Source organism: Chitinophaga silvisoli, assembly GCF_003412465.1.
In the GTDB taxonomy this organism is placed as follows: Bacteria; Bacteroidota; Bacteroidia; order Chitinophagales; family Chitinophagaceae; genus Chitinophaga; species Chitinophaga silvisoli.
Genome location: NZ_QTJV01000015.1, coordinates 115343 through 156174, shown reverse-complemented (window position 1 = coordinate 156174; position 40832 = coordinate 115343). Strand labels below are relative to the sequence as shown.

Genomic DNA, 40832 nt, shown 5'->3' with positions numbered 1-40832 from the left:
TAAAGAAGTTTTGATACCGGCTAATTTCTCTCGAAATCAGACGAATTATCTAATGTTTTTCGCTTAAAACAATTACCTGTGTTTTATTATGCTGTTGTTTCCAATCTTTCAAAGAGCTTATCCTGTTTACCAGAACTTGTTGATGTTTCAGATTCGATCTGTATGAATCCTTGTGATTCGAACATCGTAGCTTTTTCCGTTTCGCGTCGTTTGCGTTGGGGTTGCAAAGGTAGCTATTTTTTCATTTCTACCAAATCTTTTTTAAGATTTTTTTATCTTTCGATAATCAGCTCAAATGCTTGCCTGGAGAGAGTTGTAGCTTGTTGCAAAACGGATAAATAAAGAGCTTTTCGTGCCGTGCTTTCTATCAAAGCGGGATGCAAAAGTAGGGCTTTTTTCTTTACTGCAAAATCTTTTTTGAAAGATAACTGGCACGAACCAACTAATCACCTGATAATCAACATTATATTTTTAAAAAATACCTTTGTCAAGCACCCCCTCCGGATACGCTACCTGCATTAAGAACAATCCCTGAGGCGGCACCGCGAAGTCTGCATACGTACAATCCCGCTTCTCTATCGCTTCCCTGAACCCCGCGATCGTCAGCTTTCCACGCCCTACCCTCAGCATTGTACCAACCATGCCCCTCACCATTCCCCTCAAAAAACGATTAGCCCGTACACGATATACTATATGCCCCTCCTCTATCGTCCACCCCGACTCCATGATATTACAGTTATACGTTCTCACCTGCGTATTCCGCTTACTAAAGGTCATGAAGTTCTCATAAGTCTTCAATATTCCCGCCGCTTCCTGCATCAGGTCAAAATCCAGGCTATAAGGATAGAAGTATCCCCTATCCTGCATAAAAGGGTCCTTCTGCGTATACAAGGTATATTTATAAGCCCTGTTCAGGGCATCGAACCGGGAATGCGCTTCATCACTTACCGCATATACCTGCTTTAATACAATATCCCGACTCAGAATCGCATTTACCTTATAGAGGAATTGCGGATGTAAAGGCTGCGCTATATCAAAATGCAGGAAGTTCTGCAACGCATGTACCCCCGCATCTGTACGGCTGGAACCCGTTGTTTCCACTTTCTCCCTCATCAGCAGACTAATCGCTTTGTCTATCTCCGCCTGCACCGTATGCGCCGTATCCTGCACCTGAAAGCCGCCGAACTGGGTTCCCTTATATGCTACCTCTAAAAAATATCTCATAATGCCGCGAAGGTAAGACGCAAAAAGCAGAAGGCCACAAGTTGAAATTCAACCTGTGGCCTTCTGCCTTTCTATGATGAAGCGCTTACCTGTGAACCATTGCCTTGAAGCGACCTTTGTAATAATTATCTGTCAATGTACTCTCCAGGGATGAGAAATGCTCTGAATCATACACCTTAGGATAAGCCTGATCCAGCAAACGGTAACGGGAATCATCTGTTCCCAATAGCTGTACCAGCGTCTTTACCTGGGATGTCTCCAGACAATAACCCTTCGTCTGCTTTTTGAATGCATCGATCATTCCGTCATCATCCTTTCCTCCTACAAACTTACGGAGCAACTTACGGAACGTCTCATCATCCATCACCTTCCCACAATCTGAATTGATCATTTTCACAGAAGATGTCTTTTTCTCTTCTGCAGGCACCTCAGCACCAGCTGTTACAGGAACTACTGCACCTTCCTCAGCGGCCTCCTGCTTTTTCTTCTTACGATCTTTCCTGTTCGGGTGATCTATATTCAGATCTGATACCGCATAGCCGGAAGAATCATCCGTCAGAATATTGTTAGGATGCTCTTCTGTATTTATACCCCTCTTTTTCTTTTTTGCAGGAGCTGGTTCTTCTGTAGTTGTAGCAGGAGTAGCTGCTGTCGCATCAGTTACTTCTGTTTCTGTATCTGCTTTACGCTTTTTCTTTTTAGGCGCTGTTTCTTCAGTAACTACAGGTACAGGCGTACCCTCTGTTACTGCTGCCTGCGCATTTCCATCCTGAAAATCTATAAAAGCAGGATCATCTGCTTTCTTTTTCTTTGACTTTTTAGACTTCTTTTCAGGAACAGGTGTTTCTTCAGGAGCAGGAGCCGTTGCCGGAACATTGACTGCCTCTGTGACAGCTACATCAGTTGTTACCGGATCCGGAGACTGGGTAGCTGGCGCTGTTGTAGCCGGAGCCGCTGCTACATCCGCCGCTTTGTGCTCTTCCGCCATAACATCAGCCAGGATCTGTTGTTCTTCTGCTGTCAGCGGTTCTCTATCTCTGCGTTTCTTACGTCCTTTCTTTCCCTCCGGTTGCGGTGCAACCTCAGTTGTATCCTTTGCTGGTGCCAGGATCATACCTGTACCCGCATTAGGATCTACCAAAGGTTCTTCTGGCCTGTCGTCTTTTACAACCCGGTCCAGGGATTCTGAAAATTTATTAGAAGGTTTTACCGGGCGGCTACCAGGACCTACCGTTACTCCTGCATCTTTATCAGGGAAAGCCGCTGCCAGATCTTTTTGCATTGAATCCATCATAGCCTTCTGAGGCTCTACAGCAGGTGCAGCCGGTGCTGCGGATGTTTCTACCGGGGCCGGAGCCGGTGCCGGTATCTCTGTTACGGATGCAGCTGCTGCTTCAACCGGAGCAGGAGCCGGTGCCTGTGCTGCCGCCGTTGCAGCCTCCTCTCCTCTCTTCACGGGTCTGGTAGCTGCAAACGTTACGATATTATATAAGCCATCCTGTTTCAGTAAATACCCCTGGTCGTTGGCTCCTCCCACTTTCACCATATATTGCTGTTCAGGTACATCACTTTTTGCAAACCCTATACGCATGTTGGCTGTACCAGCAGGCAGTTTGGGAATAATGATATAACCTTTATCGGAAGAGCTGAGGAGTTTACCATCAAAGCGCACATAGAAAGGCTGGGACCTTTCGCTTTGTATATAAATATAATACTGCTGATCCTGAGCTGTCATTCGCAATGCCATCAGGAGAAAGCACGGTATCAATAAAGATTTTTTCAAATACTTAATCATAGAAATATAATATAGACCCGCACGGGTATTCATCAAACCCCACGCGCCTGCTTAGAAAACAAATACTATTCCAATATAACGAGGATCTCTCCTTTTTCGACTGCTGTCCGCTCGGAGACCTTGATTTCCTTTACGATTGCGTCCCCGGTTGCTTTAAATACATTCTCCATTTTCATGGCTTCCAGTATCAATACAGGATCGCCTTTCTTAATAGCCTGCCCCGGAGCGACCAGTACCTTAAGTACCAGGCCGGGCATAGGTGCCTTAATATCGTTTATTTTACGGCCAGCCCCCTGGTTGATACCCATGGCTGCCAGCAGCTGATCTATTGGCTCCCCGATCGCGACTTCGTATTCCTGTTGCTCAATCAGGACTTTTACCTTTTTTGCGTCTTTATCTATGCTGATGACCTGAGCTGTATAACTCCGCCCATCCAAAATAACACTATAATTGCCAGCAGGCAACTCCAGCCCAGACCATTCTACGGCCTGCCCATTGCAGGAAATACCTTCAGGTGCCGTATTGATTGCAAATGACGTGGAGCCATTTACGATTGCTTTGATCATAAGTTGATTTATCTGAACTGAGACAAAAATAGGCATTTAGATCGGCCCGCGGCAGCAAGCGAGAATCATTTTTTCCTGCCGGGGGCTACAGGGAAGCAGATTTTGTTTTAATTAGCCCGGGTAGCAGGGAGGTAATGCTGATTTTTCTAATAAGCGGAAGAAACTTTTTGCCAGCAATACCCCGGTAGGGGGAAACTAAAATCAACATCCCGAATAATCGCCAATTATCCTGTTTATACCAATATTAACAAGCCAAGCCCTGTTTTTTTCTAAGAATAGCCGTTAATTCGTGGCAAAATATATTTCTTACAATGTCTAAATGTTTAAAGCAAGCACTAAAAGGCCTGCTGGTAGTATGTCTGACTGGAAGCATGTGTTATTCCCCCGCTTATGCACAGCAACCAGACAACGCCAATGATCCTCTCCTGAAGATCTACAGGGCCACCGCAACAAGAGTGAACGATCTCTCCCACACTAAACTGGATGTCCGCTTTGATTACGCCAAAAGATATCTGTATGGTAAGGCCTGGTTGACCCTCAAGCCGCACTTTTATGCTACCGACTCCCTGACCCTCGATGCCAAAGGCATGGATATCAAAACGGTTGCACTCGTAAAAGGCGGCAAAAACGTAGCACTGAAATATACCTATGACAGCACCCAGCTGCATATCCAACTGGACAAGGTATATAGCCGTACTGAGTCCTATACCGTGTACATTGACTACGTAGCCAGACCTGAAGAAATTGCAGCTACCGGCAGCGCAGCTATCACCGATGCCAAAGGACTCTATTTCATCAACCCGGATGGCACCGACAAAAATAAACCTATCCAGATCTGGACACAGGGTGAAACCGAATCCAACTCTGTATGGTTCCCTACTATTGACAAGACCGCACAGAAATGTACTGAGGAGATCAGCATGACTGTCGATAAGAAATACGTAACCCTCTCCAACGGTAAGCTGGTTAACCAAAAGAATAACCCGGATGGTACCCGTACCGATACCTGGAAAATGGACCTGCCCCACTCCCCTTACCTGTTCATGATGGCTGTAGGTGACTTTGCTATCGTAAAGGAACAATGGCGTGGCCGCGAGGTGAGCTACTATGTGGAAAAAGCATATGAACCATATGCCAAAGCCATTTTCGGTAATACCCCCGAAATGCTCACCTTCTACTCCGATATACTGGGCTATGAATATGCATGGCCTAAGTACTCCCAGATCGTAGTAAGAGACTATGTATCCGGTGCTATGGAAAATACCACTGCCACCCTGCATGGTGATTTCGTGCAAAAAACTGACAGGGAACTGCTGGATAACAACAACTATAACGAGTCTGTTATCGCCCATGAACTCTTTCACCACTGGTTTGGGGACCTGGTAACTGCTGAATCCTGGAGCAACCTGACCCTGAACGAGTCTTTTGCTGACTATAGCGAATACCTGTGGCTGGAACATAAATATGGTAAAGACGAAGCTGATGCCCACTCCCTGGAAGCCGGCGAAAGCTACAAACAGTTCGCCCAATATGCCGGCGACCGTGACCTGGTTCGTTTCCACTACCATGACAAGGAAGACATGTTCGATGCGATAAGCTATCAGAAAGGTGGCCGCATCCTCCACATGCTCCGCAACGTAGTAGGTGACAGCGCTTTCTTTAAGTCCCTGAACCTCTACCTGAAGACCAATGCCTTCAAACCTGCTGAAGCCCACCAGCTTCGCCTGGCTTTTGAAGAAGTAACCGGTGAGGACCTGAACTGGTTCTTCAACCAATGGTACTTTGGTGATGGCTTCCCTAAACTGGATGTGAGCTACAATTACAATGATGCCGCTAAAACAGTGACTGTCAATATCAACCAGACACAGGAATCCGGCAAGATCTTCCAGCTGCCAATAGCTATTGATGTTTACGCAGGAGGGAAGAAAGTAAGACACCTGGTAACCATAACCGATAAAACGTCTTCCTTCACCTTCCCATATACCAGCAAACCAGACCTGGTGAATGTAGATGCGGACAAGGTACTGCTGGCTGACATCAACGATCAGAGAGACCTGAACACCTACATCTTCCAGTTCAGCAACGCTCCTACCTACCTGGATCGCCGCGAAGCCCTGGAAGCATGTCTGAAAGAACAGGCAAATCCTGCTGCCCGCAAGGTGGTAATCGCTGCCCTGAAAGATAAGTTCTATGGTATCCGTTCCCTGGCTATAAAAGGCCTGAGCCTGAGCAATGATGACGTAAAGTCTGCCGCCCTCCCTATATTACAGCAGCTGGCCAAAGACGATAAAAATGCCCTCGTACGCGCAGCAGCCCTTAAACAACTGGGCAGCCTGAAAGATGCACAATATAGCTCCCTGTTCGAAGCAGCTACCAAAGACCAGTCTTATGCTGCTGCCGGTGCAGCACTGACCGGCCTCGCTTCCCTGGATGTTGATAAGGCCTATAATCTGGCTAAGCAAATGGAAGCGTCTTCCAGAGGTGCCCTGCGCAACGCAATTGCCAGCGTATATGCCAGGAAAGGGAATGAAGACGATGTTGCTTTCTTTGCCAAGACCTTCGATGAGGCCAGCGGCCAGGAGAAAGTAGAAGATGCGATCCAGTATATCACCATCCTGGCAAATGTGGATAACGCAGATATCGTGATCAAAGGCATCGGCCAGATCAAGGATATGACCAAAGCCTTCAATAACAAGATGGTAACCAATTACATGGTGAATATGCTGCAACCGGTAGCCAAGAGAAAACTGGATAAAGCAACTATCGCCCCTGCTGATAAAAAAGCAGACCTGATGAAGCAGTATGATTACATTAAAAAGGTGATCACTGAGCTAAAAGATTAAAAAACAAGTTCTTATAAAGAAAGAGCGCAGTTTTGCATATAGCGAAACTGCGCTCTTTCTTTTAGATAATAAGTTCATTATAAGCTCACTATAAGGTCACCAAAAGGGCACTTCATTATCGCCGGGATATTGAGGTGACCTTATCGTGTCGAAGAAGCGTCGAAGAAGCATCGAAGAAGCATCGAAGAAGCATCGAAGAAGCATCGAAGAAGCATCGAAGAAGCATCGAAGAAGCATCGAAGAAGCGTCGAAGAAACATCGAAGAAGCGTCGAACAAACGTCGAAGACAAGCCTTGAAAACCAGATGGGCTTAACCCCTAACCCAGCCCTACCTCCGTATGCCTGTCCGGGATCTCTATATCCCCAAATCCTTTTTTCAATAACCAATCCCTGAAAATCGTCTGCACCTCGTACTCCCCATGCACCAAAAACAACTTTTTCACCTCCCTCGGATCCTGGCAGGACAACCACTGGCTTAGGTCCTCATAATCTCCATGAGCACTCATAGACCGGATACTTCCTACCTCTGCCCTCACCTCGTAGCGGGTACCGTAGATAGAGACCTCCTTCGCTCCCCTCATCAGCCGGCCCCCCAATGACTGCGGTTCACAATACCCCACCATCAGGATGGTATTCTTACTATTATTAATATTATTCGCAATATGATGCTTTACCCTTCCGGCCTCCGCCATCCCGGAGGCAGAAATAATCACACAGGGCTCCTGGCGGAAGTTCAGATTCTTCGATTCGTCTACTGACTCTATAAAGTGTAAGCCAGGGAAGTCAAATACGTCATCATCTATCTGCAACAGCTTTGCTACCGCCTTATTAAACAATTCCGGGTGACTGGTCACTACCTCCGTAGCTTCCATTGACAGGGGACTATCCACGAAAATATCCACCTTAGGCAACTTGCCATCCAGCTGCGCCTTATTCAGGGCATACAGCAGCTCCTGGGTACGGCCTACGCTGAATGCAGGGATGATCAGTTTCCCTTTTTTTACCTTACAGGTATCATGAATATACCTCAGCAACACGTCGATACTGGGTGCGGCCTCTGCATGCAGGCTACTGCCATAGGTTGATTCCATGAGAATATAATCTGCCTGGGGGAACGTATCCGGCGATTTCAGGATCGCATCATTGTACCTGCCGATATCCCCACTGAAGGTGATCACCGTAGGCTTCCCTCCTTCTATGATCCGAAGGGTGACCGCTGCACTGCCTATGATATGGCCGGCATCGGTAAACATTACTTCTACATCATCATCTATCCTGTGCCATTGCTTATAGGTTTTTACTTTTTTGAAAGAGGCGATGCTTTTTTTCGCATCATCCACTGTATACAGGGGCTCTTCCTGTGGCAATCCTACCTTCCGGCGTTTCTTATTGGTGAACCTCACATCCTCTTCCTGGATACGGGCAGAGTCCATCAGCAGGATCTGGGTCAGGTCAAATGTAGCCGGGGTACAATAAATATGTCCTTTGAAGCCTCTTTTTACCAGTAGCGGTATCAGGCCGGTATGATCAATATGTGCGTGGGATAATACCATCATGGTGACGGTGGTGGGATCAAATCCAAGGTCAAAGTTCATTGCATCTGTGTCCTTGCCCATCCCCTGGAACATGCCGCAATCCAATAAGATTTTTTTCCCATTCTTTAGTGTAATCAGGTGTTTCGAACCAGTTACGGTTCTTGCCGCCCCATGAAAGGCTATCTTCATAATGATTGAGTTTTATCAGCGTTTCTTAAACGACCAGGTGATCGCGAACGTGGCAATTACTGTGCCATCGAGGCTTTTGCCAGTAGTATTGACGGTGATGGTAACAGGCTCCCCCGAAGCCACGGCATGCGCTATTGCTGCCTGCATGCTATTCAGTTCTTCACATGTAAAATAAGTCCTTCCCGTTGCTTTCTTCAAAAAGCTGGCCTGCATGCCGGTTACCAGCATGGATACACGCGCAGGGGCTGCATCCGCTGTAAACCACATGGCAGGTAAGCCAGTACTCATTTCAGCCGCCATTGCCAGGCAGGCAAAATAGGTAGACCTGAATGGATTTTGCGACAGCCACCTGAAAGGTACGGAAGTGATACAAACAGCAGGGCTTAATTGTTGTACCCTTACCCCTGCCAGCCAGGCCGCCGGTAATTTATACAACAAAAAAAGGGAAAACTTCCATCGCTGTTGTACTAAACGCTGGAATTGAGACATAAAGAGGTGTTATTGATTGGTGTAGTAAGCGGGATTAAGGGCATCCGGGCCCCATTGCTTCAATAACGCGGCTATCTTCTTCTGATCATATGAATCTGCTGATTCCAGTAATCCCGTATCCTGTGTATGGAGCCGGTTGCCTTTTGCGTCCAGGACCACGATTACCGGGAAGCCAAAGCGCTGTGGATAACCCAGCTTTTGCAGGATAGGCAGGTTCTTGTTCTCCTTGCTATAATTGAGATGGTAGACGATAAAGTTCTTGTCAAGCAGGCTTTTCAGTGTGCTGTCTTCTTCCGTGAATTTATAGAATCGCTTACACCAGATGCACCAGTTGCCACCTACCTGCACCAATATATGCTTCTTGGCGGCAGCGGCCTGCCGTTGTGCAGCTGCCAGGTCTGCAGCGGCATCGGCTGCCGGGTTATAAATGTGCTCCAGGTCCAGGGCATGCTTTTCCTGTGCATGCAGGGTAACAGTGGCAAAGAGGCATAATGATGCGATGAATAAGCGACTAAATACTTTCATGTTCCAGTGATTGAATGTATTGATAGATTCCCATTTGGGCATTGACAGCGGGCGCACCTTTTTCAGGATGTAAAGGTATGTTATGTAACTGTGCATCCAGCATCGCTGCATTGGTATTGTCTGCCAGCTGAAGGTGAATGATCTCTTTCAGCTGTGCTGCCAGTTCCTTTGCATATACCGGGAAGCACACTTCTATACGCCTGTGAATATTCCGGTTCATCCAGTCAGCAGATCCCATATATACCTCTTCCGCTCCGTTGTTATGGAAGATGAATACCCTGGCGTGTTCCAGGTAGCGGTCCACAATTCTTCTTACATTAATATTGCTGCTTTCCGGCTGATTGGGTTGCAGGCAGCAAATGCTACGGGCGATGAGGTCTACCTGTACGCCTGCTTCACTGGCCTCGTACAGTTTGGCAATCATATCCTTCTCCTGCAGGTTATTCAGCTTGATGATGATATGTGCCGGCTTGCCTGCTTTCTTATTGGCGATCTCCCTGTCTATGAGTTCGGAGAAACGGGTCTTCAGGTTAAACTGGGCTACCAGCAGGTGATTAAATTTCAGGTAGCGGTATTTATCAGGTTGCTGGCGGGCCTGCAGGTACAGGAACAGCAGTTCCAGTTCCTGGGTGATGCCGGGATGCGCAGTAAGCAATACATGATCTGTATAGAAACGGGCCGTGCTTTCATTGAAATTGCCGGTCGCCATCAATCCCGCATAATCCCATTGATAGCCACGTTTACGCTTTACCAGGGCGATCTTGGCATGTACTTTCAGACCAGGAATGCTATAGATGATTTTTACACCTGCTGCCTTCATTTTCTTGGCCCAGCGAATATTATTAGCTTCATCGAACCGTGCTTTCAGTTCTACGAATACCGTCACCTGCTTGCCATTGCGGGCAGCGCTGATGAGGGCATTGGCGATCTGTGAACTGGCGGCTATGCGATATAGCGTGATGTAGATTTCTTTGACTGTGGGATCTGTAGCTGCTTCGTTGAAGAAACGGAGAATGTACTCATATCGCTGATAGGGCGGATGGAGAATGATATCCCTTTGTAAGATCTCTTCCAGCAGATGCGGTACCTTATCCAGCTGCGGCAGGTGAGCCGATGGCTGCTTAGGATATGTAAACAGCGGAGACTTAACAGGCATGGGCAGGTCTGCCAGATCTTTCAGGTTGTGATACCGGCCCCCCGGCACCATTTCCTGTGCCAGGATATTGAAGTAAGTACCTAAGAGTTGTCTCAGGGCCAATGGCATGCTACTATCGTAAAGGAAGCGGGTAGGGATCCCCAGTTCTCTTTTGGCAATCATAGTTTCTACCTGGTCCAGGATATCGCTGGCCAGCTCGTTCATATCAGTTTCCGCATCGCGGGTAATCTTGATACTATAGCAGCCATTCACAGTATATCCCGGGAACAGCCAGCCTACGTTTTCCCTGATGATGTCGTCCAGCATCACGATATAACTTACATCCTGAATCTGCGGGAGCTCAAAGAAACGGGGCAGCTCACTGCTGGGAATATTGACCACTGCATATTGCAGGCGATCTGGTTCATTGTCAGGAGAAAGGGAGACAACCAGGTAAAGCTGGTTATTTTCGAGGAATGCATCCTTAGGTTTCTTCTGATCCAGCCAGAAAGGTTGCAGAAAACCCTGGATCTTCGTCTGGAAGTACTCCCGCATAGGACCCAGATGGGCAGGCAGGATTTCCTGGTTATAGTAAAGATCTATTCTGTTATCTCTTAATGCAGGCAGGAGTTGTTGGGTAAGGGTAGCACCAAATTCTCCCAGCTGCCTGTTGATCTCCTGTTGAATAATGGGGAGCGTATCGGTAGAGAGGGTTTCTTCGCCCGCTACACCGGGATTGTCGCGCACCAGTTTATTCACTGCCATGACAGCGGGCATACGCACACGAAAGAATTCATCTAAGTTGGAGGAGAAGATGGACAAAAAACGGATTCGCTCATATAGCGGCACCGCAGGATCTTTGGCCATGCTCAGCACTCTGTAATTAAATGACAACCAGCTCAGATCACGGTCATACAGCGGAGTATTCATAATTCATCTATCATTTTTACTTAGCGAAAACCAGCATTCACTTACAGCTAAGCGTGTTTTTCGCGATACCGGGATTGCCTGCGGCGGGCTATAAATTCCTGTGATTCCTTAGTTATTTACCGGGAAGAACAGCACTGCAATCACAAATGCCAACACTGATATAATCAGGCCAAACATAAATATGTTGTACGCGATACGTAGTTGCTTATACTTTTTGCCCAGTACGACCCCCAGGTGATAGATATCCTGAATCATGCTACCATACAGGTAATCACTGTCTTTCATCATCTCAGTCATACCCCAGGCATACTGCTCCAGTTGCATTTCATGGAAGTTGCCAAAGAAGAGCAGGTTTGTCTTTTTATTGGCGATGTCCTCTCTTGTAAACTGGCCTTTATTCACATTCGGACGGGTAGCCAGTACGGAAAAGATGATGGTAACTACACCTGTAGTGAGGAATAGAATCGAGGGAATGATCAGGTTTGGATAATCTTCCAGCTTGCGGAAGAGCACCCCGAGGATCACAGATACGATGATAGAATTCACCGAAATCATAATATGCGCCTTGCTATCGGCCATGGCACTCAGGCGGATGTGGTTAGCGGAGGTAGTACGGAACATGGTCTCCACCCCTCTGCCGGCTTTGGGCTCTTTATTTTCTTTTTTCGGTTTATCGATTTTCAGCTTTTTGCTTTCTTTAGCCACCACTTCTTCCAGCTTCTCTCCTTTCTTCTCTGCCTTCGCCTCCTGTTTCTCCAGGCGTTTTTTCAGCCATGCGATGTTTTCTTCTTTCTGCTCCTGCAACAAGGCCTGACAGTAAGCAGTATGGTAATGATGCGCTTCCAGCAGTTTCAGGGTTTCTGCTGTCCAGGCAGCACCGGGTATTTCCTTTTTATGCGTCAGCTCTATTTCTTCGTGCAATACCTTGGTCCGTTTCTTAAACTCTTTGGTCCCAAAGTTGAAGAGATCTGCATCGCAAACGATCTCTTCCAACAGGTTATGAGGCTCCTGTGGCATTTTGGTAGCCATGATGCAGCCACTTACCTGCTCTTGTATATTTAACGGCACTTTTTGTTCATTTAGGAAATTAAGGGCCAGCGTAGCACCTGTTTCCTCGTGCGTTTTTGACTCTCCCAGCAGGTAGCCCAGGTCATGAAACCAGGCAGCTATATACACTACCAAAAGGTCGGTATCCTGCAGGCGATAGTGAGCTGAAATCTGCGCTGCTGCTGCAACGACCTGTCTGGTATGCTCCAGGTTATGGTACACCAGATCAGGGTTAGGATGGTCCTGGTATTGTGCGGTCACATACTGTTGTGCGGCATCGATGATTACACTTGTCTGCATAAGGCTTAGTTAAAAAAGCAAAACTGAGTTCAGCAAGTTACTGCATTTTTTGAGTTAATTTTATTCCACCATACTGCTCATCTTATGACTCTACGACATTTATTATTAGTTGCCCTGTTGCTCACTTCATGTAATTATTACAACAACAGGGATAAAAAATACGAATCTCCCAAAGGCTATAACCTTGCGGAACCCACACGGTTTCACGTGAGACAATCCATGCAGGAGATCTCAGGCATCGTACTGGCACCCGATGAACACCATATTCTGGCTATCAATGATGAACAGGGCAGGGTATTTTCTATTGATGTAACGGGCGATACCCCGTATCCCAACTGGAAGTTTGACAAAAGCGGCGATTATGAAGACCTCGCTACCGATGGCAAAAACTGGATGGTACTGAAAAGCAATGGTCACCTTTACCAGGTGACAGGCCTCTTCTCTGATTCTACCGATGCTGTTCACTACAAACTACCAGTGGAGGGCAAGAAAGAGTTCGAAACCCTGTACTATGACCCCCGCAATGATGGAATGGTGATGCTGTGTAAAGCCTGCGCAGATGATAAAGGCAAAGGCTATAATACTGCCTACCGCTTCGATATGAAGACCTGGGAATTCGATGAAGACCCCTTCTACCGGATTAATATCGCGGATATAGAACGTCTTACAGGCGAAGATATTGGCCTCTTTAAACCATCTGCCGCCGCTGTACATCCCTTTGAAAAAAGATTGTATATCCTCTCCGCAGTCAACAGGATGCTGGTGATCGCTGACCTGGATGGCAAAGTACAGGAAGCCTATAATCTGAAGCATGCCATATTCAAGCAACCGGAAGGCATTTCATTTGCTATTAATGGTGATATGTATATATCCAACGAATCTGCCGATGAATCTTCGGCTAATATCCTCAAGTTCAAATACAACCAAAGACCTCTGTAACGATGAAGTACCTTTTACATCTCTCCATGCTGTTCCTGCCTTTTCTGGCACAGGCACAGGATACTCTGGCCAGAAGGATCATCCTGATCGGGGATGCCGGCGAACTGCACCAGGATGGGCATAACCCTGTCATAGATGCTGTAAAAAGCCGCTTCGACCTGCAGGATGCCAGGAACACCGTTCTCTATCTGGGAGATAACGTTTATCCCTATGGGATGCCAGACCCTACCAGTAGCCGGTACCCACTTTCCAAAGAGATACTAGATTACCAGGTGAACCTGGTACGCAATACAAATACACAGGCTTACTTCATTCCCGGCAATCATGACTGGGAAAAGTCAAAGCCCAATGGCTGGGAGACCATCATCAATCAGCAACTCTATATTGATTCCCTGAACCTCCCCAATGTGAACTTCCTGCCAAAAGATGGTTGCCCCGGCCCTATCGAAGTTGCGCTGGACAAGAACATCACCCTTGTGATCATGGATACCGAATGGTGGCTGTTCCCCTATGCCAAACCCGGCCCGGAGTCCTCCTGTGATTTCAAAACCAAACAGGATGTATTGACTGAACTGAGTGATATCGTGATCCGTAACCGGAATAAGCTGGTCATCTTTGCAAGCCACCACCCTTTCCGGAGCTATGGTATTCACGGTGGCTACTATACGTTGAAGCAACACATCTTCCCACTCACTGATCTGAAGAAGGGATTGTATATTCCGCTGCCGGTAGTTGGTTCTATCTATCCCCTGACCCGTGGGGTATTCGGTACGCCCGAAGACCTGCCAAATCCTGACTACCAGGAGCTGGTAAGTGGCGTGGAAGCCGCCTTCAAATCACACGGACCCGCCATCTTTGTAGCCGGGCATGATCACTCCTTACAGTTCATTAAAGACAAAGAGAATTACTATATAGGTAGTGGTAGCGGAGCCAAAGAGACCCGTGTAAAGAAAGGCCCCAAGTCGCTGTATGCCAGTAACGAGAACGGCTATGCGGCGCTGGAAATCTCAAAGAATGGAAATATTACGGTGCAATATTATACCGTGGACAAAACCGATGGCCCTTCATTTACCAGTTCCCTTTTCAATGTACAGGACATCCGTTCTGAGCAACAAGCCAATGCAAGTCCGACCGCAAAAGAGTTACCTCCATTTATAACCATGCCTGCTGATACCCAGTATATTCATAAAACAGGCATTCACTACTGGCTGCTGGGGCATAACTATCGTACGGTATGGGCAGCCCCGGTGAACTTCCCGGTGCTGGACATCAACAAAGAAAAGGGTGGCCTGAAAATATTGCAGCGTGGTGGTGGAATGCAAACCCTCTCCCTGCGCCTGGAAGATAAATCGGGTACCGAATGGGTACTGCGTTCAGTAAAGAAATATCCTGAAAAAGCCATTCCTGCAGAACTGAAAAACACCATTGCCAAAGACGTAGTGCAGGACCAGATCTCTGCCTCCAATCCATATGCGACTATGGCAGTAGCCAGCCTCGCTGAAGCGGCAGGCGTACCACATACCAACCCAACCTTTGTATACTTACCTAAGGATACTTCGCTCGGTATCTACGCCAGCACTCATGGTGATGATGTTTACCTTTTTGAAGAAAGAGAACCGGTGGTAAAGGGTAAAACCTACAATACCATCAAGGTTCTGGAACAAATTCAGGGGGATAATGACAATACCATAGACCAGGAAGCTGTAGCCCGTGCACGCATGCTGGACCTGCTGATGGCAGACTGGGACAGGCATGATGACCAGTGGAGATGGGGGGTGAAGAAACACAAGAAACGCGATACGAAAGAATACTATCCTATACCCCGGGACCGCGACCAGGCTTTCTTCGTGAACCAGGGCGTGATCACCGCTATTGCGGCCAGGAAATGGGTGATGCCAAAGTTCCAGGGCTTTAAGCCTTACTTTCCTAACATCGAATATCAAAACCCTTCCGCACAACCATTTGACCGTTCCTTCATGAATGAAATTGATGAAGAGAAATGGAAGAGGATTAGTCATGAGCTGGTACAGAGTCTGCGAGACTCTGTGATTGCGGCTGCCGTAGACCGGTTCCCGGATACGGTGCGGAAACAGGTAGGCGACTTTACCATCAAAACCCTCATTGCCCGCCGTGATAAACTGGAGAAATCATCCCTTGATTTCTACCACTTCCTGGCGAAAGATGTAGATGTAACCGGTACAAAAAAGGATGAGTTGTTCACCATCGAAAGACAAAAAGATGGATTCGTATCCCTGAATGTGAATAAGATCAGCAAAAAAGGCGAGGTGCAGCAAAACATCTACTCCCGCACTTTTGATCCGAATGTAACCAGGGAAGTAAGAATCTTCGGATTGGGCGGGGAGGATAAATTCGATATCAAAGGGGATTATCACACACCTATTCACATCCGCATCATCGGTGGTAAAGACAATGATACTTACAGAGACAGTACTACCCAGCATGCAGGTAATCATATCCGCATCTATGAGAAACGTGGTGGTGCCGATACTTTCCAGCTGGCAGGCAATGAACGCAGGATCCTTTCTTACGATCCGGCGAATATCAAGTATGAACGTACACCCTTGCTGTACATCTACGATAAGCTGATGCCACTGGCTACTGCTGGTTTTAACAGTGACGATGGGTTATCACTGGGTGTAGGATTCCAGTATACCAAACAGGGTTTCCGCAAGCGACCATTTGCGTCCAGACAAACTTTAACGGCAGGTCATAGCCTGGGTACAGAAGCCTGGCAGTTCAAATACCTGGGTGAATTCACTGACATAATCGGGAATACAGATCTGGCGCTGACAGCTACGGCCAAGGCTCCGAACAATACAATCAACTTCTTCGGTTATGGCAATGAAACCGTGTTTGAGAAAGACCTGAAGATTAAATATTATCGTACACGATTCAGCCTGTATAATGTAGAGCCTTTGTTCAAAACTAATTTGTCCAACAAGTTCCAGCTGATCTACGGACCAACTTTTACTTATTATACACTGGACAAAGATGCGACCAAAGGCAGGATCATTGAAGACTTTGATAAGAACGGGCTGGACTCCCTGTCTGTTTATCAATCCAAATTCTATGCAGGTTTAAAACTGGGTTACCAGATCGATACCCGTAATAATACAATTGCGCCTACACGTGGTTTCTACTGGAATACTACTTTACATGGCAACCAGGGATTGAATGATCAACAACGTCATTACCTGCAATTGTCTACTGACATGAGCATTTATACCAGCTTTAGTACGCCGGCAAATTTAGTATTGGTGACAAGGTTTGGTGGTGGTAAGCTCTGGGGGCATTATGAATATTTCCAGGCTATGTATTTAGGTGGTGTCCAGAACCTGCGTGGTTATCGTAACTATCGTTTTGCAGGTGATGCAATGGCATTCAACAATACAGAGCTGCGATTGAAACTGTTTGAATTCAGGTCTTACCTGTTCCCGGCCACTGTGGGTTTACTGGCTTTCAATGATGTGGGCAGGGTTTGGAAGAGTGGAGAGAAATCTTCCGCATGGCATGACGGATATGGTGGAGGTATCTATTTCAGCCCGGTAAATATGCTGATACTGACAGCAACGGTGGGAAGGTCTGAAGAGGAGGTGTTACCTTATATTACATTTGGATTTAGATTCTAAACATAATAAAGAGGTTGTATCAAAAGTAATTTCCGGGATTTAATCCGGATTCCTGATGGAGAGGATTCTCTTTTATTGAATGCTCAATGCCATCAAATTACTTTTGATACAACCTCTTTTTTTTATGCGTCCATATTTACTTTCACTCTTAATGCTCTCAGGCCGCTTACGCCCTGCAGGTCTTCCAGGTCGAGCATTTCTACATCCGGCAGCAGGATATTCTTGTTCTGCAGGAAGTTGATATACTTCAGGTATTCTTCCATCTCTTTCGCATAAGCATACACGATAGCAATGGTACCCGGCTGGGTGAGGCGTTTGCCTGTCTGGCGAATGTGCACCTTATCAATTCTCTTCTTCAGAATTTCATAGCGGATGTTGTAGGCACCTTCCACATCGAAGCGGCGCTCATCCTGTCTGAAACTGATGTCGATCGGATTGCTATGTGCCAGTACCAGCTGTGTAGTTTGCAGAGGTACCTTCAGTGACGGAATCAGCTTGTTGGTGAGTCTTGCAATATCTGCCATAGACTGGATCTGCCACAGGCGCAGGTTACGCAGGTAGAGCAGGTCGAACTTACGGGTTTGTGCAATGGCCTGTCCTATATAGATATTATACTCTACCCCATCTGTACGATACTTCTCGAAGTAGCATGGGAAGGAGTGTTGTATGTTTTCTTTCTCTTTATCCAGGTATTGGTTCAGCTCAGCATTGATCATGGCCAGGCTATCTTCATAATCCTGGCGGTGGTGCTGAATGTGGCCTTCTGTCTGGTCTACGAGGGAGAAGTAGCGTTCCAGTGCCGGCTGCAGTTCGGGATGACTTTCGTGCAGGTGGCGGAACAATGGGCCGATTTCTTCGTCCAGGTAGTTATTGGTGCGCAGTTCATCTTCAGAGAGCATACCACTGGTGATACCGGTGATGAGCTCATCGTTCTTAAACTTCAGCTCTTCCAGCAATGGCAGGTAGATGGTATTGCCAATGTGGTCCAGGGTTTCCCGGATCAGGAGCAGCTGTTCGCGAAGGTCTTCATGAATCGCATTGCTACGCTCAGTAGAAGAGTTTCTGATGTCCACAGCGCCATATAAGGGATAGACATCTTCGAAGGCAATGTTGCCAATGTCTTTTCTCTTTGCTTTAGGTGTGTGCAGGTAATGCCATGCTGCATCGATGAATTTCCATTCTACGGCAGGCTGCAGGGCAGTAAACTGTTCCTTGATCACCTGGGTAATACGGTTGGAGGTGATATCTGCACCTCTGTTCAGCAGCATTACCATGAGTGGGTACGCAGGCATAGCCTGCGCCAGGGTTTCGGCAGTGATCTTGTTAGGTGTGCCGGAAGCCAGTTCTACAATACCCAGCAGGGTATCCTCATGCCATACAGGCACCAATACAAAGCTATTGATACCTTTCAGGGGCAGGTAGCGCAGGAATGGATAAGCATACAGGGTACTTTCAGTTACCACAGGCAGCAGCAGCGGTGTTTTGTTCTGGCCCAGGTACTGGATCAGTTGCTGAAACAGCTGTTGCTGTTGTTTTTCACTCCCTGTTACACCCAGGGTCACCCCACTTTCGCACTGTTCACATTCGAGCACATAGCGGCCATTGATTTTAGGAATGGGTACTACGTGTACACTCAGGTCGGTATCGCCCATCAGTGCCTGTACTTCTTCTTCCATCCTACGATAGGTACGTCTTTCGTTGCCTTCGTGCATGTTCAGGATCAGGTTCTTCATTACATTCTGCACCTCATCTTTGGTGACATCCTGTAATGTCCAGATCACGAATCCTTCGAGGGAGAAATTGTCCAGTGGAAGGATTTCTTTCAGACCTTCGGGGCTGAACTTTTTCATACATACGGTATCGTATGAGAGGGGTGGCAGCTCACCTTTTACCTTTACTTCCACGAAGCGGGGGTCTACATTCACCTTCACATAGCGCTTGCCACCATTGTGACCGGGCATATTGATGTGGTGAATGATCTCGTTCTGGTAAGTGACGGGGAAGCCATATGCTTTCTCCAGGATCAGCTTGTAGAGCCATTCCAGTTTATCTTTCTTCATTTTTTCTGCCGAAATACCTTTAGGCATTTCCAGCATTCTGTCGCCATTATCGGCGAAGATATTTTTGAAGAGATCGGAGTAATAAAATATAGCGAACTTCTGAGGGACACCGATACCATAGATATCCTTGTCCATATCAGCAGTGATCGGAAATATTGTAGCGATAATGAGGTCGATATACTCCTGGTAAGCTGACAGGTCATCCGCTCCGGCTATGGGGCCCAACAGCGCAGGGTTACTCTCAAAGCGTTCGGCGATTTTTTGGTAATACGCCGCCCGGCTATCTGATTTACTGGCCGCTTTCTCCTTCAGATACTTCACATAGGGTGCGAAGGAGATATGGGATTCTATCAGTGCCTCATCCTTTAATTGGTCGGGACTGGCAGTTAAAACTTTCATAATCTAAAATATGTAAAAATGACTCATCTAGTTAATTGACGATTGGGCAAATAAAAAATTGTGAATGTTACAATTAGTGAATTACAGCGTGCAGGATTAAGCAGAGAGATTGTGGTTGATAGTTAAGTGCAAATTTAATGCAAAACCACAAATCCCGCCATAAAAAGTTATAGGCCTGCCAATGCGGCAGACCTATAAAAATATTCTAATCTGTAAAATATTCTAATTATAATTCGATCTGATTTTTTAGCAGGTCTTCGAATGTATCTCTTCTACGGATCAGCTGGGCTTTACCGTCTTTTACCAGTACTTCGGCAGGTTTGAAACGGGAGTTGAAGTTGGATGCCATTTCAAAACCGTATGCACCGGCGTTGTAGAATACCAGGAGATCGCCTTCTTTCACTTCATTTAGTTTACGATCCCAGCCGAAAGTATCAGTTTCGCAGATGTTACCTACTACGGTATAGATCCGTTCGGTTCCTTTTGGATTAGAGATGTTTTTGATCAGGTGGAAGGCATCGTAGAACATAGGGCGGATCAGGTGGTTGAAACCTGAGTTGACACCTACAAATACGGTAGCGGTGGTTTGTTTGATCACGTTTGCCTTTACTACGAAGTAACCGCTCTGGCTTACCAGGAATTTACCTGGTTCGAACCATACCTGGAGGGGGCGGTTGTATGTTTTGCTGAATTTGTTGAAAGCGTCGGAGAGCTTTTTACCCAGCAGCTGGATGTCGGTTTCAGGGTCGCCCTGTTGGTAAGCTACTTTGAAGCCGCTACCGAGGTCGATGAATTCCAGGTCCGGGAAGTTCACGGCCAGTTCAAACATGATATCTACCCCACGGAGGAAAACGTCTACATCCTTGATTTCGGAGCCGGTGTGCATGTGCAGGCCGGTTACTTTCAGTTTGGTGCTCTTTACGATGCGCTCAATGTGGCGGATCTGGTGGATGGAGATACCGAATTTGCTGTCTACGTGACCTGTGGAGATCTTGTAGTTACCGCCTGCCATAATGTGTGGGTTCAGGCGGATGCAGATAGGGTAAGAGTCACCGAAGCGGTTACCGAATTGCTCCAGGATGGAGATGTTGTCGATATTGATATTTACGCCCAGGTCTTTTGCAGCCACGATTTCGTCGAGGTCTACGCAGTTAGGGGTAAAGATGATGTTCTTTGGATCAAATCCTGCCTTAAGGCCGAGTTGGACTTCGTTGATAGACACGGTATCCAGACCGCAACCCAGGGAGTTGATGTACTTCAGGATGTTGATATTGGTGAGCGCCTTACAGGCGTAGAAAAAGCGTGCGTCCGTCTTTTGGAAGGCGTCCTTTAACTTTTCGTACTGGATGGCAATCTTTTCTGCATGGTATATATATACCGGAGTTCCAAATTCTTCCGCTACTTTCACAAGGAAGTCGGTGGAGAGTACGTCGCTTTGCTTAGGCATTTATTGAGATCTAATTAATGAGGATGCGAATTTACGCAGCAAAATTGAAAGTTTTTGCGAAAAAAAGAGGCCCGGGCTTTCAGCCCGGGCCTCTTTTTTATTCTTCGTCATCGGTTGTCATAAATCCGTCCAGATCCCTTCGCTCCTTTTTGGTCGGCCTTCCGATCTTGCTCGGACGCTTACCGGTATGGAAGCTGGCGGCAATCCGCTGGTTCATTTGCTGATCCTCTTCAGGGGTCAGATCCACATAGTGTTTGATCGCTTCGGAGTATTGCACCCTGTTTGCCAGCAAACTGACTACTTCAATCACCCATTTCCTGGATTCAGCCCTGATTTCATATTTATCACCAATCCCGACTGCCCTGGCAGCCTTCACGTTGTTGCCATTCATCTTCACCCTCCCGCCATCGCAGGCCGTGGCGGCCTGGGAGCGCGTCTTGAATATCCTGATCGCCCAGAGATACTTATCCAGGCGCAGTTTCTCTGTGTTCTGCATAATTATTTCTTATTCATTTCCGCAAAGAACTTGTGGAAATAAGGAATGGTTTCAATTCCTTTATAATAGTTAGCCAGACCATACTTCTCATTTGGAGAGTGCAGGTTGTCGCTATCTAATCCAAAGCCCATGAGGATGGTCTTCAGTCCCAGTTCTTTTTCAAACAGTGCTACGATAGGAATACTACCACCACCGCGCACTGGTATTGGAGATTTACCAAAAGTTGTCTTGATAGCTTCGCTGGCAGCCTTGAATGCCACATGATCAGTCGGCGTTACATAAGGGCTGCCACCATGGTGAGCGGTTACCTTTACTTTTACAGACTTAGGGGCAATCTTTTCGAAGTGTGCCTTGAACAGGTCAGAGATCTGGATCCAGTCCTGGTTAGGAACCAGGCGCATAGAGATCTTGGCATGTGCTTTAGAAGGCAGTACGGTTTTGGAACCTTCCCCGATATAGCCACCCCAGATACCGTTTACCTCCAGGGTAGGACGGATACCGGTACGCTCGATAGAAGTATATCCTTTTTCTCCCCACAGTTCTTCTACGCCCAGGTCTTTCTTATACTCAGCTTCGTCGAACGGTGCTGCGTTCAGGGCAGCCCTGTCTTCTTTGCTCAGTTCCTGTACGTTGTCGTAGAAACCAGGGATGGTAATGTGGTTATTTTCGTCATGCAGGGAAGCGATCATCTGGCAAAGGATGGTAGCAGGGTTTGCTACAGCACCACCGTATACGCCGCTGTGCAGGTCGCGGTTAGGGCCGGTCACCTCTACTTCCATATAAGACAGGCCGCGAAGACCGGTATCCAGGCTGGGATTTTCCAGGCTCAGCATGGAGGTATCAGAGATGAGTACCACGTCTGCTTTCAGTCTTTCCTTATTTTCCTTGATAAAGATCCCCAGGTTGGCAGAACCTACTTCTTCCTCCCCTTCAATCATGAATTTGATATTGCAGGGAACAGAGTTGGTATTCATCATGGTTTCGAATGCCTTCACGTGCATGTAGAACTGGCCTTTATCGTCCGCAGAACCGCGTGCATAGATCTTTTCATCTTTGATTACTGGTTCGAAGGGACCGCTATGCCAGAGTTCCAGGGGGTCAGCAGGCTGCACGTCGTAGTGACCATATACCAATACGGTGGGAAGGGCCGCATCGATGATTTTTTCTCCATATACGATAGGGTGGCCGGCAGTAGGGCATACTTCTACATTGTCAGCACCCGCTTCTACCAGGCGTTGTTTCACCGCTTCGGCGCAGGCCGCTACATCTTTGTTAAAACGGGAGTCTGCGCTTACGGAAGGAATGCGCAACAAGGCCAGCAATTCTTCCAGGAAACGGTCTTTATTCTTTGTCTGATAATCTTTCCAAACTTGCATATTCCACTAAGTTTTTCTTTAGAAAGCTGCAATTTAAGGGAAAGTCTATAAATAGGGGTTTAGAAAAATCGGAATTCATTAACATGGCATTAACACAATTCTCCTTCTTTCTATCGAAATTTAAATGGTATTGGGGACATGACACTTAGCGCATATTAGGGAGACTAACTAACCAAAATAACCTTATTCATATGATTACCAGCGAGGATACCGCTATGTTATCCGCATTGAAGAAGGATAATACCCTGGAGGCCTATCAATACTTCTTTATGAAATATTATAAACCCCTCTGCCTGAAAGCCAGTATAATGTTGGGGAGTATGGATGAGGCAAGGGAAGAAGTACAAAAGATATTTATAGAAGTATGGAAGACCCGGCAATATCAGCAGATAGAACATGCCCCCGGTGGCTTTTTCTATCAACTTGTTGATGCCAGATGTCGTCAGTTGCAGGAAACAGTCGTGGCTACTGCTCAACAATACAAAGCGCCCTGCCCACCCTGTGAAACGGGGCCGGCACTGGTGCCTACGTCAATTACAACACCACTGATCATGGCTATTGAGAGATAACCCGGCCCATGACGTAAGATATAAAACCAAGACTCAACGTAATTATTATCTTAAAAACCCTCGTAACCACTCTATAAAAAAATGAAATACGACCAAGAGTACATTTACAGTTTACTACTGCGTAAGCAACTTGGCGATTTAACTGAAGTGGAAGACAAGCTGCTGCAAAAGGAAATGCATCACAATGAAAATGTGCGCCGCTGCTGGCAGGAATATGAAGAAGCCATATTGTACACCAATAATGCTTTCCTGGAAGACCTCCAGGTAGAAGCTGACTGGCTGAAAGTCAAAGCTATACTGGAACCAACGCCTGTATATCTCAGGGTATTGAAATACCTGAAGAAAGTGCGGGTAGCGGCAGCTATTATCCTTGCTATAGGCGCTACCGCAGCGGCATATTATTTAGTACCTGCCAAAAAGCAGGCACCTCATCAAACAGCCAACCATTACCGCATTGTTTTACCACAAATGGCAGGCAGACCTATATTCTCTGCGCCTGCACCAACGTCGGTAGCCACCAACGATGATGAGGTGATAACTACCGATTCCGCTATTAAAGTAGTAGGCGATTCCGGGGCTATTGCCATCAAAAATATCCGTCCGGATACCATCTACCAGAGCAAATCCCTGGAGTGGAATACGCTGACCGTGCCCCCCAAGCAGGATTATCATATTGAACTGGCAGATGGTACGGAAGTACATCTCAATGCCAGCTCCACGCTGCGTTTCCCATTTATCTTCCCCGGCAAGACAAGAGAAGTATACCTGGAAGGGGAAGCTTACTTTACGGTAGCGCACAACCCTGAAAGGCCGTTTATTGTACACACAGGAACCACCTCCGTGATAGCCTTAGGTACGGCTTTCAACGTCAATTCTTATGATAACAATACAGTTACAACCTCCCTGGTGCAAGGTATTGTGGTGACAGATGTAGGAGATAGTCTTGATGTAACACTCAAGCCCGGGTTTGAGGCAATATATCATCCCGGTGAGCGGTTCAAGGTAAAAAGGTTCGACGAAACGGTTACCCTGGGTTGGCGGGAAGGCGTATATCGCTTCCGCAACAGGCCGATGGAAGAGCTGAGACCTGTATTGCAACGCTGGTTTGGACTCAAGCTGGACTTTTCGGCAGCACCTTCATTTCAGAACACACACTTCTCGGGCAGCCTTGAAAAAGATAAAAAGGTTGAAGATTTTCTCGACGAGATCTGTAAGCAATTAAAGTTGGACTATCAGATATACGACAATACTGTTCACTTCATGGTTAAGAAATGAGTTTCTGACGGAGCAGGAACTCCAGCTTCTCATTTACATCCAGCAATTTTGCTGTCAATTCCTTATTTTCTTTGCGCAGGGCATATACTTCAAATGCCTTTTCTATGTTGTGACGCAGGTCCTCGTCATTCCATGGCTTGGAAAAATACTTGTACACCTGACCTTTGTTGATGGCATCAATGACCGCATTGATGTCGGCATAACCTGTCAGCAGGATTCGGATGGGCTCAGGATATTTATCCAGGATGGATTCAAAAAACTCAATCCCGGTCATCTTGGGCATCCGCTGATCTGAAATGATGATATGAATTTCTTCCTTTTCCAACACTTTCTCTGCTTCCTCAGCCGAACTTGCCGTAAATACCGTGTATAGTCTACGGAAAGATGCTTTGAACGCATTTAAGTTATGAATCTCATCATCGATATACAGAATATGGATGTGTTGTGCACTCATTGAAGCAGACTTAAATACAATTTAATGAAAAATAGAGGTGTACAAAACGAATGAAAAGTATTCCTAACGATATATTTACAATAAGAAAACACCACCAAAATTATAGAGAAACCTACATTTGCTGACTGACTTTTTCACCAATGCTGATTTCTTTCTTGTGAAAGTAAAATATAATCCTTTTATCGTTCCTGCGGTTATTGTTCAGTAAGTTGGTTAGCAGGCTTTAGCATAATAACTCCTTGTACTTTGCGTAATTTCTTGTAGGTTTGGATAAGCCTGTCATTACTCACTATACTAATTTACAGAAAATCAGGGCAATACAAACAGGCATTAACATTGTTATAATTGTAAATAAATCTAAGCACAAATGAAAAAGAGTACGCTCACACTTATCATTATTCTTGCCGTAGTTGTCATTTTTGGAGGCTGTGGAGTTTCCAAATACAATAGCATTGTACGTCTGGATCAGGCAGTAAAAAGCAAGTGGAGCAATGTGGAAGCACAGTATCAGCGCAGGGCAGATCTGATCCCGAATCTGGTAAGTACTGTTAAAGGTGCTGCCAATTTTGAGAAAGAAACCCTGACCCAGGTAATGGAAGCCAGAGCAAAAGCTACCCAGATCACGATCAAAGGCGATGACCTGACTCCTGAAAAAGTACAACAGTACCAGGCAGCACAAGGTCAGCTGAGTACAGCACTAGGCAGATTGCTGGCTGTATCTGAAGCCTATCCTGAACTGAAAGCTAATCAGAACTTCCGTGACCTGCAGGCACAACTGGAAGGTACTGAGAACCGCATTACCGTAGCACGTAACGACTTTACCACTGCCGTAGAAAGCTTTAACGCAACTGTCAGCACTTTCCCTAACAACATCGTAGCCGGTTTCGGTGGTTTCAAAGCCAAAGAATACTATATGGCCGACAAGGGTGCTGAAAACGCTCCAAAAGTGCAGTTCTAATATCAAAACAGCTCACTCATCTATGCGTTTATTCCCTAAAAAAGAACTGCTCACCGAAGCAGAGAAACAGCAACTGGTACAGGCTATCCGCAGTGCGGAAAGAATGACCAGCGGAGAGATCCGGGTATATGTAGAAAGCCATTGCAAATTTGTAGATCCCATGGACAGGGCCCAGCAGATCTTCGTTCAACTGAGCCTGGAAAAGACAAGGTTCCGGAATGGGGTACTACTTTACTTTGCACTGAAAGACAAACAATATGCAATTGCCGGGGATAAGGGCATTCATGAAAAAGTGGGCAAAGATTTCTGGAAAGAAAGAACCAAAAACATGCTGGCACATTTTGCCAATGGCCAGGTGGTAAAAGGTATTGAAGCCTGCATCACCGAGATAGGCGAAGCACTCTGTGTTCACTTTCCACATGAAGGAGACGACATTAACGAATTACCGGACGACATTGTAGTAGGGAGATGAGGACAATAAAAATAATTAAGATGAGGCAAGTATACTGCCTGCTCTTAGGTCTTTTCTTAGCCATAGGAATGGTACAGGCACAGGAACTAAAGATTCCTGCCCGCCCCAGTCCACCCCGGCTGGTAAACGACCTGGCAGGTGTTCTGCAGGGCGATCAGGTGGCCAGCCTGGAAAACAAATTGTTGGAGTTTAACGATACCACTTCTACCCAGATTGCGATCGTAACCATCCCTTCTACCAATGGAAGGGACATCGCCGAAGTTGGCCTCGCCATACTGCGCGACTGGGGAATCGGTACCAAAGACAAGAACAATGGGATCCTGATCCTGGCTGCTATAGACGACAGAAAGATCCGTATAGAAGTCGGCACAGGTATGGAAGGCGCGGTACCCGATGCTATCGCCAACCGTATAATCGATGAAAACATTAAACCTAACTTCAGAAACGGCGACTATTATCAGGGCTTTAATGAAGCGGTAGACAAAATTATCGATGCGTCGAAAGGAGAATATAAAGGAACACCTAACAGGCGGAAGGAATCCAGCAACGGACCCGGCCTGTTTATACTGCTCTTTATTATTATTGTGATTATCTCGATCCTGCGCAACCGTGGTGGCGGTGGTGGTAACGTTATCAGCCGTCGTGGATGGATCGGCCCTATTATTGGTGGCTTTGGGGATAGTGATCGCGGAGGAGGAGGCGGCTTTGGCGGCTTCGGAGGTGGCTCCGGTAGCGGAGGCGGTGCCAGTGGTAACTGGTAAAATAATTGAAAAGCGCCCGTATCATACTCCTGATACGGGCGCTTTTTTTATTTAGGCAGCACTGAAGCTTTTTTATTCTTCATCCAGCGGGAACCATACATTCACCCTCGTCCCTGTTGGCAAATCTTCTATATTAAAAGTCATATCCAGGTTGTATCGTTTATTGTACAGCGCTAACCTGTCCTGTGTAATCTGCACCCCACGGGAATGATGCCCATCCCCTGTTCTCAATGCAGCTGACTTTTCTCTGCCAATTCCATTATCCTCTATCGTACACAATACCCTGTCTATCTCTTTCGTAAAGATGATTCTAAGCATCCCCCGCTCCTTTTTGTGTAAGAGCCCATGCCAGATAGCATTCTCTACAAAGGGCTGTAAGATCATGGTAGGAATATCTGTAAAGTCAGGATCCAGTGCTTCATCTACACGAATATCACAATCAAACTGATCTTCGAAACGCAGTTTTTCCAGCTCTATATAGTTCTCCAGCATCCTGATCTCCTGCGAAATAGTGATGCTGTTTTGCTGGGAGTTATCCAGTACATTCCTGATCAGTCTTGCAAAACGGCTCAGGTAGGAAAGCGCCTGCTCCGTTTCATTCTTCATCATAAATGTCTGTATAGAGTTCAGTGCATTGAAGATGAAATGCGGATTCATTTGTGCCCGGAGCGCCTTCATTTCCAGCTGGGCAATCTGCTGTTCTATATTCGTACGCCTGCGTGCCTCTCTTTTGATCAGGTAAATCCTGATCCTGAAATAGGTGTAGACACAGGCTATGATCAGGAGCAGGCAGAGTAAACGGAACCAGGTAGTCTGCCAGAAAGCAGGAAGGATATTGAAGTACAAAGTGGTGACACCTGAAGAAAATGTACCTGCTGTGTTCATACTCCGTACCCTGAATATATAATTCCCCGGGGGCAGGTTGGTATACCTTGCTACCAGTACCCCATTGGCCTGCACCCAGTCTTCATCCACCCCATCCAGCTGGTAAAAATAGCGGATCGCTTCATGATGATATTGCAGGCTTTTGAACTCTATGTTGATAAAGTTCTGCCGGTGGTTCAATGCAAGCGGTGCATTCTTATCATACAGGGTATTCAGCTGCATACTGCTATCCATAGCCCTGAAATTGATGATCGTCACATTGGGTGGCGAGGGTGCTACCTTTAGTGCCGCCGTATCCAGCACCACAAAGTGATCGGATGCCCCTATCATCAGCCGGCCATCTGCCAGCCGCACTATCCGTCTTCTCACTTTTCGGTTATTGTCAATGATCTGCCCTGTCTGCACAAAGGTTTCCAGTCCGAAATTCCGCCTGTTGAAACGGTAGAATCCATAGGGTGTAGTAAACCATAATCCTTTATTGCCGGAGGGCAACAAGCTCAGTACCCATTCGTCAAAGAGGGTACCATTGATCAGGAGCGGATTGGCGGTATGCTGCCTGATATCGTATACCCACAGTCCATGTTCTGTACCTGCTACGAGGGTAGAATCATCCAGGAGGTTCAGACAGGTGATATTGCTGACGGACAACTGGCCATAAGGAAACAGTTCTCTCGACACTATTTTCTGCGTGATATGATTGTAGCGGATCAGGCCAGCATCGCTGGTTGCCAGCCATAAGATGCTATCGCCCTGCCCGGCTATATCCATAACCGTAATGGGATGACGAATTTTGTTCAGCAGGTTCTGGCAAATCGTAAATGAATCTGTCACCGGGTTCCAGCGTACCAGTCCGTTCTTATATAAACCTATCCACACAGTGCTATCATCGTCAGGCTGCATGGTCATGAGTGTCTGATCACCGAAAAGTTCTTTGTGCTTATGCGCTACAAATTTTCCCTGCTTCGGATCAAAAACGGAGAGCCAGCCATTCTCCTGCCCTACCAATACTTTTCCATCCGGCATTTGCGCAAAGCTCCATACCAGTCCTCTTTCTTCAGGTACTTCCTGCAGGAATTGCCGCTTTAATTGCAGTGAAGGGGAGAGCCAGCTAAAGCCTTTGCCCCAGTAGCCGGCATAGATATTTCCCCTGTCATCCTGGAATAGTCCGGTTACTTCCGCCTGGGGTAACTTTGCATTTGGATCCCGCTGGTCCATGATGCGGAATGCCTGATCAGGCGGATTCAGAATATTTAATCCCCTGTCACTACCAATCCATAGCCGGCCATCCCGGTCGTTCAGGAAACAGTTGACTTCAAAATCGTAGTGGAATCTTTTATCATCGTCGTTATTTGCGCGGATATTGATGTGGAAATCGCCGGCTTGTTCGTCATATCGATAGATGCCCCCCATTTCTGTAGCTACCCAGATCTGTTTGTCCTTATCTTCTGTAATGTCGGTAACCATATTCCCTTCGGGGGGCTTATTGATCCTGAAGGGCCAGGCTTTCAGTTGTTTTTGTGCAGGTATATAGCAGTAGAGGGTGTCGCCCAGTCTACCTGAAGCCCACAAGCGTTCGCGGCTATCGATGAAAAACTGCTTGACACTGGTTTCTGTATTGAGCAGCGGAATATGTAAGGGGTTGTTGTCTTTGCTATACAGGTGCCTGCGATCTGCACTCAGCATGTAGATGCCCTGTTTACCACTGATCCAGAGGTTGCCAGCCCTGTCTTCAATAATAGCGCTGTACATTTCTGCCCTTTGCGGGGCAGGTATTTCCTTTGGGATGACAAAGGTGGCGGCTTCTTCATCATAGCGGTACAGACCTTCCTGGGTGGTGACCCAGATGATGCCGGCATGATCCTGTATAATATGACTACAGTAAACATTGCCGGTGCCCACTGGGAGCATATCCATCTTCAGCACCTTTACTTTGGAAGTGCCAGGATCATAGTAACGGATATTATCAGGAGCCCCCATCCAGATCCTCCCTTTTTTATCTTCACAAAGACAGATATCGTCGTAGTAAATGGAACCCGGCACTTTGTCGAAGCTGGCAATAGTGATCAGGTTACTCCCATCATAACGCTGCAGGGCAGTGCTGGCAATCCAGATAAAACCTTTATGATCCTGTAGAATGGCGGATACGTGATTGCTGGCCAGCCCATCGCTAAGGTCGAGATGACGGAATGAATATGAAAGCGCCGACTCTTGTGCATGCACAGAGAAGCTATATATTGCAAGCAGCCAATATATAAAAGCAACAAGGCGTAACTTCACATTCATAAGGTGGGAAAAACTAAAAATAACTAATATTACTGAACACCTATAGCGAGCTTATACTTTTCCTCATCAAAAGCTTTTTCACTTTTTGCCATTACAATAGTGGCTACGCCATTACCGATCAGGTTTGTGATAGCGCGGGCTTCGCTCATGAAGCGGTCTACGCCTATCAGAAGTGCGAGACCACCCGCAGGGATTACTTTGATCACCGCCAGCGTGGAAGCCAGTACTATAAAACCGCTACCCGTCACACCTGCAGCACCTTTGGAAGTAATCATCAATATACCTATGATGGTCAGTTCCTGCCAGATAGTGAGGTCTACTTTTGCTGCCTGCGCCAAAAATATCATAGACATGCTGAGATAAATACTTGTACCATCCAGGTTGAAAGAATAACCGGCAGGGATGACGAGGCCGACCACTTCTTTGTGGCAGCCCATCTTCTCCAGTTTCTCCATAATACCCGGCAGGGCGGATTCTGAGCTGGAGGTACCGAGTACGATGAGCAATTCGTTGCTAATAAATTTGAGGTATTTCCAGAGACTGAATTTGTATAGGTAAGCGATCGTTCCCAGTATGATAAAGATAAAAAGGAACATGGTGAGGTATACACAAAGCATGAGGGAAATCATGGGGTGCAGGGCCTTGAGGCCAAACTTACCAATGGTAAATGCCATGCCACCGAAGGCACCGATAGGAGCCAGTTTCATGATAAACTTCAGGACATTGAAAAAGACTTCTGAGATCCGCTCAAAGGTATTGAGCAAGCCATCTCCTTTACCATTGAGTTTGGTTATCCCATACCCAAAGAGGATAGCGAACACCAGTACCTGGATAATCTCACCTTTGGCAAAGGCCTCTACGGCATTGGAAGGAACAATATGGAGCAGGAACTCGGTCCAGCTAAAGCCGGCAGCATCGTGCTGAATTTTGGCTGCTTTTTCAAGGTCAGCACCCGAGACGCTGGAGAAGTCCATGCCCTTGCCGGGCTTCAGGTAATTAGCTACGACAAGGCCAATAGTGATAGCGAGCGTGGTTACGATTTCGAAGTAGAGTAGCGCTTTGCCGCCTACCTTGCCTACTTTCTTCATATCTCCCATCCTGGCGATACCGAGTACGATGGTCAGGAAGATGATGGGGGCTATCAGCATTTTGATCAGGTTGATGAAGATAGTACTGATCAATTCTCCGGTAGGGGCTATTTTGGGATAGTAATGACCGACTAGAATACCGATGATGATGGCAATGATAACCTGGAAGTAGAGGTGGCGCGTTAGTTTACTCATTCCATCAAGATAGTAAAAAAACCGAACGCTTCTGCCTGGGGCAGAAGCGTTCGGTTAAATATTTATAAGCAGGATTATGCTTTTACAGCAGCGATACCTGGCAGGGTCTTTCCTTCGAAGAACTCCAGCATAGCACCACCACCTGTAGATACATAGCTTACTTTTTCAGCCAGGCCAAACTGGTTAACAGCAGCAACGGAGTCACCACCACCTACCAGGGAGAATGCACCCTGTGCTGTAGCCAGTACGATGGCATCAGCTACAGATTTAGTACCATTCTGGAAAGCCTTCATTTCGAACACGCCCATAGGACCATTCCACAGGATGGTTTTGGACTGTTGGATAGTTTCGCTGAAGAGTGCTACAGATTTAGGTCCGATGTCCAGCCCCATCCAGCCAGCAGGGATGTTGTCATTGCTAACGGTCTGCGTATTTGCATCAGCAGCAAATTTATCAGCAGCTACTGAGTCAACAGGCAGGATCAGCTGAACGCCTTTTGCTTTTGCTTTAGCGAGCAGTTCAAGTGCCAGGTCCAGTTTCTCGTTTTCACACAGGGAGCTACCGATTTCTTTACCCTGCGCCTTCAGGAAGGTGTAAGCCATACCACCACCGATGATGATGTTATTAGCTTTTTCCATCAGGTTTTCGATGATCAGGATCTTGTCGCTCACCTTAGCACCACCCAGGATAGCGGTGAAAGGTTTTGCAGCGCCGTGCAGTACTTTTTCCGCATTGCCTACTTCAGCTTCCATCAGCAGACCAAACATACGTTTGTCAGCAGGATAGAATTCAGCCATCACAGCTGTAGAAGCGTGTGCACGGTGAGCAGTACCGAATGCATCGTTTACATAAACGTCGCCCAGTTTAGACAGTTTTTCTGCGAAGCCTTTATCACCTTTTTCTTCTTCTTTGTAGAAGCGCAGGTTTTCCAGCAGCAGTACTTCGCCTGGTTGCAGACCAGCAGCAGCTTTTTCAGCTACTTCACCGATGCAATCGGCAGCGAACTTAACGGTCACACCATCCAGCAATTTGATCAGGTGGTTAACCAGGTGTTTCAGGGAATATTTATCGGTAGGACCATCTTTCGGACGACCCAGGTGAGACATCAGGATTACGCTACCACCATCAGCAAGGATCTTTTTGATGGTTGGAACAGCAGCGGTCATACGGGTATCATCGGTGATCTGGAATTGATCGTTCAGCGGCACGTTAAAGTCAACACGCACTACTGCTTTATGACCTTTAAAGTTGAAATCGGAAAATTTACTCATTGGTTCTGTTTTACTCTCTGGTGAATAAACGATAAATGGTGAACAGTGAATGGCGGAAAAATTTCACCATTTACCATTCACCATTTACATCTTATGATCTATAAAGCTTATTTGCTGATCAGACCGGCGAAGTACTTAACGGTACGAACCAGCTGAGAAACATAGCTCATTTCGTTGTCATACCATGATACAGTCTTAACCAGTTGTTTGTCGCCTACAGAAACGATCTTAGTCTGAGTAGCATCGAACAGTGAACCGAAGGTGATACCGATGATGTCGCTGCTTACGATTTCGTCTGTAGTATAACCGAATGACTCGTTAGAAGCAGCCTTCATTGCAGCGTTGATTTCTTCAACAGAAGTTTTCTTCTTCAGAACGGTAGTCAGTTCAGTCAGGGAACCTGTGATGGTTGGAACACGCTGTGCGTTACCATCCAGTTTACCTTTCAGGCTAGGCAGCACCAGGCCGATAGCTTTAGCAGCACCAGTACTGTTAGGTACGATGTTAGCAGCAGCAGCACGTGCACGACGCAGGTCACCTTTTGCATGAGGCGCATCCAGGGTGTTCTGGTCGTTGGTGTAAGCGTGGATAGTGGTCATAACACCCAGCTCAATGCCGTAGTTATCTTCCAGTACCTTAGCCATTGGTGCCAGACAGTTTGTAGTACATGAAGCACATGAAATGATAGTTTCGCTACCATCCAGGATATCATGGTTTACGTTGAATACTACAGTCTTCAGGTCACCGGTAGCAGGAGCAGAGATAACAACTCTCTTAGCACCAGCCTTGATGTGAGCTTCAGCTTTGTCTTTATCAGCGAAGAAACCGGTTGATTCGATTACAACGTCAACACCGTGGTTACCCCAAGGAATTTGAGAAGGATCTTTTTGAGCGTAAATTTTCACCTCATGTCCGTTAACGGAGATAGCGTTATCGGAGTGCTTCACATCAGCATCGAAACGACCCTGAGCTGAATCGTATTTCAGCAGGTGAGCTAAAACTGCGGGACTTGTAAGGTCATTAATAGCTACCACGTCTATACCTGGCATATTGAAGATCTGACGGTATACTAAACGGCCGATACGACCGAAACCATTAATACCGATTTTAAGATTAGTTCCCATTTTACACTGAGTTTGTTGAGATTGAAAAAAATTGATTGCGAAGTTACATGCTAGACGGGGATAAAGCAATAGAATTTTAAGTTAACGAAATTTTTTTTGGAAATATGAAAATCCCGCTTACCTTTGCAATCCTAAATTATGGAATCGCGCCATAGCTTAATGATTAAGCCGCGTTGGTCAATCGGCTAAGACGCCTCCCTTTCACGGAGGAATGACGGGTTCGACTCCCGTACGCGGTACCAGTAGAAAGGTTGCTCAATCGAGCAGCCTTTTTTATTTTATGCCGTTCATGAATATACCCGAATCCCTTCTCCTGACTCATTGTATAGCCACAATTAGCTTTCTGGTAGCCACGCTGGTAATAGCAAAACTCCGAAAGGTTATTCACCCCTATCTTGCTACTGCCAATTCTATCGCTGCTGCTCTTGCTTTAGTGAACACGACATGCATGATCGTTAACCTGATCATTGCCTGGGAGGCCTCCCCGGATCACATGTTCTTCAAATACCGTTCAGTAACTTTCTTACCGTTAATTGTTATTTATGTGGCTGCAATTTCGCTCACTCTTTTAAAGAAACTAAGAGCTACGGTCTTATTTTCCTTGATTTTAATCATTGTTTATGCCTGTCTGATCTCCAATACAATGGCATATTTGATCATTTATACTTTCAATCCGGGGGCCTTGTCCGTCAGTTGGTCATATCCCTGGCCGGAATCTTCAGCGTTATTATTCCCCCTGCCGGCAGCTGCCATCTATTCCGTAATTTGCTATCACATCGCCAAAAGGATACATGCACGCCAGAATCACTAAATACGAGTTTAAAGCAGGCCTGCCCGTGGAATTTGAAATCATTCCATTGGAGAAACTGTACCGCAACCATAGCGACATGCTGACCATGCCCCACCGTACTGGCTTTTACCACATACTCTGGTTTCAGAAAGGAACACCTGTACACTGGGTAGACTTCGAACCCATCCAGGTACAGCCAGGCACGCTACTGTTCTTAAACAAAGACAGGGTACAGCGCTTTGATGTGCACGCCGACGCGGAAGGATATGCAATTTTATTTACAGGTGATTTCTTCAGCCAGGACCTCAAATACCTGCATGGCAATATCCTGTTCAATGACCTCATGAAGGTGGCCATGGTGCATGTAGCCCCCGACAACAAGCCTTTCAGCGACCTGATGGCCCTGATGCAATGGGAACTAACCCATCCTAAAGATGCCGGTCAACCTCACATCCTGCACAACCTGTTACACAATTTTCTCCTATATGCAGAGCGGGAATACCGCCAGCAAACCTTTACAGAACTAAAGAAAAATGCAGACCTGGATTATTTACTCCTGTTCAGGGAAATGCTGGAAAAGAATTACCAGACGGAGAAACAGGTGCAGTTCTATGCCCGCGAACTCCTGGTAACCGAAAAACGTCTGAATACCGCTACCGGCAAAACCGTAGGCAAAACACCCAAGGAAATGATTGACGACCGGGTGATGCTGGAAGCCAAACGCCTGCTGGCCCATACCCAGGATACCATCAAGGAAATAGGCTATACGCTGGGCTATGACGAACCTACCAACTTCATTAAGTATTTCAAAAAGCACAATGGGCAAACTCCGGTTGAATTCAGGGAACAATTCACGATGGAGTAAAAGTATCATACAATATCCCGTTTCTACCTTTTCCCGCCCCCTTACAAGCTGCAACTTTGCAGTATGAAAGATAACAAACAAAAGGTCATCGACCTCCTAAACAGCCTTGAAACCGGCGACAGCGCTCCGGTTGCATATATCAATCAGGACAATTATACCCAGCACAACCTCGCGATTGCCGATGGCTTCGCAGGCTTTGGTGCACTGGTACAGAACAAACCTGCGCAGGGATTTAAAGTGAACATAGTGCGTGCATTCCAGGACGGGGAATATGTATTTACCCATACCGAATACGACTTCTTCGGGCCTAAGATCGGCTTCGACATTTTCCGTTTTGAAGAAGGCAGGATCGTAGAGCACTGGGATAATTTACAGGCACCTGTATCACCTACCGCTAACGGGCATACTATGATTGATGGTGACACCACCCTTACTGACCTGGATAAAACTGCAGAGAACAAAACATTCATTCAGGACTTCGTGGAAAAATTCCTGGTAGGCGGCGATGCTACTATCATCCCGGCTTACATCAAGGCCAATGGTTATGTACAGCACAACCCGCATATCGGCGATGGCCTCGAAGGATTACAACAGGCATTGGCTTACTTTGCAGCAAATAAGATAGGCTTCAGCTATTCCGCTATCCACAAAGTACTGGGAGAAGGTAACTTTGTACTCGTGATCAGCGAAGGCCAGATGGCTGGTGTACACAGCACTTTCTATGATCTGTTCCGTGTGGAAGATGGAAAGATTGCTGAACACTGGGATGTGATTGAAGCAATACCTGCAGCTGATAAATGGAAAAATCAAAATGGCAAATTCGGTTTTAGATAAGTTATTGGATTTCTTTGGCCCTCCGCCACAGGTGGCGTTGGGCCTCAGCAAACGAGAACAGCTCAAAGCACACCTGACGAGCGCTCCTCCTCCACTACCAACGTCTATACTCCAGCTGACAGATGAATTGTTTCTCCAGGAACAAAGACCGTCCGTAGCCGTTGATGAAATATTGTGGAAAGGAGATATCACTACCCTGCAGGTAGATGCAATTGTGAATGCAGCAAATGAACAGCTACTCGGCTGTTTTTTGCCATTCCACAAATGCATAGACAATGCCATCCATTCCGCAGCAGGGCCGCGTTTGCGGGAAGCATGTTATAAACTGATGCGGCAACAGGGGCATGCGGAAAAGACCGGGGTAGCTAAAATTACCCCGGGATATTTTTTACCGGCCAGGTACGTATTGCATACTGTAGGACCGATAGTTGGCCGGCAACAACCCACCCTTTTGCAGGAAGAGCAGCTGACCGCTTGTTATACAAATTGCCTGGAAGTGGCAGCAGCGAATGGAGATATTGAGAGTATTGCTTTTTGCTGTATTTCCACGGGTGTATTTGGCTATCCCCCGGAACTAGCTGTAAAGGTAGCGTTGCGTACCGTGTTCAATTGGCTGGCCGCAAATCCCCATAGCACGGTGCAAAAAGTAATATTCAATGTATTCAGTGATGCAGATTATCAGATTTATCAAAAAGAATTAGCTGTATGGAAATAGTGCAAATGATTCGTGATGCCAAAGTGGTTTTAATAGGAGCAGGAGCCGGCATGAGTGCTGCTGCGGGTATTGATTATACCAATACCGAAAGATTCCGGCAACTCTTCCCTATAATGTACAAAAGAGGCTTCCGCAATAATTACCAGTTAATGGGCTACCAGGGATTATCTCCTGCCATCATCTGGGGTTACCATGCCATGCATGTGCAAAACGTAGCGTACGATAACCGGGAGGCTGCTGTATACCAGCAATTGTTTTCACTGGTAGGTGACAAAGAATACTTCGTCATTACATCCAATGTGGATACCATGTTCGAAAAAAATGGCTTTGATCCGGCCAGGATCTTTACGCCACAGGGAAATTATAAGCTGATGCAATGTTTGCGTCCCTGCTCTGATGATACATATGATACCAGGCCAATACTCGATAAGCTATTAGCACATCTTGATCCTGTTACGCACGAGATTAGCGATGCCAGTGCAATTCCCCGCTGCCCTAAATGTGGTGGCGAAATGTTCATGAACGTCCGTGGAGGCAGGTGGTTTATTGAAAAGCCCTATGAACAGCAGGGAGCGCGCTTCCAGTCATGGGTGCATGAGCACTTACACACTCCTATACTCATTATGGATCTGGGCACCGGCTTCAATACCCCGGGTGTGGTGCGCTGGCCCATGGAGCAGATTACTTACCATAATCCTGCCGCCTTCCTGCTTCGTTTTAACAGGGACCATCCGGAAGTTCCTGCCGAAATAGCGGATCGCTCCCTTCAACTAAGGGGAAATATAGATGAGCTGCTGGCAATGCTATAATAAAAGGCAAAAACATATTAGGATATATAAGATTCGTGTTTGACCTTTGCAGTATTGTTTAAACACCACATTTTATGCCCTATTCCTCGAATTACCTGGTGGTAAAATTAGTTCTTGTTGCTACTGGTATTGCAATCAGGTTTATTGTAAAAGCAACAAAAGATTCAACAACTGATGATTATCCCTACAAAAATGATCCTCCCAAACCCGCTGCTCCGGCCAAAGAACCCGACTCACGCATTAATGTTATCACTGATGCCGGGCGATTGGAAAAATTAAGACTTGAAGCGAAAGGACAAGCGGCAACTGAAGTCATTTCTATCAGTACACTGGCAAAAGGATTTCGCCGAAAAGATCCATCGGTGATGTTTACCATTGTAAACATCCTGAACGGACAGGATGCTACTCAATGCAATGCATTAATGAGTGCGCTCACTAAAAACGACAGCGATGATGTTACTTACACCATCACTGATCGTCAAATGACACAGGCCATCCTGGCAGCTGTAGCAAACCCCGATGTAGAAGCAAACGCTGTAGCCCTGGCAGGTTCCACTGGCATCAATGGTTATATGGATGTATTTGAGCAGCGACTGACTTCAGGCAACTCAACGGTGCCTGATCAGCTGATCTACTGGCTGAGCCGCAGTGAAAAGGGAGCATATATGCTGCCTTACCTGGAAACGAAACTGACAATGCCAGCCCTTGGCGATTGCCTGCTGGCAATTGGAGAAAAGGGCAACCAGCTGGTGAAAGACCGTGTAGGTGAACTGGCTTTGAAAGCTGATAAAGCGCTCCCTCATGTGCTGGAATGCTGCTTTAAATATGGTGATGAACGTGTTGTGCCTATCGCCCGGGAACACCTGAAACACAGATCATATACGAAAATGGCCATGAGTGCACTGATCCGCATAGATGGGCCTAAATACTTCAATGAACTCAACGTACTGCTGAAAGATCCAGCCACCTTTGAAGCTGCCCTCGAGGTCATTGAAGAAATGGATAAGGGTAATATGACTGACAGTCTGCTGAGAACCATCATCACCCAGATGGAGATGAGCAATGACTACTCTGAAGATGCGTCTTACAAACTGGCCAAAATACTGATCGAAAGCGGTAAAGCAGAATGGTTAAATACACCCGGTCAGCTCTCCGAAAACACACAGCTGGTGCTTGCTGTAGACCGGGCCTACAAACATGCGAGGATGCAACTCCACACAGTAGTAACAGACCTGCGCAAAGCATTGCTGGTACCACCTCACTATAGCGAAGCCCAACTGGAAGCTCTCTGGAAAAGATCCAGCCATCCAAGGAAATTTGTGTATAACTTTTTTAAGGAACATAGCATGTTGTTGCGCTATGATACTGAATCCGGACAGTCTCCGGTACCGTATGCTGAGCTGATCGAAGAATATAAAGCGAAGTCACTGGGCACCCTGAGTCACCTGCATGTGTGGGCAGATGAAAACGGGGAAAAGATCACCGTTCTCAGTAAAGACAAAGCGTATATAGTAACGCCGGGAAATAATTCAGGCGACTGGTACGATGTACCGCTGGTCGATGAGCTGATCACAAAAGTGCTGGCGGACTTAAATTGTACCGACCGTTTCCTGCCGGTGAATCCAGATGACCAGACAGCATTGTATGTATTTGGTTATCCTGCGAGAGTCAATCCACTGATCAGGAAATATTTATCATAATATGCTGAACCACAGTACGGGTTCTAGCGTAGTATATAATTAATTTCATGCCGGCAGCAGGTTTTTTCTCCCCCGCGGCCTGTTGCCGGCTTACTTATATTTAAACTGATACCCTACCAACCGCGGCAATTTTTTGTTTATATTTAATTATTCCCTAAACTTGCGTTACCATATCATATATCCTTATTTGAAGACACACTATTAAAACCTATAATTTCTCCAGGGCCAATTTAGAAACCCATTGGTCCCTTTTCATTGATTTTTAAACAGTACCCGATGAAAACCAGATTTTCCCTCGTAACTGCGAAGGGAGGCAAGCTGCTGCGCCTACCCCTGTTCGCCACCATCCTGACGATGGTATCCCTCAAACCCACGTATGCACAGCAACACAACTATGCAGAAGTATTGCAAAAGTCGATGTTCTTTTATGAGGCCCAACGTTCTGGTACCCTGCCAGCGGATAATCGTGTCACCTGGCGTGGCAACTCCGCACTCTCCGATGGGAGTGATGCAGGGCTGAACCTGACAGGTGGCTGGTATGATGCCGGCGACCATGTGAAGTTTAACTTCCCCATGGCTTTCTCAGCAACCATGCTCGCCTGGGGTGCGGTTGACTTTGCAGATGGCTATAATAATTCAGGACAGATGAAGTACCTGAAGAGCAATCTTCGCTTTGTAAATGACTATTTCATTCGCTGTCATACGGCACCTAATGAACTGTATGGCCAGGTAGGCAATGGCGGTACAGACCACGCCTGGTGGGGATCTTCAGAAGTAATGGCGATGACCCGCCCTGCTTACAAGATCGATGCTACACATCCGGGCTCTGACCTGGCTGC

The 40832-nt window shown here is 46.6% G+C and carries 32 protein-coding genes and 1 tRNA gene (1 of these 33 cut by a window edge); 16 read left to right on the top strand and 17 right to left on the bottom strand.

The features are described 5' to 3' along the window. Window positions 1-471: 471 nt before the first annotated feature. The 3 genes from truA to DXN04_RS35715 all read right to left on the bottom strand — a co-directional run bounded on the left by truA (window position 472) and on the right by DXN04_RS35715 (window position 3585). On the bottom strand, window positions 472-1224 hold the full coding sequence (truA, locus tag DXN04_RS29930; protein ID WP_116857096.1) for a tRNA pseudouridine(38-40) synthase TruA: 753 nt from the start codon (window positions 1222-1224) through the stop codon (window positions 472-474). Window positions 1225-1309: 85 nt separating this feature from the next. After that, on the bottom strand, window positions 1310-3019 hold the full coding sequence (locus DXN04_RS29925; protein ID WP_158569236.1) for a DUF4476 domain-containing protein: 1710 nt from the start codon (window positions 3017-3019) through the stop codon (window positions 1310-1312). A 65-nt stretch (window positions 3020-3084) separates the two neighbouring features. Then, window positions 3085-3585: a biotin/lipoyl-containing protein gene (locus tag DXN04_RS35715; protein WP_158569234.1), complete on the bottom strand. Its 501-nt coding sequence runs from the start codon at window positions 3583-3585 to the stop codon at window positions 3085-3087. Window positions 3586-3896: 311 nt separating this feature from the next. On the opposite strand from DXN04_RS35715, the gene DXN04_RS29915 reads away from it, so the two are divergent. Next, window positions 3897-6428 carry a M1 family metallopeptidase gene (locus tag DXN04_RS29915; RefSeq protein WP_116857093.1) on the top strand — a complete coding sequence of 844 codons (2532 nt, stop codon included), beginning with the start codon at window positions 3897-3899 and terminating at the stop codon, window positions 6426-6428. A 317-nt stretch (window positions 6429-6745) separates the two neighbouring features. Here DXN04_RS29915 and DXN04_RS29910 read toward each other — a convergent pair whose 3' ends face one another. The 5 genes from DXN04_RS29910 to DXN04_RS29890 form a co-directional block, all read right to left on the bottom strand. Then, window positions 6746-8152: an MBL fold metallo-hydrolase RNA specificity domain-containing protein gene (locus DXN04_RS29910; protein ID WP_116857092.1), complete on the bottom strand. Its 1407-nt coding sequence runs from the start codon at window positions 8150-8152 to the stop codon at window positions 6746-6748. Between the two features lie 15 nt (window positions 8153-8167). After that, window positions 8168-8641, bottom strand: coding sequence for a DUF4442 domain-containing protein (locus tag DXN04_RS29905; protein WP_116857091.1), 474 nt, complete (start codon window positions 8639-8641; stop codon window positions 8168-8170). A 9-nt stretch (window positions 8642-8650) separates the two neighbouring features. Continuing rightward, window positions 8651-9166: a thioredoxin family protein gene (locus DXN04_RS29900; protein ID WP_116857106.1), complete on the bottom strand. Its 516-nt coding sequence runs from the start codon at window positions 9164-9166 to the stop codon at window positions 8651-8653. Further along, a complete protein-coding gene (gene ppk1, locus DXN04_RS29895; RefSeq protein WP_116857090.1) occupies window positions 9153-11231 on the bottom strand; it encodes a polyphosphate kinase 1 in 2079 nt (692 codons plus the stop codon). The genes DXN04_RS29900 and ppk1 overlap by 14 nt, the downstream gene beginning before the upstream one ends. A gap of 108 nt (window positions 11232-11339) precedes the next feature. After that, entirely contained in the window at window positions 11340-12578 is a 1239-nt protein-coding gene (locus DXN04_RS29890) for a Pycsar system effector family protein (RefSeq protein WP_116857089.1), read from the bottom strand. An 84-nt stretch (window positions 12579-12662) separates the two neighbouring features. Between DXN04_RS29890 and DXN04_RS29885 the strand changes: the two genes are divergently transcribed. Next, on the top strand, window positions 12663-13517 hold the full coding sequence (locus tag DXN04_RS29885) for an SdiA-regulated domain-containing protein (protein ID WP_116857088.1): 855 nt from the start codon (window positions 12663-12665) through the stop codon (window positions 13515-13517). Window positions 13518-13519: 2 nt separating this feature from the next. Further along, window positions 13520-17167, top strand: a complete 3648-nt coding sequence (locus DXN04_RS29880) for a BamA/TamA family outer membrane protein (RefSeq protein WP_116857087.1) — start codon at window positions 13520-13522, stop codon at window positions 17165-17167. Between the two features lie 122 nt (window positions 17168-17289). Here the strand turns inward: DXN04_RS29880 and DXN04_RS29875 are convergent, their stop codons facing one another. The 4 genes from DXN04_RS29875 to DXN04_RS29860 all read right to left on the bottom strand — a co-directional run bounded on the left by DXN04_RS29875 (window position 17290) and on the right by DXN04_RS29860 (window position 22945). Continuing rightward, window positions 17290-19626 (bottom strand): hypothetical protein, encoded by a 2337-nt coding sequence (locus DXN04_RS29875; RefSeq protein ID WP_116857086.1) that lies wholly within the window; start codon window positions 19624-19626, stop codon window positions 17290-17292. 226 nt (window positions 19627-19852) lie between these two features. Continuing rightward, window positions 19853-21073 carry a diaminopimelate decarboxylase gene (lysA, locus tag DXN04_RS29870; protein ID WP_116857085.1) on the bottom strand — a complete coding sequence of 407 codons (1221 nt, stop codon included), beginning with the start codon at window positions 21071-21073 and terminating at the stop codon, window positions 19853-19855. A gap of 97 nt (window positions 21074-21170) precedes the next feature. Next, window positions 21171-21569, bottom strand: coding sequence for an RNA-binding S4 domain-containing protein (locus tag DXN04_RS29865; RefSeq protein WP_116857084.1), 399 nt, complete (start codon window positions 21567-21569; stop codon window positions 21171-21173). Between the two features lie 2 nt (window positions 21570-21571). Then, window positions 21572-22945, bottom strand: coding sequence for a dipeptidase (locus DXN04_RS29860; RefSeq protein ID WP_116857083.1), 1374 nt, complete (start codon window positions 22943-22945; stop codon window positions 21572-21574). A gap of 191 nt (window positions 22946-23136) precedes the next feature. On the opposite strand from DXN04_RS29860, the gene DXN04_RS29855 reads away from it, so the two are divergent. Further along, complete coding sequence (locus tag DXN04_RS29855; RefSeq protein WP_116857082.1) at window positions 23137-23514, top strand: RNA polymerase sigma factor; 378 nt, start codon at window positions 23137-23139, stop codon at window positions 23512-23514. Window positions 23515-23595: 81 nt separating this feature from the next. Continuing rightward, entirely contained in the window at window positions 23596-24789 is a 1194-nt protein-coding gene (locus DXN04_RS29850; protein WP_116857081.1) for a FecR family protein, read from the top strand. Here DXN04_RS29850 and DXN04_RS29845 read toward each other — a convergent pair. Next, window positions 24779-25243 carry a response regulator gene (locus DXN04_RS29845; protein WP_116857080.1) on the bottom strand — a complete coding sequence of 155 codons (465 nt, stop codon included), beginning with the start codon at window positions 25241-25243 and terminating at the stop codon, window positions 24779-24781. The genes DXN04_RS29850 and DXN04_RS29845 overlap by 11 nt on opposite strands. A gap of 367 nt (window positions 25244-25610) precedes the next feature. On the opposite strand from DXN04_RS29845, the gene DXN04_RS29840 reads away from it, so the two are divergent. The 3 genes from DXN04_RS29840 to DXN04_RS29830 are packed head-to-tail and all read left to right on the top strand — an operon-like array spanning window position 25611 to window position 27434. After that, window positions 25611-26201 carry a LemA family protein gene (locus DXN04_RS29840; protein WP_116857079.1) on the top strand — a complete coding sequence of 197 codons (591 nt, stop codon included), beginning with the start codon at window positions 25611-25613 and terminating at the stop codon, window positions 26199-26201. A gap of 22 nt (window positions 26202-26223) precedes the next feature. Next, window positions 26224-26673, top strand: a complete 450-nt coding sequence (locus DXN04_RS29835) for a TPM domain-containing protein (protein ID WP_116857078.1) — start codon at window positions 26224-26226, stop codon at window positions 26671-26673. A gap of 20 nt (window positions 26674-26693) precedes the next feature. After that, window positions 26694-27434, top strand: coding sequence for a TPM domain-containing protein (locus DXN04_RS29830; protein ID WP_116857077.1), 741 nt, complete (start codon window positions 26694-26696; stop codon window positions 27432-27434). A 72-nt stretch (window positions 27435-27506) separates the two neighbouring features. On the opposite strand, the gene DXN04_RS29825 is transcribed toward DXN04_RS29830, so the two are convergent. From DXN04_RS29825 to gap, 4 genes are all read right to left on the bottom strand, one after another. After that, on the bottom strand, window positions 27507-30602 hold the full coding sequence (locus DXN04_RS29825) for a sensor histidine kinase (RefSeq protein WP_116857076.1): 3096 nt from the start codon (window positions 30600-30602) through the stop codon (window positions 27507-27509). Between the two features lie 29 nt (window positions 30603-30631). Then, on the bottom strand, window positions 30632-31885 hold the full coding sequence (dctA, locus tag DXN04_RS29820; protein WP_116857075.1) for a C4-dicarboxylate transporter DctA: 1254 nt from the start codon (window positions 31883-31885) through the stop codon (window positions 30632-30634). 74 nt (window positions 31886-31959) lie between these two features. After that, window positions 31960-33156: a phosphoglycerate kinase gene (locus tag DXN04_RS29815; RefSeq protein ID WP_116857074.1), complete on the bottom strand. Its 1197-nt coding sequence runs from the start codon at window positions 33154-33156 to the stop codon at window positions 31960-31962. Window positions 33157-33263: 107 nt separating this feature from the next. Continuing rightward, window positions 33264-34280, bottom strand: coding sequence for a type I glyceraldehyde-3-phosphate dehydrogenase (gap, locus tag DXN04_RS29810; RefSeq protein WP_116857073.1), 1017 nt, complete (start codon window positions 34278-34280; stop codon window positions 33264-33266). A 167-nt stretch (window positions 34281-34447) separates the two neighbouring features. Between gap and DXN04_RS29805 the strand changes: the two genes are divergently transcribed. The 8 genes from DXN04_RS29805 to DXN04_RS29770 all read left to right on the top strand — a co-directional run. Further along, window positions 34448-34522 (top strand) — tRNA-Glu (locus DXN04_RS29805). Window positions 34523-34569: 47 nt separating this feature from the next. Continuing rightward, on the top strand, window positions 34570-35091 hold the full coding sequence (locus DXN04_RS29800; protein ID WP_147320099.1) for a hypothetical protein: 522 nt from the start codon (window positions 34570-34572) through the stop codon (window positions 35089-35091). Next, complete coding sequence (locus DXN04_RS29795; protein WP_116857071.1) at window positions 35072-35935, top strand: helix-turn-helix domain-containing protein; 864 nt, start codon at window positions 35072-35074, stop codon at window positions 35933-35935. The genes DXN04_RS29800 and DXN04_RS29795 overlap by 20 nt, the downstream gene beginning before the upstream one ends. Window positions 35936-35998: 63 nt before the next feature. Further along, on the top strand, window positions 35999-36769 hold the full coding sequence (locus DXN04_RS29790; RefSeq protein WP_116857070.1) for a nuclear transport factor 2 family protein: 771 nt from the start codon (window positions 35999-36001) through the stop codon (window positions 36767-36769). Beyond that, window positions 36747-37484 (top strand): protein-ADP-ribose hydrolase, encoded by a 738-nt coding sequence (locus DXN04_RS29785; RefSeq protein ID WP_116857105.1) that lies wholly within the window; start codon window positions 36747-36749, stop codon window positions 37482-37484. Before DXN04_RS29790 ends, DXN04_RS29785 begins: the two co-directional genes overlap by 23 nt. Then, on the top strand, window positions 37475-38293 hold the full coding sequence (locus tag DXN04_RS29780) for an SIR2 family NAD-dependent protein deacylase (RefSeq protein ID WP_116857069.1): 819 nt from the start codon (window positions 37475-37477) through the stop codon (window positions 38291-38293). Before DXN04_RS29785 ends, DXN04_RS29780 begins: the two co-directional genes overlap by 10 nt. 74 nt (window positions 38294-38367) lie before the next feature. Then, window positions 38368-39993, top strand: coding sequence for a hypothetical protein (locus DXN04_RS29775; RefSeq protein WP_116857068.1), 1626 nt, complete (start codon window positions 38368-38370; stop codon window positions 39991-39993). A 276-nt stretch (window positions 39994-40269) separates the two neighbouring features. Then, a protein-coding gene (locus tag DXN04_RS29770) for a glycoside hydrolase family 9 protein (RefSeq protein WP_116857067.1) crosses the window boundary here: on the top strand, window positions 40270-40832 show its start. It continues 2413 nt past the right edge of the window; 563 of the gene's 2976 nt are visible here — the first part of the coding sequence; it begins with the start codon at window positions 40270-40272; its stop codon lies beyond the right edge, outside the window.

Coding starts and splice junctions, on each gene's coding strand:
- DXN04_RS29790 (WP_116857070.1), top strand. CDS start 35,999: ATGAAAGATAACAAACAAAAGGTCATCGACCTCCTAAACAGCCTTGAA.
- DXN04_RS29860 (WP_116857083.1), bottom strand. CDS start 22,945: ATGCAAGTTTGGAAAGATTATCAGACAAAGAATAAAGACCGTTTCCTG.
- DXN04_RS29830 (WP_116857077.1), top strand. CDS start 26,694: ATGAGGCAAGTATACTGCCTGCTCTTAGGTCTTTTCTTAGCCATAGGA.
- truA (WP_116857096.1), bottom strand. CDS start 1,224: ATGAGATATTTTTTAGAGGTAGCATATAAGGGAACCCAGTTCGGCGGC.
- DXN04_RS29850 (WP_116857081.1), top strand. CDS start 23,596: ATGAAATACGACCAAGAGTACATTTACAGTTTACTACTGCGTAAGCAA.
- DXN04_RS29795 (WP_116857071.1), top strand. CDS start 35,072: ATGCACGCCAGAATCACTAAATACGAGTTTAAAGCAGGCCTGCCCGTG.
- DXN04_RS29890 (WP_116857089.1), bottom strand. CDS start 12,578: ATGCAGACAAGTGTAATCATCGATGCCGCACAACAGTATGTGACCGCA.
- ppk1 (WP_116857090.1), bottom strand. CDS start 11,231: ATGAATACTCCGCTGTATGACCGTGATCTGAGCTGGTTGTCATTTAAT.
- DXN04_RS29900 (WP_116857106.1), bottom strand. CDS start 9,166: ATGAAAGTATTTAGTCGCTTATTCATCGCATCATTATGCCTCTTTGCC.
- DXN04_RS29785 (WP_116857105.1), top strand. CDS start 36,747: ATGGCAAATTCGGTTTTAGATAAGTTATTGGATTTCTTTGGCCCTCCG.
- DXN04_RS29775 (WP_116857068.1), top strand. CDS start 38,368: ATGCCCTATTCCTCGAATTACCTGGTGGTAAAATTAGTTCTTGTTGCT.
- DXN04_RS29800 (WP_147320099.1), top strand. CDS start 34,570: ATGAATATACCCGAATCCCTTCTCCTGACTCATTGTATAGCCACAATT.
- DXN04_RS29915 (WP_116857093.1), top strand. CDS start 3,897: ATGTCTAAATGTTTAAAGCAAGCACTAAAAGGCCTGCTGGTAGTATGT.
- DXN04_RS29875 (WP_116857086.1), bottom strand. CDS start 19,626: ATGAAAGTTTTAACTGCCAGTCCCGACCAATTAAAGGATGAGGCACTG.
- gap (WP_116857073.1), bottom strand. CDS start 34,280: ATGGGAACTAATCTTAAAATCGGTATTAATGGTTTCGGTCGTATCGGC.
- DXN04_RS29780 (WP_116857069.1), top strand. CDS start 37,475: ATGGAAATAGTGCAAATGATTCGTGATGCCAAAGTGGTTTTAATAGGA.
- DXN04_RS29880 (WP_116857087.1), top strand. CDS start 13,520: ATGAAGTACCTTTTACATCTCTCCATGCTGTTCCTGCCTTTTCTGGCA.
- DXN04_RS29845 (WP_116857080.1), bottom strand. CDS start 25,243: ATGAGTGCACAACACATCCATATTCTGTATATCGATGATGAGATTCAT.
- DXN04_RS29910 (WP_116857092.1), bottom strand. CDS start 8,152: ATGAAGATAGCCTTTCATGGGGCGGCAAGAACCGTAACTGGTTCGAAA.
- lysA (WP_116857085.1), bottom strand. CDS start 21,073: ATGCCTAAGCAAAGCGACGTACTCTCCACCGACTTCCTTGTGAAAGTA.
- DXN04_RS29815 (WP_116857074.1), bottom strand. CDS start 33,156: ATGAGTAAATTTTCCGATTTCAACTTTAAAGGTCATAAAGCAGTAGTG.
- dctA (WP_116857075.1), bottom strand. CDS start 31,885: ATGAGTAAACTAACGCGCCACCTCTACTTCCAGGTTATCATTGCCATC.
- DXN04_RS29865 (WP_116857084.1), bottom strand. CDS start 21,569: ATGCAGAACACAGAGAAACTGCGCCTGGATAAGTATCTCTGGGCGATC.
- DXN04_RS29855 (WP_116857082.1), top strand. CDS start 23,137: ATGATTACCAGCGAGGATACCGCTATGTTATCCGCATTGAAGAAGGAT.
- DXN04_RS29905 (WP_116857091.1), bottom strand. CDS start 8,641: ATGTCTCAATTCCAGCGTTTAGTACAACAGCGATGGAAGTTTTCCCTT.
- DXN04_RS29925 (WP_158569236.1), bottom strand. CDS start 3,019: ATGATTAAGTATTTGAAAAAATCTTTATTGATACCGTGCTTTCTCCTG.
- DXN04_RS35715 (WP_158569234.1), bottom strand. CDS start 3,585: ATGATCAAAGCAATCGTAAATGGCTCCACGTCATTTGCAATCAATACG.
- DXN04_RS29885 (WP_116857088.1), top strand. CDS start 12,663: ATGACTCTACGACATTTATTATTAGTTGCCCTGTTGCTCACTTCATGT.
- DXN04_RS29840 (WP_116857079.1), top strand. CDS start 25,611: ATGAAAAAGAGTACGCTCACACTTATCATTATTCTTGCCGTAGTTGTC.
- DXN04_RS29835 (WP_116857078.1), top strand. CDS start 26,224: ATGCGTTTATTCCCTAAAAAAGAACTGCTCACCGAAGCAGAGAAACAG.
- DXN04_RS29825 (WP_116857076.1), bottom strand. CDS start 30,602: ATGAATGTGAAGTTACGCCTTGTTGCTTTTATATATTGGCTGCTTGCA.